Source organism: Caballeronia sp. LZ035 (genome assembly GCF_031451175.1).
GTDB lineage: Bacteria > Pseudomonadota > Gammaproteobacteria > Burkholderiales > Burkholderiaceae > Caballeronia.
Map to the genome: position 1 here is coordinate 2,684,372 of NZ_JARUXS010000001.1, position 56,938 is coordinate 2,741,309.

Here is a 56,938-nt window from a genome sequence, read left to right on the forward strand (position 1 = left end):
GGTCCAGGCGATCTCGCGCAATCGAATCACCTTCGCGGCTGGCTCAGACGTTATTGATTCGCCTACGGCCCCGCAGTGACTCGACGCCATCCCGCGTGGCCCAGTCCTGGAATCGGAAAGGAGAAGCATGATGAGCGGCGAACCGCCTGTGAAGCCGCGTGCGGCGCGCCGCGTTCCTCTCGAAACCGTGTGCTTCTCCGACACGCGCGGACAGGTGAAGGGGTTCGCGCACGGCTGGTTCTTCTGGGTCCATGGGGCATTCAAGGGTGCGCTGGACATACGGTTCGTCGAACGGATCGACGCGAAGCCCACCTTGGCCTTGCGCGAGAAGAACGCTCAGGAACGCTTCGGATTGTCGCTTTCGGACTTGCGTCGCCGAAGACGCGAAAGCGTCGAGATGAAGAGCAACTTCCAGGAGATCATGAAAATTTCGAGGAAGGTGATGCTGGAAACGGAGACATCCTCGCCAGCTTACACATTTCGAGCCGGCGATTCGTTCGAGAGCCGGTGTGGCGAGTGGTACTTGAAAGTGACGCACGAAACCGTCGAGAGGGTCGTAGGCATCGGAGACGATACGTTGATCAGCCATGAAGTACTCGGCGTCACGCTCTATCGTCGTGCTGGTGGCTCCGACGCACGCTGGATCAGGCAACGGTGCGTCGAACTGCATCAATCAGAGCTTGCCGCGCTTCTCAAAACCGGCTCGGCCGCGTCTATCGATCTGATCGCCGTAAACGTCGACCAAGGCTCTGCAACGCAGATCGCGCTGTTCTGAACAGGCGGCAATAGAGAGCGCGGCCTCGGGCTTCGCTCGAATGAAGGCCTTCGTCTTCAGAAAGCAGGCAACAAACGAAAACAGTCTCCACCTTCAGGGTGGGCGGTCATCGAACTAAAGAGCGCAGGATTATGGGCTACTCAGGTCAGTTGCTGTCCAAGCAGGAATACTACGCACGCAAAGGCATTGAACAGGGTAGCAAATCGCTTCCGTCAGGGCTATCGCAGACACTAGACAGCTATGAGACTCAACTTCAGGCCGAAGCTCAGCGACTTGTTGCCAGCGATCGAGGGGACTTCACGAGCAGGCAAGCCACCAGGATCGAGTCGCTTGGAAACATCAATGACGCGTTGAGCCGAACGCCTGCTCAGTGCGAGGCATTGCTGGACGATTCTCCGCTGTCGGTCACCGTCTCGCATACTCGCGAACAGCAACGTCCCGTGCTGGTCAGGCTTCGCGAAGACCAGCTCATGCGAGAGGCCGAACTGAAGGCTTTCCGAGCGCTCAACAACATCACCAAAGGAGCGTCGTATCCCGAGAGTCCGTTGCTGCCCTATCTTTGGCTGCTGCCCGCCATCCTGGGCGAAACAGTGATCAATGCATTCTTCTACGAGAACGCTCAAGGCCTGCTCGGTGGGGCGGTCGTCGCGTTCACCGTCTCGTTCGTCAATCTCGCGATCGCGTTCGGGCTTGGCGTTGTGTTCCGGGACAAAAATCTTTCCGCGCCCCATAAAAGGGTAATGGGTTGGGCCGCGCTAGTCGTCGCGAGCGTGGTCGCCATTTACTTCAACGCGATCTTCTCCGCATACCGGAGCGGATATCAGCTACTGACCGATCCAACGGACATCGTGGAAGCGAGCGTGGCGTTCACACGTGCGATGACTGTCGCGGGGGAAGTTTTCATCGGACAGCTGCCATCGAACGACTTCATGAGTTTTATTCTGTTCTTCATCGGCCTCCTACTGAGCCTGCTTGCTTTCCGTAAGGGCTACACCTCTGACGACCGCTATCCCGGACACAGCGCGCACGATCGGCTGTTCATGCAAGCCACCCGGCAATACGACGATGCCATGGACCGGGTGCGCCTCAAGGTGGCCGAGGAGATTCAGCGCCGGCTGAATGGCATGGCAAGCGCCAAGGCGCCGCTGGATCAAGGGGGACCGCGTCTCGATCAACTCAGGAATTCGCTCTCGGTCGATATCAACGCGCTAAAGGAATCACTGACCCAGTTGCAGCGTGACTTCACGCTCGTGCTGGATACGTACCGGCAGCAGAACGTCTCCGTTCGTCCCGTCCCGCCTCCTGACTACTTCGCGCGGACCCCTGACCTGATCGCGCCATACCTGACCGTGGATGTCAGCGAATTCCATGCGGATCTCGACAGGGTGGAACAGCGACTCAATACCCACAGAAGCACGTATCTGTCGCAACTCAACGAAGCCATGCGCGACCTCGACAACGAAGGCCGCGCCCAACAAGGGCCGGCCATGACCGAGTTCGCGGCCGACATCACTCATGAGGCCCAGCGCAACATCGATGCAAGCAAGCTGACCATGCCCGTGTCCGCGACATTCGGTGCCCATGCATGAGCAAGACGATGCAGGCAGGCATCGTCGCTGGCGTCAGCGCGATTCTGCTCATGGGCTTTCTGGTCGCTTCAAAACTGATGAAGCCCGCCCCGCTCGATGCAAAGGGTTGCGGTCAGACAATCGCGAGCAAAACCGTCATCGTCCTGGATACGAGCGACGGCGTGCCCGTACAGACACACCAGGAAATCATCGACCGCGTGAAGAACAGGATCGATAAGAAGGTGCAGGACGGCGATCTGGTCTCGGTCTTTACGATCAGCGCCCTATCGAAGAAAAGCCTCGTACCCGCGTTCGCCTATTGCAAGCCGCGCCGCATCGGCAACGCGTTGAAGGAAAGCACGCGCATACTCGAGCGCACCTACCTGATGAAGTTCCAGAAACCCCTGGAGGCCGCCATACGCGCCCCGATCCAGGGCTCGATGGAGTCGCCTATCGCGCAATCGCTGGTGGATCTTTCGCTCTCCGACTACGTTCGGTCGAACGGCAATACGACACTGATCGTGTTCTCCGACATGATGGAGTACACGGATCGCTTCTCACTGTACAACTGCGATTCCGGCAGCCTGGCGATCAAATCCTTCAGGGACTCACGCGGCGCTGCCGTTGCGAGACCGACGTTCCATAACGTCGATATCGAGATCAATATCATCCCGCGCATCGGCACGACGGCAGCCGTGGGGCGATGCCGCGATACCTTCTGGGCCTGGTTTTTCGGTGACGATGAAGGCCCCTCCGCACGCTTCACGCCGTCGAATCTGCCCGGATAGTCGAGATGCAAGTCAACATCAATCGCGTGTTCATCATGGCGATGTCGGGCGCCGCACTCGCCGCCACGGCATCGGTCGTTCTGAATTTGCCCGTTCCCGTCGTCCTGATCTGCGAGTTGTTGCCGCTGTGCCTCTATTTCTCGGCGCTCTACCGCTTCGGCAAGAATGGTCTGAGTCACACCGCGATCGACAGCGTCTACTACTTCGGCTTCATCATCACGATTCTTTCCCTCGCCGGCAGTGTGATGCGCGTGTGGATGTTCGGCATCGAAAAGGACATGAGCAGCCTGATTGCACAGTTCGGCGTCGGTCTGCTCGCAACAGGGCTCGCACTCGTATTTCGACTCATCCTGACCGCGCGCGTGGAATCGCTGAATGCCAAGGACCTCAGCCAGACCATCGACGAATATATTCAGCGCATTGACGGCATTGCGGTCAAGGTCGAGATGTCCGCCGCCAGTTTCGAAGGGCTGTCGCAGTCGTTACAGGATCGAACGCGGGCGGTCGTCGAGTCCGTTCACGAGGAATGCACGTCGAGCATGCGCTCGGCGGCGGCGGCCTTCTCCGAGTCGATTACGGGCATGTCCCGGCAGGCGAGCGAGTCCGTCATGCGCTTCGGCGCCATGGTCGAATCGGTCGCCACGGCCCCGCACGTCAAGCAATTCGATGCGACCGTCCATGAACTTGCCAACGGCCTCAAGGCTTCAGCGACCGAAATTACAAATCACGGCCGGCTCGCGTCCGAGGAAGCCCTGCGCGTCACCCGGCAGGTGCTCGATGCATCCAGCGAATGGCACGTGGAGACGCTCGGCAAAATGTCGCAGGCGAGTCAGCAGACCATTGAGACGACGCTTGCCACGCTATCCCGACTCGACCTGACCATCAATACCTCGACGGTCAAGTCCGACCTCGTGCTGCTGTCGCGCACGATCACGACCTTCACGAAGCGGTTCTCCGAACTCGATGACAAGCTGGCTTCGGCTCACGCGCGTCACAGCGTGGAAACGCTGGAACCGATCATCGAGCGATTTGCGGAACACCTCAAACAAATCGGCCACGACGTGCAGGCCCAGACTGCCGAAAGATTCAACTACGTATCGGCGAAGCTCGCTTCCGAGGCCGCAAACGGCATTGCCGCCATTGGCGAACACGTTCGAGCAGAACACAAGCAGCAGGTCGACGCGCTGGCCACGCACCTCAACCGTTTGGCCACGTCCCTCGAACAAGCAGACCAACGCTCCGCAATCGAGTGTCTCGTACAAGGGATTGCGGAAAACATCGATCGCCTGGTCGCGGCCATCGACCACACGGCCCGGTCATCCGGGCTGGAGCGAATCGAGCAGCGCATCGACACATTGGCTGAAAACGCCGCGCGGGCGATGTCGGCCTTCGAACGCGCGAGCCAAGCGTCGAGCACCGAGCGCCTGGTCGAGCGGTTCGATGCGTTCGCCGAGCATATGAACCGCTTGATGAGCATGCTGGAGCGCGTGGCGTCGCAGGTCAACGAGCTTCCGGCGGACTCGCCGAGCCGGTCCGCTGTGCCGGACATTCCGCCCATCGCCACTCACGCGATCCGATCGTAATGAGTCGCCTCGTTGTCAGACATGCAATCGCCTAACCAACACGACAGCGTTTTCCTGCTGACGCTCGTCGACTTTCTTTTCCAGATCATATTTTTCGGACTGATCGCCTATGCGATCTCGGTCGTCACGAAAAACGAGGACTGGAAGTCGGCCGCGCTCGCCCTCCAGCAAAAGTTCAAGGAGGCTTCTCCGGCTCACCTGCAAAGCGTGATCGACGTCATGCCTGCCGATGCACAACGCTTAAAAACCGCACTGGCAAACGAAGAGGCCGTACAGCGCCTGACGCAGCATTTTGGCGTGTCGAATCTGACAGAACTCACGGATGAACTGACTCGCATGGCGCCCGTCGAGCAGTTGCGTGTCGCCAGCACGCTGGTAAAGAAGGCAGGAGGCATCGAGCGCGCCCATGACGCAATCGACCGGTACATCAAAAATGGCATTGGCAAACCGGCGTGTCTTCTCACGGAGGGCTCGACCAGCCGGGCAAAGCCGCTGGCAACCGTGATCGGTTACGAAACCCACCTGGACTTTCAGACCGAGACGCCCGAGCTATCCGCCGTGCTGACCAGGATGGGCATGGACTACGCGTCCGTGCGGTCGCTGCGACTGGCTGAGTTCAAGCAAGTGTTCAGCAGACTGGGCGCGCTCTATCCGGATTGCATGTACACCTTCAACCTGATCGAGAAGACGCGCTATGTCGAGCCGCGCGACGCAGCAACCGCCAACTGGAACGTGCGCGTCATTCCGAGGCGTGGCTGAGCTCGCGTCACCCATCCGAGCTGACTCTCCCAATTCAACACACACATCGCTCTTATTCAACCCTCCAAACCGCCACATGAACCCAAACACGCAATTCGCCCAAGCCGAACCCATTTCACAAAATGTCCGCCCAAATTTTTGATATTAATCAGAAGTACTCAGTCGCAACGCGAAACGATGCAAGTCAAGAACTCTGAACGATGGGCCTCACGAGGCCATAGCCGCTGGATCATCGCCGCGGCGGCTCTCTTGACGGCGTTTTCCGTCCGCCTGATGCTGCACCCGCTGCTCGGCCCGGTCATGCCGCAAATCACCTTTCTCCTGGCCGCCGTGCTCGTCGAGTATTTCTGCGGCCTCGCCCCTGCCGTCATCGTCATGCTGACGGGACTCTTCATCGCGATCTACATGTTTGTCCCGCCCTACGCGAGCATCGGCCCGGTTGACCAACGGGTGCTCTGCCTGATGCTTTCGTATTTGCTCATTGCCATTCTCGTCATCACGCTGATTGAACACCTGAAGCGCGCACAATATCGCGGCGAACTGCTGGCGTCCGTCGCGTACTCCCGCTATGAAATGCTCTTGCGCGACGACAACGAACGCCTCCTCACGCGACGTGCCAATGATGAAATGCATCGCATGCTGCACCACATCTCGCATTTCAACCGGTCGCTGATCCTCATCAAGGCGCTCGATCCCGCGACCGGCGCCCGCGCGCGCGGCACCGTTGCGGCAACACCCGTTCCCGCGGCCGTTGGCGACGTCGACGACGCGCCGTTTTCGTTCGGCATGACGTTTGGCTCGAAGCATTCGCAAGTGCACCAGGAGGATCTCGCACGCGTGAGCGATCGCCTGGCGCCGGGCCACTACCGCATGCGTTTCATGAGCGGACCCGACTGGCAGGCAGGCGAATGCGTGTGCGAGCGCTTCGCTACGCCGACCGGCGAATTCCTGGTCATTAGAACGGACGACTGAGCATGCGCGCCTCTCCGATCTTCCCCGTGCCACGCGGCGATCACGCCGTGCTCCTGTTGCATGGCCTGTCGAGCACGCCGGCTGAACTGCGCTATCTTTCCCGCGCGCTCGCGGAGGAAGGCATCCTGACTCACGCGCCGACACTCGACGGCTACAGCGCCGGTACGGGGCACGCGCCGATGGAGCAATGGATCGACGCGGCGCTTGCCGAGTTCGATGCACTCGCAACACGGCACAAGCACGTCTCGGTGTGCGGCCTGTCGATGGGCGCGACGCTGGCGGCCGCTGTCGCGCAGCAGCGCCCGAACGTGCGCGCGTTGCTGCTGCTGTCGATCACCTTGAACTACGACGGCTGGGCAATGCCGTGGTATCGCTTCCTGGTCGACGCCCTGTACTTCACGCCTTGGCGCTCGCGCTTCCGTTATCGCGAGCACGCGCCGTACGGCTTGCGCAACGAGGCGCTGCGCGCGAAGATCGCGCGCGCGATGCAGAAGGGTGCCATCAGCGACGTGGGACCCGCGTTCATTACGACGCCTGCGATTCACGAGGCCAGCCGGCTTGCCAAAGCGGTACGCCGCAAGCTTGACTGCATCGGCGCAGACTGCCTCATCATTCACGCCATCGACGACGAAACCTCCAGCCCTCACAACGCCCGCCTCGTGGCGGCCGGCATCAAGGCGCCCTTTCTTCGCACCATCTGGCTCGACGACTCGTACCACATGATCGCGTCCGACAACGAGCGGGAGGTCGTCGCGCGCGAATGCACGCTGTTTTTGCGCGAGAGCGCCGCGTCTTCTGCGTCCTGCACCACGCCGCCCCCGGTCGTCTCGCGAGCGCTGGCCCGACGTCTGCGACAGTTGAGCGCCGTGGCGCGCAAGCCATGATCGTCGACGCAACGGTTGCGAGGCGTGCCGCAGCGCTTGTCGCGTTCGCCATGTGCTGCACGACAAACGTCGTACGCGCCGATGAACCCGAAACATCAGGCGACTGGAAAGTCTCGATCGGACCCGGCCTGTACGTCTTCCCGAAGTTCCCCGGCTCCTCGAAGCTTCAGGTGCTGCCCTTCCCCATGCAGGACATTTCCTGGAAGGACCGGGTGTTCTCGCAAGGACCGGACGTGCTCGGCGTCAATGCGCTGCAGGGAGACAACTATCACCTGGGGATGTCAGTGAGCTTCGACTTCCAGTCGCGCTCGTCGTCCGATTCCCCACGGCTCAGCGGCCTGCCCAATGTTCACTATGGTCCGAAACTGCGTCTGTTCGGCGATTACACCGTGTGGGCCTTTACCGGCGCGGCGGCGGTCTATCAGGACATCGCGGGGACCGGCCAGGGTCTGACGGCGACGGGCGATCTGCTGGTGTCGGTGCCCGTCGGCACGTGGCTGTTTTCGATGGGACCAGGCCTCACGTGGGCCAACAGCGAATACACGCGAACCTTCTTCGGCATCACGCCACAGGAAAGTGCGGCATCCGGATTGCCGCGTTACGACGCGGGTTCCGGCCTGCGCGACCTTCACTTCAACGTGAGTGCAACCGGCACGCTCAACCGGCACTGGTCGGTGACTATCGCGGCCATCGCGGGCCGCCTCGAGCACGACGCGGCAGGCAGTCCGATCACCGAGCGTCGGTTCGACCTCAACGGCACGGCCTCGCTGCTTTACCGTTTCTGAAAGCTGCGCCGAAGGCCTCCCGCATTCGATGAAATTCGATGAAAAAAACCCCGCACGAGGCGGGGTGAAGATCCTTGAGAGACGTAGACGAGATCTCTGCGGTCCCGTCTACGTAGAAAAGAATAGGCGCGCAACCCTTGCCATCGAATCAGAGCGGTCCGAATACCCCGCCCGAGATCGCTTGCGACACCACGCCGCACGACCGCTCCGCACACGTGTTCGCTCGACCACCGACCGCCCGACTCGCGCAAGCGCATTCTCCTGCTTTATCCTGTGAACCAACGGGCGCGCCGGCGTCGCTGACGGGGACAGCATGGGCAAAGGCATATCGGTGAGTCGTAGCGTGGCCGCGTGGCTGTTCCTGGCGCGGGCCGCGCTGCTTTCGATCCTTGCACTGTCCCCGCTCACGGCAAGCGCCGCTCCGCCCTCCGCCGATTGCAGCGCCGGCACGCTCGTCACCGTGGTCGCGCATCTCGACGACGACCTGCTGTTCGTCAACCCCGGCATCAGCGACAAGCTCAAGGCGGGCTGGTGCGTCACCGTCGTCCATCTGATCGGCGGCTCGAACGACGCGAAGTTCGACTACGTCGTGCTGCGCGAGACCGGCACCAAGCTGGCCTATGCCCGCATGGCCGGCGTCGCCGACGAATGGGACGAATCGACTGTGATGTTCGCGGGCAAGCCGGTCCATCAGATCGTGCTCAAACCCCAGCCGAAGGTGAAGCTGCTGGAACTGCGCCTGCCCGGCGGACACGTGCGCGGCGGCAAGGTGCCGCTCGGTCTGCTCTGGGATCGCGGCCAGACCTTGACCATCCATCCGATGAACGCCGACGGCAGCGGCGCAACCCGCTACGATCGCGCCTCGCTGAGCGCGACGCTGCGCGAAATCCTGATGCCCGCCACGGACATCTACACGCTCAATCCGGATACGGTCGCGTTCATGGAGCACCCGGACCATATCTACGCCGCCCGCATCACCCGCGCGGTCGCGCAGAGCCTGAAGCGCAACGTACCGATCAGCTATCACATCACGTATCCGACCGGCGGCCTGCCCAAGAATCTGAGCGCCGACGAGACCCAGACGAAACGCGATGTCGTCGGCAGTTATTTTGCGATCGATGGCAACGACGCAGGCCACGTGTTCGGCGAATACATGTGGGACGGCAACTGGGTGGCACGGCGCTATCGCACGACGGCCCGCTCGAACGACCCCGGCCCGGATTTCCAGTTGCGCCCGTTTCAGCTCGTCAACGAGTATTCGAGCCGCTGCATCGAATCGTCCGGCATCGGCCATGCGCCGCGGCTTGAGGCCTGCTCGGGCGCGCCATCGCAGAACTGGTTCTGGCAGCAGTTGCCGGTCATGCCGGGCGACAAGAACGACGCCCTGCTCGTCAACGCCGCGACGCGCGGCTGCATCGCGGAGCGCGACGCGGGCTTCGTCGAACAAGCCTGCAGCCCGTCGAGCCCCGCGCAGCGCTGGACGCCATGGGACTTCGGCTTCGTCTACACGCCACTCGATCACTGCCTCGGCGAGAAGGACGGCCTGCTGGACGCCGGGCGCTGCTCGATGTCCACGGCGCAATACCGCTGGTCGCCCTCGCCGCAGACCGTCTGGACCGACACGCGCCAGGAAGGCGCCCTCTATGGCGACGTGAAAGGCACGGGCCGGGACAGCGTCGTGTACGTACAGCGTCGCAAGGACGGCCCGGGCTTCAACGTGTGGGTGGCGGAGATGTCGCGCATGGACCAGGCGTCGCCGTGGTACCTGAACGCCGTGCCCTTCGATCCGCACGCGACGCTCACGCCCACCTGCACCGGCGACGCGCTCTGCTTCGACAGCGCGCGCTTCCTGCTCGCCGATTTCGACGGCGACGGCCGCGCCGACCTGATGGTCATCACGCCGCGCAACGGTGGCACTGCTTTCTGGCTGTTGAAGAGTACGGGCGCGCATTTCGCGGCGCCGCGCCTCTGGTACCAGACGACCGCCGACTGGACGCCCGCCGACGCCCAGCAATATGTCGCCGGCGACTTCACCGGCTGTGGCCGCGCCGACGTGCTGATCGCCCGCAAGCGCCACGACGCGGGACTCGATCTCGACGTGCTGACGGCGGGTCCGTCGGGCGGCAACGCGCCTGCGCGCTGGCTGGAGGCGCCCGAACTCGACGCGGGCGCGCGCTTCATGCCCGCGCGCGTCGCGGGCGCGGCTGACGCGCGCCGTGCGGGACTCGTCGCGCTGGAGGACGTGAAGGGCGCGCTCGCGCTCTCGCAATTCACGAGCAGCGGGAGCGGCTTCACGCCGGCGTATCGCACGAACGTCTGGCCGCAGTTCCAGGCGCCGTTCGTGAAAGTGGTGGCGGGCGATATCGACGGCGACGGCATCGACGATCTCGTCGTGCTCGAACCGCGCGGCGATGCAACCGGCACGCGCGTCTTCACGATGAAGGGCGGCAAGGTGTTCGGCGCGGCCCGCGAAAGCGCGACGCTCGCCGATACGTCTTACGCCGATTCGATGCCCGCGCTGATCCGCCGCAACGAGCACGACAATCACGCGACGCTGGTGCTCTTCAGGCGCGCCAACGCGCGTCTCGGCGAGTTCTACTACACGGGCGGGCCGCCGAGCGTAGCGGGCCGCGACTTCGACACCGGCTTCAATCTCGGTCCTGTGCAGTTGTGGGGCGATCTGCCGGGGCTGTTCTCCGAGTCGCTGTGGCTCAAGACCCTCGCGTATTGGGGCCGATGAGACCGGCCCCAACCCGCACTCAGCCCAGACCAACCCGCAGGTTCAGCACATCGCGCGCGATCGCCAGATAACGGTCCGCCGTGCCCTGCAAGGTGAGACCGTTGAGCGGACGTTCGGCGCGCGGCTGCGTGAGCGCGTCGAGGAGCCCGCGGGCGTAGGCGTCGATGTCGGCGGTATCGAGCAACTGCACGCCGGCAAAGTTGCTCGCGAAGGCGAACGCGGCAATCGCGCTCGCCACCACCGGAATGCCCGACGCCAGCGCCTCCAGGAAGCTGATGCCCTGCGACTCGAAGCTCGACGGCATCGCGAACACCGACGACGCACGCAGGATCTGCGCTACCTGCATCTGCGGCCCGTCGATCGCCACGCGCTCGGTGAGCCCAAGCTGCGCGACGCGCTGGACCACGGCCGCGTGATACGCGACATTCTCGATCACGCCGCACAGCCGCAGGCGCGCATCGGGATGCACGCGCGCCACGTGCGCGAAGGCTTCGACCGTCTGCAATTGGTTCTTCTCGGGAATGTAGCGGCCCACCTGCACGATCTGCTTGTGCGCAACGGGCGCGGCGGGCAGTGTCTCGTCCGTGAAGTGCGAGACATCGACACCGTTCGGCACGACGATCATCGACGGATGCGAACCAATTTCCTGCACGTACTCGTCGATGTTCTTCTGCGACACGCCGATCACCGCCTTCGCACGCCCCGAGAGCAGGCGTTCCGCGCGCAGCAGCACGCCGTTCGTGAAATCGTTCACGCCGGAATGCATGACCCAGACGATCGGCACGCGTGTCGGCAACGCGCGGACATAGAGCGCGGGAATGGTCGCGTGCGCGAAGATGATGTCGGGCTTGAAGGTGCGGATCGCCCGCTGCAGGAACAGCAGACGTCCGAGCCGGCCAAGCGGCCGTTTCGGAAACAGGCGGATCACGTCATGAGCCTGGAGTTCGGCGCTGATGTGAGCGAAATCGTCGTGCTCCGGCATCAGCGACGCAATGCAGACGCTGTGTCCTCCTTGCTGATGACCGATCGCCACGCCCTTCGCTATCACCTCCGCCCCTGAAAGGCGAGGCGCCAGTATGACCTGGAGAATTCGCATGTATGCTGTCCCTCGGCTATTCCGAAGCGCCCGGAGCCCGATCCGTCCTGCCAACGTAGGGTGTCCTCGTTGCCGCCGGCCGCGCGCGCGATGAATCGCTTCGCCGGCCAGTCAGCGCACTTCCTGTTTTTATCGTTATGAGAATCAAGGCGCCCGCCACGAAAATCGCAAAGCGCCGCGCACGGTTAACGTACTCCTGACGTCATATCAAACGCACGCCATCAGGTAGTGTTTTTCGGTCGCGGCAGAAAAGTGCGTGAAGCGGTGCGGCGGCGCGTCACGTGGCGGACAAGCGGTGGGGAACGGGAGACGCGGCGCGAGAACACGCGCCGCGGTAATGACAGCCTCTGAAAATCAGTTCGAACCGTCTTTCGGGCACTTCAGGTTACAGCCGTCCGGGTCGCCGGCGTCGCCGCGGCGGCGCATCGCGGACTTGCCGTTCTGATACTTCTCCGACGGCGCCGAGGCGGCGAACTGCATCTGCGGATGTTCATTGAGACGGAACTGGTCTTGCAGGATGCCGCCCGGCATGCCCGGCGAATTCTGGGCGAAGGCGACAGGAACGAGATAAGCGGCGCCGGCAACGAGCGCGGCGGCGGAACAGGCAAGCAACGAGAGTTTCATGGCAATAGTCGCGCGGCGAAACCGCGCCTTGAACGGAAAGTCTGACAGCAAGACGTTAGGTTAACCCAATTCGCCGCCCATGGCAGTTCCGAAACCGGTTCACTCTCTTACCGCGCGTTGCGGCGTGTTACCCGCGCAGCCCTTCATCGACGTCAACCACCGTGCCGCAGCGCGCCGGATCATAGCCTTCGAGGTGCGCGACGCTCTCGGTGAAGCCGGCGCTGCGCAAGGTGCGCAGGACCGAGGCCAGACGCGCCTCGTCGAGACGCGCGCGTTCGCAGGCGAAGAAATAGTCCTCGTCGATGATCGGAATGAAGTCGAGCGCAAAATGCTGCGCCGCAGGCTGCACGCCGAAGCCGAGATCCGCCATGCCGCTCGCGACGAACGCTGCAATCGCCGAATGCGTGAGTTCAGTGGTCGCATAGCCGTTGATCTGGTCCGGATCCACCCCCACGCTCCGCAATGACAGATCCAGCAGCATGCGCGTGCCCGAACCGGGCTGCCGGTTCACGAAGCGCACATCGTGGCGCGCGAGATCGCGCAGGCCCATGATCCGCTTCGGATTGCCCTTCGGCAGAAACAGACCCTGCGTGCGGCGCGTGAGACGAATCAACTGATGCTTGCGCTGATCCAGCCAGGGACGATAGATGTCGGCGCAGGTCGACCGAAATTCGCCGATCGGCAGATGGAAGCCCGCCAGCTCGCACTCGCCGCGCGCCAGCGCACTCACCGCCTCCGCACTTTCCCGATACTTGATGTCGACCGGTACGCGCTGCTCGCCGAGCGCACGCACGAGTGTCGCGACCGCATAGCCGTGCGACGCGTGGATCCGCACCTGCATGACATCGCCCGCGAGGCGCCGGTTCAGTTCTCCTGCGACCTCGGTCGCCACGGCTTCCAGCGGCGCGGCGAGCCGGTCTCCGCAGACCCGCTGCGCGCGCAATACGGACTCGCCCAGTTCGGACAGCACCGAGCCCCGTCCGCGTGACTTGGTGATGAGCGCGCCGCCGAGACGCGCTTCGATATCCCGCAACAAACCCCACGCATGCCGATAGGACAAACCCTTAGCGTTCGCGGCATTCGCGATGCTGCCTGTTTGCGCGACGAGCTGCAGCAGCGGCACAACCGCGCTGAGACTGGTTTCCCGGCCATCGGCGTCCCGCAGCACCAGCTCCGCGCGGCATTCGACATCAACCATATGTACTCTCCCCTCCTATTGCCAGGATATATCACGACGCCTATTGTTCTTTTACAGGCTCGGCACCTGAAATTATATCGACTCAAATATGTACCACAAAACATATGCCGAGCGTTGGAGGAGCCCCCAATGACAACTACGCAGCCGAACGTCGCTGCAACCGAAGAGCTGGTGCGTCGTCACGCCGTGCAAGGCGCCACCTTGATGACCATCCTGCATGCCATCCAGGACGAAGTCGGCCATGTGCCGGAGACGGCCATTGCGCCGCTTGCACGGGCCTTGTCGCTGTCGCGCGCCGAAGTGCATGGCGTCATCACCTACTATCACCATTTCCGTTCCGCGCCGCCCGCGCGCGTCACCGTGCAGTTGTGCCGCGCGGAAGCCTGCCGCAGCATGGGCACGGAAGCGCTGAAGGATCACATCGAAGGCCATACCGGCTGTCGCTTCGACAGCGGTCACGCGGAAGACACCGAGCTTGAATCGGTGTTCTGCCTCGGCCAGTGCGCGCTGTCGCCGGCGCTGATGATCAACGGCGAACTGCACGCGCGCGTGACCCCCGCGAAGTTCGACCGTCTCCTTGCCGCCGCACAGGCCAAGGTGTCGGAGGTGACGGCATGACGCGCATCTATGTCCCCATCGATTCCGCCGCGCTCGCGCTGGGCGCAGAAGCCGTCGCTGACGCCGTTGCGAGCGAGGCGCAGCAACGCGGCCTCGACGTGCAGATCGTGCGCAACGGTTCGCGCGGCCTCTTCTATCTCGAACCGCTGATCGAAGTCGAAACGCCCAAAGGCCGCATCGGCTATGCGAACGTCGAGGCCGAAGACATCGCCGCGCTGTTCGATGCCGGTTTCCACGAAGGCGGTGCGCATGAGAAGCGCGTCGGCGTGGTCGACGAAATTCCTTATCTGAAGAACCAGCAACGCCTGACCTTCACGCGCATCGGCATCACGGATCCACTGTCGATCGACGATTACGTCGCGCTCGGCGGCTTGCAGGGCCTGCGCAACGTACTCGACATGAACGGCGACGCCGTGGTCGAGTCGCTGATCGATTCCGGTCTGCGCGGACGCGGCGGCGCCGCTTTCCCGGCCGGCATCAAGTGGAAGACGGTGCGTGCGGCGCTCGCGGACCAGAAGTACATCGTCTGCAACGCGGATGAAGGCGACTCGGGCACCTTCTCCGACCGTCTCGCGATGGAAAGCGATCCGTACATGCTGATCGAAGGCATGATCATCGCGGGCGTGACGTGCGGCGCCACGCAGGGCTACATCTACGTGCGCAGCGAGTATCCGCATTCGATCGCGACGCTCAACCGCGCGATCGACAAAGCCCGCGACGCCGGCTGGCTCGGCGCGAGCGTGCTGGGTTCATCGCATGCGTTCGAACTCCATGTCGCGAAAGGCGCCGGCGCCTATGTGTGCGGCGAGGAAACGGCGCTGCTCGAATCGCTCGAAGGCAAGCGCGGCATCGTCCGCGCGAAGCCGCCGGTGCCTGCGCTGGTCGGCCTCTACGGCAAGCCGACCGTCATCAACAACGTCATCACGCTCGCCACCGTGCCGATCATCTTCGCGAAGGGCGCGGCGTTCTATCGCGACTTCGGCATGGGTCGCTCGCGCGGCACGCTGCCATTCCAGATCGCGGGCAACGTGAAGCAAGGCGGACTCGTCGAACTGGCGTTCGGCGTGACGCTGCGCGAACTGATCTTCGAATACGGCGGCGGCACCGCGAGCGGCCGGCCGGCGCGCGCCGTGCAGGTGGGCGGCCCGCTCGGCACCTATCTTCCGGAAAGCCAGTGGGACATCCCGCTCGACTACGAGGAATACGCGAAGGTCGGCGCGGTGGTGGGTCACGGCGGTCTCGTGATTCACGACGACACCTCGAACCTCGCCGAACTTGCGCAATACGCGATGCACTTCTGCGCGCTCGAATCGTGCGGCAAGTGCACGCCCTGCCGCATCGGCTCGACGCGCGGCGAGGAAGTCATCGCGAAGATCCGTGAAGGCGATACCTCGGTGAAGCAGATCACCTTGCTGCGCGAACTGTGCGACACGATGGTGTCCGGTTCGCTCTGCGCGATGGGCGGCATGACGCCGTTCCCGGTCATGTCCGCACTCGATCACTTCCCGGAAGATTTCGGTCTGCCCCATACGCCGGCACAGAAAGCGGCCTGAGCACGCGACTGAGCGAACAGAAGGAGACAAAGACAATGTCCAATACCATCAACGGCTGCGGTTCCGGCAATTGCGCGTGCAAGAGCGCGGCATCGGTGCAGCGCCGCGACCCGTTCGACGAAACCGACTACGGCACGCCGCTGCGTCATGCCGATGTCGATGTGACGCTGGAGATCGACGGCGAAAGCGTGACGGTGCCCGCGGGCACGTCCGTGATGCGCGCGGCGATCGAAGCCGGCGTCAACGTGCCGAAGCTGTGTGCCACCGATTCGCTCGAACCGTGGGGTTCGTGCCGCCTGTGCCTGGTCGAGATCGAAGGCAAGCGCGGCTATCCGGCCTCGTGCACGACGCCCGTGGAAGCCGGCATGAAGGTCCGCACGCAAAGCGACAAGCTGCAATCGCTGCGTCGCAACGTGATGGAGCTCTATATCTCCGATCACCCGCTCGACTGCCTCACCTGCCCCGCCAACGGCGACTGCGAACTGCAGGACATGGCGGGCGTGGTCGGCCTGCGCGAAGTGCGCTACGGCTATGAAGGCGCGAATCACCTGAAGGACAAGAAGGACGAGTCGAACCCGTACTTCACCTACGATCCGTCGAAGTGCATCGTCTGCAATCGCTGCGTGCGGGCGTGCGAAGAGACACAGGGCACCTTTGCGCTGACCATCGCCGGACGCGGCTTCGAGTCGCGCGTCGCAGCGAGCGAGAACGTGCCGTTCATGGAGTCCGAATGCGTGTCGTGCGGCGCCTGCGTGGCCGCCTGCCCGACCGCGACGCTGCAGGAAAAGAGCGTCATCATGCTGGGCCAGGCGGAACATTCGGCGATCACGACCTGCGCGTACTGCGGCGTCGGCTGCTCGCTGAAGGCGGAGATGAAGGGCAACACCGTCGTGCGCATGACGCCGAACAAGAACGGCCAGGCCAACGAAGGCCACGCCTGCGTGAAGGGCCGCTTCGCATGGGGCTACGCGACGCACAAGGACCGCATCAAGAAGCCGATGATCCGCGCGAAGATCACCGATCCGTGGCGCGAAGTCTCGTGGGAGGAAGCGCTCAACTACGCGGCGAGCGAGTTCCGCCGCATCCAGGACAAGTACGGGCGCGATTCGATCGGCGGGATTACTTCGTCGCGCTGCACGAACGAGGAAACCTATCTCGTCCAGAAGCTCGTGCGCGCCGCGTTCGGCAACAACAACGTGGACACCTGCGCGCGTGTCTGCCACTCGCCGACAGGCTACGGTCTCAAGTCCACGCTCGGCGAGTCCGCCGGCACGCAGACCTTTGCTTCGGTCGAGCAGTCGGATGTGATCATCGTGATGGGCGCGAATCCGACCGACGGCCATCCGGTCTTCGGCTCGCGTCTCAAGCGCCGCGTGCGTGAAGGCGCGAAGCTGATCGTGATCGATCCGCGTCGCATCGATATCGTCGATACGCCGCACGTGAAGGCGCAGTATCACTTGCAGTTGCGTCCCGGCACGAACGTCGCGATGGTCAACTCGCTGGCTCACGTGATCGTCACCGAAGGCCTGCTGAAGGAAGACTTCATCGCGGAACGCTGCGAGCCGCGCGCGTTCGGTCAATGGCGTGACTTCGTCTCGCGCGAAGAGAATTCGCCCGAAGCCATGGAAGCGACCACCGGCGTGCCGGCACAGCAAGTCCGCGAAGCCGCACGCATCTATGCGCTCGGCGGCAACGGCGCGATCTACTACGGCCTCGGCGTGACCGAGCACGCGCAAGGCTCGACGACCGTCATGGGCATCGCAAACCTCGCGATGGCGACGGGCAATATCGGCCGGGAAGGCGTCGGCGTGAATCCGCTGCGCGGCCAGAACAACGTGCAGGGCTCCTGCGACATGGGTTCGTTCCCGCACGAGCTGCCGGGCTATCGCCATATCGGCGATGCCGCCGTGCGCGCGCTGTTCGAGGAAGCCTGGAACGTCAAGCTGCAGGACGAACCCGGCCTGCGCATTCCCAACATGTTCGACGCCGCGATGCACGGCACCTTCATGGGCCTGTACTGCCAGGGCGAGGACATCGTGCAGTCGGATCCGAACACGCAGCATGTGGCGGATGCGCTCTCGTCGATGGAATGCATCGTCGTGCAGGACATCTTCCTCAACGAGACCGCCAAGTACGCGCACGTGCTGCTGCCGGGCTCGACCTTCCTGGAGAAGGACGGCACTTTCACCAACGCGGAACGCCGCATCTCGCGCGTGCGCAAGGTGATGCCGCCGCTCGCCGGCTTCTCGGACTGGGAAGTGACCATCAAGCTGTCGCGCGCGCTCGGCTACGAGATGAACTACGCGAACCCGTCCGAGATCATGGACGAGATCGCGCGTCTCACGCCGACCTTCCACGGCGTGTCCTACGAACGCCTCGACGAACTGGGCAGCATCCAGTGGCCGTGCAACGAACGCGCGCCGGACGGCACGCCGACGATGCACATCGACGAGTTCGTGCGCGGCAAGGGCCGCTTCGTCATCACGAAGTTCATCGCGACGCCGGAGAAGGTCACGCGCAAGTATCCGCTGCTGCTGACCACGGGCCGCATCCTGTCGCAATACAACGTCGGCGCGCAGACGCGGCGCACCGAAAACTCGCAATGGCACGACGAGGACCGACTCGAAATCCATCCGGTGGATGCGGAAGACCGCGGCATCCGGCATGACGACTGGGTGGGCATCGAATCGCGCGCGGGACAGACCGTGTTGCGCGCGAAGATCTCGGAGCGCATGCAGCCGGGCGTGGTGTACACGACCTTCCACTTCCCGGAATCGGGCGCGAACGTCATCACGACAGACTCCTCCGACTGGGCCACCAACTGTCCGGAGTACAAGGTGACGGCGGTGCAGGTGATGCCGGTCGAGCAGCCGTCGCAATGGCAGAAGGATTATTCGCGCTTCAACACGCAGCAGCTCGAACTGCTGAACCTCGCCACCACGTCGGGAAAATAACGCATGGACGTCGACAACCTGATCGAGATGGCGAACCGGATCGGCGAATTCTTCGATTCGATGCCGGATCGCGCTGAAGCCATCGACAGCGTGGCGGATCACATCCGCCGCTTCTGGGAGCCGCGCATGCGGCTCGCGATTCTCGCCGCGCTGGACAACCCGGAAGCAAGCGCGACGATGGAGCCGATCCTGCACGAGGCGTTGACGCTGCACAGGTCGGACTTGCAGCCCAAAACCGCGCCGGCCTGATACAACTGACCTCACGAGCCCTGCACCGCAGGGCTTTTTTTTAGTCCTCGCGCGGCGCCGGCCGCTCCGCGCTCGTGTCCTGGGCGCCGAACCAGCTTTCGCAGTGACGCAGCAGTGCGGGCACATCGGACGGCGCGCGGCCGCGTGCGGCGATATAGCCGTCCGGACGGACGAGGTAGAACGCGGGACGCGTGCGCCCGTACTGATCGGTGAGCGACTGCGCGCCCTCGCCGCTGGTATCCGTGATGCGCCACACGCGCACGGCGTTCGGCAGGATGGCGTCGATGGCTTTTGCCAAACCGTCGAGGTCCGGGTCGCGCATCGCATGCGCGACGGTGATCGTCGCGGGCGCCAGCGCAATGTCGTCCTCGCCGCTCGGGTTCACGAGCAGGAACAGCGAGAAGCAGCCGGGATCGTGCAGGTCGAACAGACAGCCGACACCCGGCAGACGCCCGAGCGGACCGTCGATGACATGCACGCGCGCATCGGGCGCACGCTCGCCCGCACGCGGACCGCCATCGAGCAGACGCTCCAGCGTCAGCGGACTCTTGCGATAGTTGATCGACAGCTCGCTCACCGTGCGCCGCATCGCGTCGCGCAACGGGCCGATCGCGGCGAGCGCGGGCATCACGTGATCGCGCATCAGCTTCATTGGACCGTGCTCCGCGCCGGCCATCTGCGTGAGCAGGTTCGATTGCCGCAGCACGTCGCGCTCGATCGGATGCCGCTCCGTGTGATAGCTGTCCAGCAGCCGTTCGGGCGCGCCGCCCGCAAGCATGCGCGCGATCTTCCAGCCGAGATTGAGCGCTTCCTGGATGCCGGTGTTCATGCCTTGCGCGCCGGCCGGGCTGTGGACGTGCGCGGCGTCGCCGGCGAGAAACACACGCTCCACGCGCAGGCGGTCGACCATCCGGCTGTTCAAATGAAAGTAGGACGACCACGTCAGGTTCGAGAGCGTCATCTTGTGATGCACGCGGCGCTCGACGAGCGCGCGGCATTCGTCGAGCGTCGGACCGGCCTTCGTGCTGTCGGCCTTGACGGCATCCGCGGCCGCCGTGGGCAGGTCGGCGATCAGGCGCGCGCGCTCGCCACCCATCGGAAACAGCGCGGCGAGTCCTTCGCCCGAGGCGAAGATATGGAACTCGTCGTCGGGCCAGTCGACGTCCACCTGAAGATCCGCCAGCAGGTAAGTCTGGTCGAAGGTCTTGCCGTCGAAGCCGATGCCCAGCCGGTGCCGCACGAAGCTGTGCGCGCCGTCGGCTGCGATCAGATAGGAGGGGCGCAGCAGTTCGTCGCGTCCGTTGGGATGCCGCAGCGTGGCCTGCACGCCCGCCGAGCCCTGCGAAAAGTCGATGAGCTCCACGCCGCGTTCGATCTCGACATGAAATTGCTTCAGATGCTCGGTGAGCAGGCGCTCGGTCTCGGTCTGGTCGAGGAACAGCAGATACGGATAGCGGGTCTGCAACGGATCGAAGTCGAGGCGCGCGAGGCGCTGTCCGTTCGAATAGAGATTGGCGACCCGCGCACGATGACCGAGTTCGAGGAAGGGCGCGACCGTGCGATGCTGCTCGAAGAGTTCGAGCGTGCGGGCCTGGATGCCGATGGCGCGTGAATACGGTAGCGGCTGCCTCGCCTTGTCGACGAGCCTGACCGGTATGTGCGCGCGCGAGAGACTCATGGCGGCGGCGAGGCCCGTCGGACCCGCGCCCGCGATCAGGACGGGCGCCACGTCCAGCTTGTCGTTCGGATTCAGCTTTGGCGCGAACATGCGGTCCTCCGTGAAACGTCACGGCGTCTAGTGTACGCCCGCCTCCTTTGCGTCCGCTGTGGGTTGCGTCACGCGCACGCTCAATGCGCGTGCCCGCGTTCCTGAAGAATGCACGCATGGCAGTCCATGCCGAACTCGACCTGCACGGTCGCGTGATGCATCGAATAGTCGCGGCGCAAGGTGCCGACCACGCCCTGCACGAACGCATCGCCGGGATGGCCCTGCGGCATCACGAGATGCACGGTCAACGCGTTTTCGGTCGTGGAGAGCGCCCACACGTGGAGATCGTGCACGTCGCTGACGCCCGGCAGTTGCACCAGATAGGTCCGGATACGCGTCACGTCGACGCCCGGTGGAACGGCGGCCATGGCAAGCCGCATTGCATCGCGTCCAAGGCCCCAGGTGCCGTAGACGATCACCGCGACCACGATCAGGCTCATCAGCGGGTCGAGCCAGCTCCACCCGGTGAACAGGATGACGAGGCCGCTCACTGCGACGGCGGCGGAGATGGCGGCGTCGGCGGCCATGTGCATGAAGGCGCCGCGCACGTTGAGGTCGTCCTTGCTGCCGCGCATGAAGAGCCACGCCGAGAAGCCGTTGACGACCATGCCGAGCGTCGCGACGATGAACACGTCGAGGCCCGCGACGGGCGCCGGATGGATGAGCCGCTGAATGGCTTCCAGCACGATCGCGCCGCACGCGAACAACAGCAGCGCCGCGTTGGCGAGCGACGCAAGGATCGACGAACTGCCGAGTCCGAAGGTATAGCGCGCGCTGGGCTGGCGCGTGCCGAGCCAGACGGCGCCCCACGCGAGCAGCAGGCCGAGGACATCGGAGAGATTGTGGCCGGCGTCGGCGAGCAGCGCGGTGGAGTGCGCGAGGAAACCGTAGACCGCCTGCACGACGACGATCAGCACGTTCAGCCCGACCGCCAGCGCAAAGCTGCGGCCCTGGCCCGCCTGCGGCGCGTGGTGATGATGGTGACCGCCCGGGCCATGGGCATGTGAATGACCGTGGCCTTCGTGCTTGTGGTCATGCTTGTGTTCGTGTTCTTCGTGTCGATGCGTGTCCATCTCGATGCTCTTCGTTGGTTGATTCAGTCGAGGTCGGCGGCTTCCGGATGCGGCTCGGCGACGTGCTCCAGCAATTCGCCCAGCATCGCGCTGATGTGGCGGTCGGCGGCCACATAGAAGACCTGCTTGCCCTGGCGTTCGGCCCGCACGATGCGCGCCGCGCGCAACAGCCGCAAATGGTGGCTCACCAGGGAGGCCGACAACCCCAGCCCCTGCGCGATGGCGCCCACCGCCCGTTTCTGCTCGACACACGCCAGCACGATGCGCAAACGCGTGGGATCGCCCAGCAGACGGAACAGGTCGGCCAAGGGCACGACGCGCTCGTCTGACGTGATTTCGCCGGGAGAAACGAACAGTGCGGACATGGCAAGCTCGAACAAACATGTGAACAGGTATTCATATGTTATGCGCCCTTATCGCCGGTGGTCAACCGTGCTTTTGGAAAACCGTGGCCGCCGGTGTGGGAAAATACGAGGTTTGTATTTCCGGCCTGTGTCTCTTTTCCGTCATGGACACCGTTTTTGCCCGCGGTTTCGCGGCCCATCGTGACGGCCGCCTGACCGACGCGGAGCGCGACTATCAAGCCGCGCTCGCCGCCGAACCCCATCACGTCGACGCGCTCCACTACCTCGGCGTGCTGCGCCATCAGCAAGGCCAGCACGCGGAGGCGGCCGAGCTCGTGCGCCGCGCCGTGGACCTGCGCCCGACCGACGCGGGCCTGCAGCTGAACCTCGGCAACGCGCTGAAGGCGCTCGGCCGGCTCGACGACGCCATCGAGCGTTTCCGCAATGCGCTGACGCTCGCGCCCGGCTTTCCGCTCGCGCAGTACAACCTGGGCAACGCCTACACGGCGGCGGGCCGTCATGAAGACGCCGCCGATGCCTTCGAGAAGGCGCTGCGCCTGCGCCCCGACGACCCCGCCGCGTGGAACAACTTCGGCAACGCGCTCTCCGCGCTGCGGCGCTTCAAGGACGCGGCGCAGGCGTTCCGGCGCGCGCTCGTCCTGCGGCCGCGCCACGCGGGGGCGCACAACAATCTCGGCATGGCGCTGAATGCCCTCGGCGACACGCCCGGGGCCATCGAGCACTTTCGCGCGGCGCTCGATGTCGAGCCGAATTACGTCGCCGCGCACTTCAATCTCGGCAATCTGCTGGATGCGAACGGCAATCCCGCCGATGCGCTGCCCGTCTTGCGGCAAGCAGTCGGCTTGCAGCCGCGCTTCGCGCCCGGACATTTCGGGCTGGGTCATGCGCTTGCTCGCCTCGGGCGTCACGAGGAAGCCGTGCCGCATTTCGAGCGCGCGGTCGGACTCGATCCGAAATACGGCGTCGCGTGGCTGTCGCTCGGCAATGCGCATCTGGCGCGCGGCGCGCATCAAGCGGCGTTGCGTGCCTTCGATCAGGCATTGCGGCTCGACGCCAGCATGCCCGCGGCGCAACTGAACCGCGCGCTCGCGTTGCTGGCAACGGGCGACTATGCACGCGGCCTGCCGGCCTACGAAGCGCGTCTGGAGACGGCCGGCAGCGAGCCCGCGCCGGCGCTGCCGCGCTGGCACGGCGAGCCGATGCCGGGACGCACGCTGCTGGTTCGCGCCGAACAGGGTTTCGGCGACACGCTGCAGTTCGTGCGTTTCGCGCCGTACGCGGCGCAGCGCGTCGGCAGGCTCGTGCTGGAGGTGCAGCCCGCGCTCGTGGCGCTGTTGGCGCCCGCGGCGAAGGCCGCGCGCGTCGAGTTGAAAAGCCGCGCCGACGACACGCCATCACGCGCGGATGCCTTCTGTCCGCTGCTGAGCCTGCCGCATGCGCTCGGCGTCGCGTCGCCGGATGCGGTGCCGGCGCGCACGCCTTATCTCGTCGTGCCGGCGGACTACCGGCGCAAATGGCGCGGGTCGCTCGGCGGGCAGCACAAGCGCAAGATCGGCATTGCGTGGTCGGGACGCATGCAGCCGGGCGAAACGCGCTCGGCGCCCGTGGAAGCGCTCGCGCCGCTGCTCGCGCTCGCGGATGTCGACTGGATCGTGTTGCAGCCGTTCCTCACCCCGCATGAGCGCGCCGTGCTGCGCGCGCATCCGAATGCGAAGGCCATTCACGGCTTCGAAGGACGCCTGGAGAATTTCGCCGACACGGGCGCGATCGTCGACCGGCTGGATGCGGTGGTGTCCGTCGATACGTCGGTGGCCCACCTCGCGGGCGTGCTCGGCAAGCCACTGTGGGTGATGCTGGCGCATGCCGCCGACTGGCGCTGGGGCATCGATTCCGACCGCTGTCCGTGGTATCCCGCCGCGCGGCTGGTGCGCCAGCGGACGCCGGGCGCATGGCGCGAGGTGATCGAAGACGTAGCGGTGGCGCTGCGGGACTGACCACGCACCGAAAGATCAGCCATGGATGAGATTCTCGACGAAGTCTGGACCCTGCTCGACTCCGGTGCGAACGCCGGCGCGCAGCGCTCGCCCTTCACGATGCTCCAGGCTGCGACGCACGGGCTGGACGGTGCGCCCGCCGTGCGCACCGTGGTGTTGCGGCGCACCTGTCGCGAACAGCGCTCGCTCATGTTTCACACCGACTTGCGTTCGACGAAAGTCGCCGAGTTGCGACGCGATGCGCGTATTGCGATCATCGGTTGCGACATGGAGGCTGGAAAGCAACTGCGGCTGACGGGCACGGCGCGCATCATCGAGGATCCACGCGACACGCGGCCGATATGGGAAGCCAGCCGGCCGCGCACGCTGATTGTGTATCGCACCCCGTTCGCGCCCGGCGCGCCGGTGTCCACGCCCGCCGAAGCGCATCCAAACTCCGCTGCGACGGACGGCTTCGAACATTTCTGCCTGATCGAGATTACCGTGTCAGGGATCGACTATCTGCACTTGGCGCCGGAAGGACACGTCCGGGCGCGCCTTCACTTCGACGAAGGAAGCTGGCGCGGCCAGTGGCTCGCGCCCTGACTGCACTCAAGCCGTCTTGTACTGATTGCGCGCCTCCGGCGAGCGATACAGCACGCAGGTCGCGATCAGCCCGCACACGGCGGCGAGTCCCATCCACAGACCCGGCGCGGCCTTGTTGCCGGTGGCATGGATCAAATACGTGGAGATGGCCGGCGTGAAGCCGCCGATGGTCGTCGCGAGGCTATAGGCCATCGAGAAGCCCGTGGTGCGCACTTCGACCGGCATGACTTCGGTGAGCGCGACGACCATTGCGCCGTTGTAGCTGCCGTACAGGAACGAGAGCCACAGTTCGCACAGCAAGAGGCGCATGAAGGACGGATCCGCGACCAGCCATTGCACGATCGGATACGACGTGAGAATGGTCAGGATCGTGAACACCAGCAGCACCGGCCGGCGGCCCACGCGATCCGACAGCGCGCCCATCACCGGCAGCCAGACCAGGTTCGAGATACCGACGCACACGGTCACGACGAGCGCATCGACCGACGAGAGCTTCAGCACTTCCTTGCCGAAGGTCGGCGTGTAGGCGGTGATCATGTAGAACGACACGGTGGTCATGATGACCATGCCCATGCCGGCCAGCACGATGCCCCAGTTCTGCGCGATCGAGCGGGCGATCTGGCCCATGCTCGGACGATGCTTGCGCGCGAGGAACTCATCCGTTTCACGCAGCGAACGGCGAATGATGAACAGGAACGGCACGATCAGGCAGCCGATCAGGAACGGCACGCGCCAGCCCCATGCGGTCATCTGGTCGGCGGGCAGCAGCCGGTTCATGATCACGCCGATGAGCGCGGCGAACACCACCGCGACCTGCTGGCTGCCGGACTGCCAGGAGCAATAGAAGCCCTTGTTGCCCTTGGTCGCGATCTCGGACAGGTACACCGACACCCCGCCCAGTTCCACACCGGCCGAGAAGCCTTGCAGCAGACGCCCGCCGAGCACGATGATCGGCGCCAGTGCGCCGATGGTGGCATAGCCCGGCACCAGCGCGACGCAGGCAGTGCCGACCGCCATCAGCCCGAGCGTCAGGATCAGGCCTTTGCGGCGGCCATGATGGTCGATGTACGCGCCGAGCACGATGGCGCCGAACGGACGCATCAGGAAACCCGCCCCGAATACGGAAAGCGCCAGCATCAGCGAGGCGAACTCGTTGCCGCTCGGAAAATAGGTCTTGGCGATCGCCGAGGCGTAATAGCCGTAGACCATGAAGTCATACATTTCGAGGAAGTTTCCGCTGACGACGCGAAACACCGACTTGAACTTTGATTCGTTGGCTGGAGCGACGTGGGCTGTGGACATGAACGTTCTCGACAATCGTGAGATGAGCGCGACGGGCCTCGCGGTGCGCGGTTCAGCGACCTGCGCAAAATCCGTACTTGAACGGATGGCGGCGCGCCGTGCTGACCGGGAGGAACAGGCTTCGTTGTTATGGTTGCGGCGACCTCAATCTTAACGCCTGCGCCTCGACGGCTGCATAGAACAGCGTCTAATTTCGTTCAAATTTCATTAAAATTAGCTTACATATGCCTAACGTAAAACCGACAATCGAGATGTCCGGCACGCGGCTCGTCCTGCGCGACGCCACTTCCGGCGACCGCGACCTTATCGTGTCGATGCACGTGCGCAGTTGGGTATCGGCGTACCGCGGCATCCTGCCGGACCGCTATCTCGATCGCGACATCCACGCGGAACGTGCCGCGCACTGGGCCGCGCGCCTGCCGGAACTGGCTCGAGGCGCGGGGCGCGTGGTCATCGCCCTGCATGAGGACGAGGCGGTCGGCTTCACCTGTCTGATCGAACCCGACGAACACGGCAGCGTGCTGGTCGACAACCTGCACGCGCTGCCGGGGCACAAGGGCCTCGGCGCCGGCACCGCGATGCTCGCCGAAGCCAACCGCTGGGCGCGCGAGCGCGGCGCGCGGCAACTGCACCTGTCCGTGCTGGAGGAGAATGCGGCGGCCATCGGCTTCTACGAATCGCGCGGCTGGCGACGCGAGGCGCGCGAAGCCGACCACATGGCAGGCATCGACCTGTTCTGCTTGCGTTACGTTTTCCCGCTCGACTGAGCCCCGCGGCGCCACACGCCGAAACGCTCGCGTTTTTTCAACCAACGCCAGCGAAATTAGGAATGCTCTGGTCGCGGGAAAGAAAACCGTTTCGTATGATTGCCGGTCGAAAATTCGGCTTGTCCGCCCGCGCGACGAGACCGTTTCCGCGCCATCAGGGTCGATGCATTCCGCTGCTGCCCGCGTGCGGCGCATGTCTGTGGAATCTCGATGAGCGAACCGTTGATCGTTGTGGAAGGCGAACTGCGTCTGCCGACGGTGCGCCCGCTGTCGGGCCTTGCGCTGGGCGTCGGAATGGAATGGGCGCTTGCCCGCGCGCGTCCGGTCCAGTCGCCGTTCGAAATCGCGCTGTACGCGGCACGGTTCAAGACCGCCTATCTGCCGGCCTTCCGTCTGTCCGATTCCACTGCGCGTTATCGCGCGGTGAGCCTGTGGAGCGTGTTCGCGCACGGCGAACTGCCGCGCGCCATCCTGGACCTGCTCGACAGCCATCGCGCCCGCGCGCGCGCGGACGAAGCGCCGGTGGATCCGCTGCGCCTGAGCGCGCCGATCCATGCAGGGTTGGGGGCGGCGCGCCGGGGCATGTCGCGCCTCACGCAGATCCTGACCGGCGTGGCGATCTCCGTCGGCACGCTGCTGTTGCTGTGGCTTCTGTTCGGCAACGAGCCGGGCGTGCCGGGCGTGCCGGGTGTTCAGCCAGTGGTCCCTTTCACGGAAGCCGCGCGATCCGGGCCGGCCGGGAAACCGCCCACTCCTTCCGCCCTTGCACCGCCGGTGGCGGTCGAGCCACCCGTTGCCGCCGCTGCACGCTCGACTGAACCCGAAGCGCTCGCCGACGTCTCCGGGCCCACGCCACAAGACCAGCCGCCAACGGTTCCCGGCCACACCGTCGTCGCACCGGAGGTAGATCAGGCGCGTGCCGCCACAGCGAATCGTTCGCGGCATGAGCGCACGGAATTACATCGCAAGACAGCGCGAGTGAAGTCCGCCCGACCCGACCCGATGAATGTGCACGCGCTCTATGCCTTGCTGCAGCACTCGCCGACGCTCGACAGCAATGCGCAAAGCGATGCCGGCGAGGGAGGCGCAGCGGCGGATTAACCGCGACCGACAGAACCGCCCGGGATGCACGTCAGAACGCAGCGAACCCGTCCGATCAACCTTTTCGGCCCGAACGCCAACATGAAGTCATCGAGACCCATCCGTCACACGACGCTCACGCTTGCGCTGTCCCTCCTCCTCTGCGGGACGCTCGCGCCGTTCGCGCTTGCGTCCGCTGCTTCGAGCCCGCCCAGAAGCGCGCCCACTGCGCCGCGGCCGAGCCCGGACACCCGCAACGCAGACGACACGGCCGACGATGCTTCCAGCCCGGCCAGCGATCCGCGTGCGCCGCGTGCCGAAGGCAACATCGCCGAACTGCAGAGCCTGGTGCAGGCAGGAAGCCTCACCGAACTGCGCGCCACCCGCAATGGCAGCTACGGCGCGAAGCTCTTCTTCCTTGCGCAGGAGATGCTGTACTACGTGGCGTTGTCGCAGGACGACCGCTGGTGGCGCGTGGTGAAGACGCAGGACGCGGGGCGCGCCGATTCCGTCTATGCCGAGTTCGCGCGCAAGAGCTTCTCGCTTGCGGAGGGCGAAATCCGCCGCATCCAGCTGACGGCGCAAAAGGCGTTGCTCGACCGGGTGATCGCCAAGTCGGCGGATCGCGCGAACCGGCTTTCCACCGATCTCGCGCTCACGCAACAGCAGGACTCGCAGGTGTCGCAGCGTCAGCAGCAATTGCAGGTCGAAGCCGCGACCTTGCAGAGCGACAAGCTCGACGCCGAACGCAAGTTGCGCGCATTGCAGATGCAGGTGGACCAGTTGCAGCGCGCGACGGAAGCCGGGCTCGGCACGTCGAATACGGCGGCGGCGCGTCGATGGTCGGATAAGGCGGCGGACTGAACGTCCGCTTCCGCGTCTGAAAAAGCACAAGGCCCGCTCGATTGAAGCGGGCCTTGCCTGGCAACATTGAAACCGTTGCGCCGGCTCAGAAGCGCGTTTCCCGCGCCACGCGCAGGAAAGTATCGAGTAGCGGCGTGCAATCGAGCAATTCCGCGCCGCCTGCGCGATGAAACTCCGGATGCCACTGCACGCCCACGACAAATGGCGCCCGGCGATAGCGCACCGCTTCGATGATGCCGTCCGACGCCGACACCGCCTCGATGTTCAGGTCGCGGCCGAGCGTTCGCACCGCTTGGTGGTGGATCGAATTGACGAGAGCGTCGCGCTGGTTCGGGAACATGTTGGCGAGCGTCGAGCCGTCCGGAAAACGGATGGCGTGCCGATGCTGGTCGTACTGCTCGCTGACGTGCACGCCGGCCATCGGGACATCGGTGGCGATATCGCCGTAGAGCGTGCCGCCGAATGCCACGTTGATCAGCTGGCAACCCCGGCACACGCCCAGCACCGGCTTGCCCGACTCGACGAACTCATGCAGCAGTTCGAGCTCGTACATGTCGCGCACGCGGTCGCCGGGCCATTCGGGACGCGTCGTGACTTCCTCGTAGGATTGCGGCGAGACGTCGGCGCCGCCTTGCAGCAGCAGGCCGTCGAGATGCTTCGCGTAGTCGCGCAGACGGATATTGCTCGTATGCAGCATGCCCTGGTTGCCGACGGTCGGAATCATGAAGACCAGCACGTCGCGCGACATCACCCAATGGGCGATGGATTCCTCCAGGTATTGCAGCGTCTTGCCGCGCAGCCCCTTGGCGCCGGGCTCCGGGTGAAAGATCCGTGCCGACACGCCGATGCGCAAGGTGCGCTGCGTGACACGTTGCCCTGCCCGGTCGAAGATCTGGCGCGCGCGCGCCGCGATGATGCGTCCAAACACCGACCACGCCGAATCCGACTGCTTCAGATACGCAGGCTGCGGCGGCACGGGGGCCGCTTCGGCCACGTGCGGAACGTTGAGCTTGCCGAAATCCGGCGCTTCGGCGATGCCGGAGGGGAAACCGGCTGTGGCCGGCGGCGCGGTGCGGCCGGTGGGAGAGTCCGACGCCGCGGACTGGGCGTTCGTGGTGCGTGTGATTTCGGCTTCCGCTTCTGCCTCGGTCGCCGCTTCGAGGTTCTGCGCGAGACTCGACCTGGAATCCGCGGGTGCAGGTTTCACGGGAATCGCGGCCGCCTGCGCGGCGGTGGCGCGAGCCGCCGATTCGCGGGCGTCGCTTGCGGCCTGCTGCGCGTCATCGCGGCGGGCCTGCTGGGTATCGACGGGTTCGACGTTCGCCGCGCTGGAAGGCGCATCCGTCGACGCGCGTTCGGTCGCGCTCGCCGCCGGCCCAGGCGCTGCGGCGGCGGCCGCGGCTTCCGGCGGCGCCGTGGGATTCGCGCCGCGCGGCGCGTCGTGCTGCGCACTCCCCGCCGTTGAAGAACCCGCGCCGCTCGTGCGGCCGTCGGGAGTGTTGCTGCCTTTGGAGGTGTTGTTATCGCTCATTCCGATGTCGGACGCCCGCGCGCCTTGAAAGAATGGACAAGCCCCAATTATCCGCCTGCGGACGATCTGCCGCAAACCGGCACACAATTGGTCACATTGACTCACATTCTCGCGGAACGCGGTAATACTCCGCCGGAGCGATCCCGCATCAGTGTTCGCGCGGTTCCTCGAAGGTCTCGCGCAGGGCGATCTGCATCGTCGCGTGAATCTTCACGCACCAGCGCCACAGCACCGTCAGCAGGAGCGCCGCGCACAACAACACGGCGATCATCAGCCCGAACGGCGGCAGGATCGCGCCTGACAACGCGGCCACCAGCAGGAACACGCCGAACATCGCGACGATCGGAATCAGCCCCGAGATCGCCGAGCGGATCGCGCGCGTGAAGCGCCCCGCCTTGGCCGGCTGCACGCTCACTTCGGCCAGCAGCAGCGCGAGCGATTCGAGCTTGCGATACACCGCGACCAGAAACGGCAGCGCCACCACCAGCGCCGCGCTCCACAGCACGACGCGCCGCGCATTGTCGGAGTCGAGCCAGCGTGCGAGCTGCGCGAACGCAAAGGGCGCCGCATACGACGCGCTGATAAAAATCGCCGCGACGAGCGCGAGATTGACCGCGATCTGCAACACGATGCGCTTGGTCATCGAGAACAGCGTCGGGCCGCCGGAGCCGGTCGTGAGGCTCGCGAGCCATTGCGAGTACAGCCCGAACGTGTTCGACAGCGGTGCGGGCATCGCGCGGGCGACGCGCATCGTCAACGGGTCGGCGGCGCGGATCAGATAGGGCGTGAACAGCGTGGTGAGCGCGGACACGGCTACCGCGATCGGATACAGGAAGCCGCTCGTCACCTTGAGCGACAACCCGAGCGACGCGATGATGAACGAGAACTCGCCAATCTGCGCGACGCTCATGCCGACGCGCATCGACGTGCGGCCGTCCTTGCCCGCGAGGAAGGTGCCGAGCCCGCACGAGATGATCTTGCCGAATACCACCGCGACCGTGATGACGGCGATGGGCCATGCGTAGTCGACCAGCACGGTCGGGTTCAGCAGCAGGCCGATGGTGACGAAGAAGATGGCGGAGAACATGTCGCGCACCGGCGCGATCAGATGCTCGATACGCGCGAGATGCTTCGACTCCGCCATGATCGCGCCGATCAGGAAGGCGCCGAGCGCGATCGAATAATCCAGCTTCACGACCAGCAGGCAGAAGCCGAAACAGAAGCCGAGCACGGTGACGAGCAGCATCTCGTCGCTCTTCGCGCGCGCCACGTAGTTGAGCGCGCGCGGCACCGTCAGGATGCCGACCACGAGCGACACCGTCATGAACAACAGCAGCTTGCCGAGCGTCACGAACGCGATGCCGGCGCTCACCGAACCCGTCTGCGCGATGCCCGACAGCAGCACGAGCATGGCAATGGCGAGAATATCCTCGACGATCAGAATGCCGAACACGAGCTGCGCAAAGCCCTCGCGTTTCATGTTCAGCTCGGACAGCGCCTTCACGATGATGGTGGTCGACGAGATGGCGAGCATCGCGCCGAGGAACAGCGAGTCCATCGCGTTCCAGCCGAACCAGCGGCCGATCTCGTAGCCGATCCAGATCATCAGCACGATTTCCGAGAGCGCCGCGACGAATGCCGTTGCACCGACCTTGAACAGCTTGCGCAGACTGAACTCGAGCCCGAGCGAGAACATCAGGAAGACCACGCCGAGCTCGCCGAGCGTCTGGATGGTGGCTTCGTCGTGAATCAGATTGAACGGCGGCGTGTACGGCCCGATGATCACGCCCGCCACGATGTAACCGAGCACGACCGGCTGCCGCATGCGGTGGAACAGCACCGTCACGACACCCGCGATGGCCATGATCACCGCGAGATCCTGAATGAATCCGATCGCATGATGCATTCAGCAAACCCTTTCAAATATGTAATCGATCACCGATGTTACCGCACGGACCGTGAAATCCTGCGCTTGGGCAATAAATTGGGATGAACGGCGGAAAACCAGCGGAAGACGGCGCGCGTTCGGCCACGCGTGCGCCGAACGGCTGAAGAAGAGCTCGCACGAACGGCGAGCCCTGAAACCAGGCAGAAGACCTGCGGCGCTCAGACTGCCGCTTCGTTTTCCTCGCCGGTGCGGATACGGATCACGCGTTCGACTTCGGCGACAAAAATCTTGCCGTCGCCGATCTTGCCGGTGCGCGCGGCGCCGATGATCGCGTCGATGACCTGGTCGGTCTGGTCGTTCGCGACGACCACTTCGATCTTCACTTTCGGCAGGAAGTCCACGACGTACTCTGCACCGCGATAGAGCTCCGTATGACCCTTCTGACGGCCGAAGCCCTTCACTTCCGTGACCGTGAGGCCGGTGAGGCCCACTTCGGCGAGCGCTTCGCGCACTTCGTCGAGCTTGAACGGTTTGATGATGGCGGTGATGCGTTTCATGGCGTGCCTCGCAGGGAGTTCGGTTCAATGGATTCGAAAGAGGTCGTGTCCCGCGCGGGACAGATGGTTTCGATTCTAGCTGCGTTTCATCGCGCAAGCGGTCCGGTAAACCGCGCGGTCTTCAAAAACGCGTCGCCCGCTATTCGGTGACAGGCACGCGCTCCAGGTCCTTGAGCCAGACGGTGGCCTGCGAATCGCTGGGCGCGCGCCAGTCGCCGCGCGGCGAAAGCGAGCCGCCCGAGCCGACCTTCGGCGCATTCGGCACGCATGACCGCTTGAACTGGCTGATGCGGAAGAAGCGGTCCAGAAAGATCTTCAGGTTCTTGCGGATATCGCCGATGCCGTACTGATTGCGCACCACCGCGGGGCCTTCCGGCCAGGTGCCGGCATCGCGGTCGCGCCATGCATGCAGCGCGAGGAACGCCACTTTCGTGGGCGCGAAGCCGAAACGCAGCGTGTAGTACAGATTGAAGTCCTGCAACTCGTACGGGCCGATCACGCTTTCGGTCTTCTGTTCCACCACGCCGCTCGTCTTGCCGGGGATCAGTTCCGGACTGATGTCGGTGGCGAGGACGTTTTCGAGCACGTCGCTACCGGTGCTGCCGATCTGTCCCGACTCCGCCACCCAGCGCACCAGATGCGTGATCAGCGTCTTCGGCACACTGGCGTTGACGTTGTAATGCGACATGTGATCGCCGACGCCATAGGTGCACCATCCCAGTGCCAGCTCGCTCAGATCACCCGTGCCGATGACAATCGCCTGATTGAAGTTGGCGAGCCTGAACAGATGACTCGTGCGCTCGCCGGCCTGCACGTTTTCATAGGTGATGTCGTATTGCTCGGCGCCGGTGCTGTGCGGATGACCGATGTCGGACAGCATCTGCACGCAACTCGGCCGGATGTCGATTTCGTGCGCCGTGCAGCCGATCACGTTCATCAGTTCGCGCGCCTGGCTCAAGGTGCGTTCGCTCGTGGCGAAACCCGGCATCGTGTACGCGAGGATGTTCGCGCGCGGCAGGCCGAGCCGGTCCATCGCCTTCGCGCACACCAGCAGTGCATGAGTCGAATCGAGTCCGCCCGAGATGCCGATCACGACCTTCGACATCCCCGATGACTGCAGGCGTTGCAGCAACGCCTGCACCTGAATGTTGTAGACCTCGTTGCAGCGTTCGTCGCGACGCGCGGCATCGGACGGAACGTAGGGGAAGCGCTCGACATGCCGGTCGAGCGGCAGCTTGCTGTCGGCGGGAATGGCGAGCGGAAATTCGATCACGTCGAAACGCGCGACTTCGTCCGCATGCCGCTGGGTCGAGCGGCCGAAGGTGGTCTGCCGCATCCTTTCGCGCGAGAGCCGTTCGAGATCGACATCGGCGAAGATCAGATGCGAGTCGCGCGAGAAGCGCTCCGACTCGGCCAGCAGCGCGCCGTTTTCGTAGATGAGGCCTTGGCCGTCCCAGGCGAGATCGGTGGATGACTCGCCGTCGCCCGCCGACGTATAGAGATACGCCGCCACGCAACGCGCCGACTGCTGGCTGACGAGCTGATGCCGGTACGCCGACTTGCCCACCACGATATTCGACGCCGACAGGTTCACGAGCACGGTCGCGCCCGCGAGCGCCGCGAAGCACGACGGCGGCACCGGCACCCAGACGTCCTCGCAAATTTCCACATGAAAGCGGAACAGCGGCAGGTCCTTGATCTGGAACAGCAGCGACGCGCCAAACGGCACGTCCTGGCCGCACAGCCGGAGCGTGGTAGTGGTCGCGGCATCGGCGGGACTGAACTGGCGCGCCTCGTAAAACTCGCCGTAGTTCGGCAGATAGCTTTTCGGCACGACGCCGCGAATGAAGCCATCGGCGATGACGATCGCGCAGTTGAACAGCTTGTGCTCCACGCGCAGCGGCGCGCCGACGATCATCGCGAGATTGAGGCCCTTCGAGGCGTCGAGCAGCGTCTGCAACGCGTCTTCGCAGGCATCGAGCAATGCGCGCTGATGAAACAGGTCGTCGCACGTATAGGCGGAAAGGCCGAGTTCCGGGAACGCGACCAGCACCGCGCCGCGCGCCGCCGCCTGTCTCGCGAGTTCGAGGGTCTGCGCGGCGTTGAATTCCGGATCCGCGACTTTGCAGGCCGGAACGCCGACCGCGACGCGCGCGAAGTCGTGGCTATACAGGTTGAAGAAGTTTCTGTTCATGGTGATCTGAACGGGTGGGATGCCGGACACGGTATGCCCGGCCGATTATCGCATCAGGTCTTCTTTCTGAACGGCGTATGCGCCTCCAGCTCCTCGATGTGCTGGGTCATCGCTTCCGTTTCGGCGTCGAGAAACTCCGAGATCGCATGCGCGAATCGCTGGTCGGCGATCCAGTGCGCGGACCACGTGGGCGTCGGCAGCATCCCGCGCGACATCTTGTGCACGCCCTGCGCGCCGCCTTCAAAACGTGCCAGCCGATGCTCGATGCAATGCGCGATGCCCTGCATGTAGCAGGTCTCGAAATGCAGTCCCGAGATGAACTCGCGCGTGCCCCAGTAGCGGCCATACATCGTGTCGCCGCCGATCATGTTGAGCGCGCACGCAAGCCGCTGGCCGTCCGCTTCGGCGATCACGAGCAACATGCTGTCGGGCGCGTCGGCGTGGATGCGCCCAAAGAACTCGCGCGTCAGATACGGCGCGTTCCAGTGCTCGCGATAGGTGTTGTCATAGCAGTCGTAGAAGAAGTCGAGCGCGCCCTGATCGATCTGCGCGCCGCGCAACCAGGTGTACGTGACGCCCGCCTCCGTCACGCGGCGGCGGTCCTGCTTGACCTTCTTGCGCTTGTCGTGGCTCATCGTCGCGAGGAACGCGTCGAAGTCTGCGTAGCCATCGCCGGGCGCGTTCTCCCAGTGGAACTGCACGCCTTCGCGCAGCATGTAGCCCGCGTCGGTGAGCGCCTCGACGTCTTGCGCTTGCGGAAACAGCACATGCAACGAGGAGAGTTCGAGCTGCCGTGTCAGTTCGATCGCACCGCGCGCCAGCATCACGCGTTCGTCGTGATGCGCCGCGATCAGGCGCGGCCCCGTCACCGGCGAGAACGGCACCGCGGACAGCGCCTTCGGGTAATAGCGCAGGCCGTGGCGCTCGAAGGCGTCGGCCCAGGCGTGATCGAACACATATTCGCCGCGCGAGTGCGACTTGAGATACAGCGGCATGACGCCCGCGAGGGTGTCGCCACGCTTCAGCAACAGATGATGCGCGCGCCAGCCGGTGCGCTTGACTGCGCAGCCGGTGTCCTGCAACGCGGCAATGAACGCGTGGCGCACGAACGGATTGTCGCCGGCGAGCCGGTTCCAGTCGTCCGCCGGGATGTCTTCGAGCGTATCGACCACATGAATTTCGACTTCGCGATTCAACAGGCTACCTCGCTGGAATATCGATGAACGCGCGCCACGCGGCCGCGCGCGCCCGAAAGCGGCTATTCTCGCGCAACTCGCCACGCCTCGCCGAAGCCGGCTCGAGCGTTGCAGCGCCCCGCCCCGATGCTTTCAGCCATAATGCGCGGCACACACCCTCCCGCCCGGCGAACGCAATGCCCTGGTTCCTGTATCTGATCGAATGCGCTGACGGCAGTCTCTACACCGGCATCGCCACCGACGTCGAAGCGCGTTTCGCCGCGCACCTGAGCGGCAAGGGCGCGCGCTATACGCGGGCAAGAAAGCCGCTGCGCGTGATGGCGTCGTTCGAACTGACGGGGCGCTCGGAAGCGTCGCGCGCGGAATACTTCGTCAAGCGGCTGACGCCGCGGCAGAAGCGCGAATTGATCGCGGGCGGGCGCACGCTGGCCTCGGTGGTGCCGTGCGCCGAGGCGACCGTCGATCTCGACGACGACGCCTGAAATGCAGACGGCCGGCGCAGATGAGGCGCCGGCCGTCGTTTCATGCGGGAAGCGCGCTTACTTGCCGTAGTTCGCGATGCCTTCCGTGATTTCCTTGTGAGCGGCTTCGATGCCGTCCCAGCCTTCGACCTTCACCCACTTGCCCTTTTCGAGCGCCTTGTAGTTCTCGAAAAAGTGCTTGATCTGATCGCGCAGATATTCAGGCACGTCTTCGATCGACTTGATGTTCGCCGTCATCGGGCAGACCTTGTCGTGCGGCACGGCGAGCAGCTTGGCGTCGACGCCGGATTCGTCGGTCATCTTCAGCATGCCCAGCGCGCGCGAGCGGACCACGGAACCGGCCAGCAGCGGGAACGGCGTGATGACCAGCACGTCGACGGGATCGCCGTCGCCCGACAGCGTCTGCGGAATGAAACCGTAGTTCACCGGGTAGCGCATGCCGGTGCCGACGAAACGGTCGACGACGAGCAGGCCCATGTCCTTGTCGGCTTCATATTTGACCGGATCGCTTTGCGCGGGAATCTCGATGATGACGTTGAAATCCTGCGGAAGGTCCTTGCCGGGAGGTACGTTGTTGAAGCTCATGAGCACTCTCTGGAGAAGTTGAGGTCGCAAAAAGGAAAATGCGGGAATCGCACGGGCGGCCGGGAGCACGGACTGCCCCGCTTGCCGCACATGGCCGCGCATGGCGGCGTGTGATCGCCTCATTATAGCCAATCGGGCATCGCGGCCCGGCCGGTCCGGGTTGGCGCGATAATCGGTTACGGCGTTGCAGGAAGCATCGAATTCCATTCACGACACGAACACCCATCGGGAGACACGCATGGAAGAAGCGAAGCATTTCATCAACAACCGCTTTGTCGCGCCGTCGGTCGGCGAGACGATTCCCGTGGTCGATCCGTCCGACGGCCAGATCTTCGCGCAGATCGCGCGCGGCACGCCCGCCGACATCGACCGCGCCGTGGCCGCCGCCCGCGCCGCCTACGAAGGTCCGTGGGGCGCGATGAGCGCCGCCGAACGCGGCCGCATCCTCGCGCGGCTGTCCATGTTGATTGCCACCTGCCACGAGGAGATCGCGCAAATCGAGGCGCGCGACACCGGCAAGCCGCTCAAGCAGGCGCGCGCCGACGTCACCGGCATCGCGCGTTATTTCGAGTTCTACGCCGGCGCCGCCGACAAGCTGCACGGCGAAACCCTGCCCTATCAGTCCGGCTACACCGTGCTGACGATCCGCGAGGCGCATGGCGTCACCGGGCACATCGTGCCGTGGAACTATCCGCTGCAGATCTTCGGGCGCAGCGTCGGCGCGGCGCTCGCGACGGGCAACGCGTGCGTCGTGAAGCCGGCGGAGGACGCGTGCCTGTCGCTGCTGCGCGTGGCGGAACTGGCGGCGGAAGCGGGCTTGCCGGACGGCGCGCTGAACATCGTCACCGGCTACGGACACGAGGCCGGCGCGGCGCTCGCGCGGCATCCGGGCATCGATCACATTTCCTTCACCGGCTCGCCCGCGACCGGCGCGGCCGTCACGAAGATGGCCGCCGACAACCATGTGCCCGTCACGCTGGAACTGGGCGGCAAGTCGCCGCAGATCGTCTTCGCCGACGCCGATTTCGACGCCGCGCTGCCCGTGCTCGTCGCCGCGATCGTGCAGAACGCCGGCCAGACGTGTTCGGCGGGCAGCCGCGTGCTGATCGAGCGGGCGGCCTACGAGCCGCTGCTCGACCGGCTGGCGCAGGCCTTCGCGGCGCTGCGGGTCGGGCCGAGCAAGCTCGATCTCGACTGCGGTCCGCTGATCAGCGCGAAGCAGCAACAGCGCGTGTGGGATTTTCTCTCCGATGCACAGCACGACGGCATCGCGATGGCCGCGCACGGAGAAGTGGTCGGCGACGCGCCGGAGGCCGGCTTCTATCAGGCGCCGACGCTGCTGCGCGACGTCCCGCCGAGCCACCGCCTCGCGCGCGAGGAAGTGTTCGGCCCGGTGCTGGCCGCGATGCCCTTCGACGATGAAGCCGATGCGCTCCGGCTCGCCAACGGCACCGACTATGGTCTCGTGGCCGGCATCTGGACCCGCGACGGCGCGCGCCAGATGCGACTTGCGCGGCGCGTGCGCTCGGGTCAGGTGTTCATCAACAACTATGGCGCGGGCGGCGGTATCGAGTTGCCGTTCGGCGGCGTGAAGCATTCGGGACATGGCCGCGAGAAAGGCTTCGAGGCGCTGTATGGCTTCACGACGTTGAAGACCATCGCGATCAGGCACGGTTGAGGGCTGCATCCTTTGCAGGGTTCACATCGGGAGACAAGGACATGCGACTGCAAGGCAAGACAGTGATCGTGACGGGCGGCGGCTCGGGCTTCGGCGAAGGCATCGCGAAGACGTTCGCGCGCGAAGGCGCGAACGTGGTCATCAACGACCTCAACGGTCCCGCCGCCGAACGCGTGGCAAGCGAGATTGCGTTGACGCCGTCGCTGGCGGGCGCGCATGGCCGGGCGATCGCCGTGCAGGGCGACGTGACGAAACGGCAGGACTGGCAGGCGCTGCACGACGCGGCCATTCAGGACTTCGGCAGCGTGCAGGTCGTCGTCAACAACGCGGGCACCACGCATCGCAACAAGCCCGTGCTCGACGTCACCGAAGCCGAGTTCGACCGCGTCTACGCCGTCAACGTGAAGAGCATCTACTGGAGCGTCGAGCAGTTCGTGCCGTACTTTCGCGAGCAGGGCGGCGGCGCCTTCATCAACGTGGCATCGACGGCGGGCGTGCGGCCGCGTCCCGGGCTCGTCTGGTACAACGGCAGCAAGGCGGCGGTGATCATCGCCAGCAAGGCGCTTGCGGTGGAGCTGGGCCCGGACCGCATCCGCGTGAACTGCATCAATCCGGTGATCGGCGAAACCGCGCTGCTCTCCGAGTTCATGGGCATGGAGGACACGCCGGAGAATCGCCGCAAGTTCCTCGCCACCATTCCGCTCGGCCGATTCTCGACGCCGCAGGACATCGCCAACGCGGCGCTTTATCTCGCGTCCGATGAAGCCGAGTTCATCACCGGCATCGCCCTCGAAGTGGACGGCGGACGCTGCGTGTAGAAGCGCGATGCGCGCGCTGTTCCGAGCTTTTGCTACGGCGCAGCGCGCGTCGCGTATTTCCCTCGACGTGGACGGCGAACGCTGTGTGCAAAAGCGCGATGTGCGTGCCGTTCCGGGCTTCTGCTACGGCGCGGCGCGCGTCGCGAACCTCCCTCGAAACGGACCGCGCATGCTGAGTGCAGAAGCATGATGCACGCGCCGCTCCAGGCCTCCCCCAAAAGCGCCGTCTGTCGCAAATCTCCGTGCTTTCCCTAGCGAAAACAAGCGCTTGGCGTGCAGGCCGAAGGGCTAGAATCCTTACGCGCCTGTAATCGCGGGCGGACCGTTTCCGCAACGTACTCCGTGCGCCAGAAAACCATAAAGGAGACAAGCACCATGGCCAGCACTGCCAATCCGATGCCTCGCCCCGGCGCCGGCGCGCCGTCCGCCTTCGAGGAGGCAACCTATCGCAAGGTGGCATGGCGGCTCTCGCCGCTGCTGTTGCTCTGCTACGTAGTCGCCTATCTGGACCGCGTGAACGTGGGCTTCGCCAAGCTCCAGATGGCCGCCGACCTGCAACTCTCGGACGCCGTGTACGGCTTCGGCGCCGGCATCTTCTTTTTCGGCTACTTCATCTTCGAGATTCCGAGCAACGTCATCCTGCATCGTGTGGGCGCGCGCGTGTGGATCGCGCGGATCATGATCTCGTGGGGCATCATCTCGGCGCTCACGATGTTCGTCACCACACCGGCCATGTTCTACGTCATGCGCTTCCTGCTGGGCGCGGCCGAGGCGGGCTTCTTCCCCGGCATCATCCTCTATCTGACCTACTGGTTTCCGGCGCGCCGCCGCGGCCGCATGACAACGCTGTTCATGACGGCGATCGCGCTCTCGGGGCTGATCGGCGGGCCGGTCAGCGGCTGGATCATGACGCACTTCGACGGCGTGCACGGCTGGCATGGCTGGCAATGGCTGCTGCTGCTCGAAGGCATTCCGTCGGTGCTGGTCGGACTGCTGGTGCTCGCGAAGCTCGATGACCGCATCGCGAAGGCTCGCTGGCTCAGCGCGGAAGAGCGCGAACTGCTCGAACGCAACATCGCCGCGGACAATGTCGAGAAGGAGGACATGCCGCTCGGCAAGATCCTGTCGAGCCCGAAGGTGTGGCTGATGAGCCTGATCTACTTCTCGTTCGTGATGGGTCTGTACGGCGTGAGTTTCTGGCTGCCGACCATCATCAAGTCGATGGGCGTGTCCGATGCGCTGCATGTCGGCCTGCTCTCGGCGATTCCGTACGGCGCGGCGGTGATCGGCATGCTGTACGCGGCCCGCAGCGCGGACCGCACCGGCGAGCGCCGCTGGCATATCGCGATTCCGGCGCTGCTCGGCGCCGTGGGGCTGGTGCTGTCGGTGATGTGGACCGGCAACACGACGCTCGCCATGCTCGGACTCACGCTCGCCACGATGGGCATCCTCACGACGCTGCCGCTGTTCTGGAGCCTGCCGACGGCGTTCCTCGCCGGCACGGGCGCGGCGGCGGGCATCGCGATGATCAATTCGCTCGGCAACCTGGCGGGCTTCCTGAGCCCGTATCTGGTCGGCTGGCTCAGGCAGGCCACGGCGTCGAACGCGAGCGGCATGTTCATGCTCGCGGGATTCATGGTGCTGGGCGCGGTGCTGGCGTTGAGCGTTCCTGCGCGGATGGTGAATCGTTAAGCGTGTAGGCGGTGGGCGGCACGACTGCCATGTCTTTGCCCCCTCCCGCCTCGCCCTCGCCCTCGCCCGCCAGCTCACGCGCGGCGTGCTCATTTCTGAAGCGTCTCCTCACGCGGCCAACCCTTCTTCGAATGCGACCGCGGCGTTCACCGCCGCAAGCGGAACTTCGTAGCGTGCCGCCACTGTGCTCTTGTCGCCTTCCGCAACGAATGCATCGTGAAGTTGTTTGGCCGACGCCTTGAAGCGTCGAGTCCGTCGATGATTCTAACGATTCGCCAAATGGAGATTTCTGAAAAGCACCGTCCCCGCGATCCGACGATCACGACCTGAAACACCCGCGCTCCGACCTTTCCGCAACCACCGTCTCGCATCCACGCACCGCAACGATGCACATCCCCCTGCCCGTGCACCAAAACCCCGCCCCGATCACTGCCCCGGCTGCGTAAAAGCTTCCCTGAAAATCCGCCAGAGGCCCGCCACCCGGGCATTTCGCCCTGATTGGCATAGCCCTTGCAAATTGCGGCGGGCAATTGCATTGCGCACACAACCATATCGGCAAGGGGAACACACTCATGAAACGTCGCAGTCTGCTGAAGCTCGGTTCCATGTCGGGCGCGCTCGCCCTCGCGGGTCAGCTTCCCATTTCGAAAGCCCAGGCCGCGCAGGGAGACACCGGTCCGATCAAGGTCGGCATTCTGCATTCGCTCTCGGGCACCATGGCGATCTCCGAGACGTCGCTGAAGGACACGGCGCTGATGACCATCGCCGACATCAACAAGAGCGGCGGCGTGATGGGCCGCCAGCTCCAGCCGGTGGTCGTGGATCCGGCCTCGAACTGGCCGCTGTTCGCCGAGAAAGCGCGCCAGTTGCTGACCCAGGACAAGTGCGCTGTGGTATTCGGCTGTTGGACGTCGGTGTCGCGCAAGTCGGTGCTGCCGGTGTTCGAGGAACTGAACGGCCTGCTCTTCTACCCGGTGCAGTACGAAGGCGAAGAGATGTCGCGCAACGTGTTCTACACGGGCGCGGCGCCGAACCAGCAGGCGATCCCCGCTGTCGAGTACCTGATGGGACCGGAAGGCGGCAACGCCAAGCGCTTCTTCCTGCTCGGCACCGACTACGTGTATCCGCGCACGACCAACAAGATCCTGCGTGCGTTCCTCCACTCCAAGGGCGTCAAGGATGCGGACATACAAGAGGTCTACACACCGTTCGGACATAGCGACTATCAGACCATCGTCGCGAACATCAAGACCTTTGCCCAGGGGGGAAAGACGACGGTCGTCTCTACGATCAACGGCGATTCCAACGTCCCGTTCTACAAGGAGCTCGGCAACCAGGGCCTGAAGGCGACCGACGTGCCGGTCGTCGCGTTCTCGGTGGGCGAAGAGGAATTGCGCGGCATCGACACCAAGCCGCTCGTCGGCCACCTCGCGGCCTGGAACTACTTCATGTCGGTGAAGAACCCGAACAACTCGAAGTTCGAGAAGGAATTCTTCGCGTATGCGCAAGCGCAGAACCTGCCGGGCGGAAACAAGCGCGTGACGAACGATCCGATGGAAGCGACCTTCGTCGGCATCCACATGTGGAAGCAGGCCGTCGAGAAGGCGAAGAGCGCCGATGTCGACAAGGTGCGCGTTGCGATGATCGGCCAGACCTTCCCTGCGCCTTCCGGCTTCACGCTGACGATGGACGGCAATCACCACCTGCACAAGCCGGTGATGATCGGCGAGATTCGCGGCGACGGCCAGTTCAATGTCGTGTGGAAGACCAAGACCGCGGTGCGCGCGCAGCCGTGGAGCCCGTTCATTGCCGGCAACGAAGGCAAGCCGGACGTGGTCAGCTCGATCCCGTCGTTCCTGCGCCGCCAGCGCGTGCGCGCTGCGTGACGCGTGGCGCATGCCGTATTGATGGCGTGAAGCAGGACGCCTGACGCACAGGCCGCGCGTGCTCACCCGCGCGGCCTTCGAAGTCTCATTAGAAAGGCCATCATGACCGGTTCCCTCGTGCGCATCCTGTGCGCGCTGTGCATCGCGCTCACGCCGTTCGCGGCGCATGCGCTCACTCAAGACGATCTCGCCCCGCTCGCGGGCGACGACTTCGAAGCCAAGGCCACCGCGATCGACAAGCTCATCGCCAACGCGGATGCGCCTTCGGTTGCTGTGCTGAACGCGCTGTCGGAGGGCTCTGCCGTCGCGACCGACGACGGTCACGTCTATCTCCAGAGCGACGACGGCAACAAGGACCCGCTCACGGGCAAGGTCGTCGAAGCACCCGATGCGCAGCCGATCACGCTCAGCAACATCCTGCGCAGCAAGGTGTCGGGCGCGCTGTCCGGCCTGCAGCTCGCTTCCTCCGATACCGCGAAGCGCCGCGATGCCATCGCCGCGCTGCTGAAGAGCCCGGACCCGGCGATGAAGCCGCTGATCGACCGCGCCCGCGCCGTCGAGAAGGATCCTGAATTGAAGAAGCGCCTCGACACGCTCTGGGCGATGACCGCGCTGCACGATCCCGACGTGAACAAGCGCCTGGACGCGGCGCAACTCGTCGCGGCGCGGCACGACCTCGACATGTACGAGCTGCTGCGCCCGATCGTCGCGAAGAAGGCCGACGGCAGCTGGAACGAGCCCGATGAGCGCGTACGCGGCGCGGCGCAGGCAGGCCTCTACGCGCTGGACTCGATCCAGCGCCGCAGCGAGATTTTCGGCACGCTGTTCGCGGGGCTCTCGCTCGGCAGCGTCCTGCTGCTCGCGGCGCTGGGACTGGCGATCACGTATGGCCTGATCGGCGTGATCAACATGGCGCACGGCGAGTTCCTGATGATCGGCGCCTATGCGACCTATGTGGTGCAGAACCTCGTGCAGCATTACGCGCCTGCCGCGTTCAACTGGTATCCGTTGTTTGCGGTGCCGGTGTCGTTCGCGGCGGCGGCGCTGGTCGGCATCGTGCTCGAACGGCTGGTGCTGAAACATCTCTATGGCCGTCCGCTCGAAACGCTGCTGACGACCTTCGGCATCAGCCTGATCCTGATCCAGGCCGTGCGCACCCTGTTCGGCGCGCAGAACGTGCAGGTGACGAATCCGTCGTGGATGAGCGGCGGCGTCGCCGTGATGCAGAACCTGATCCTGCCGTACAACCGCCTGACGATCCTCGCCTTCTCGCTGGCCGTGGTGTTGATTGCTTGGGCGGTGCTGACCAAGACGCGTCTCGGGTTGTTCGTGCGCGCGGTGACGCAGAATCGCCGCATGGCGGCCTGCGTGGGCGTGAAGACGGCGCGGGTGGATTCCTACGCGTTTGCATTCGGCGCGGGCATTGCGGGCCTCGGCGGCTGCGCGCTTTCGCAGATCGGCAACGTGGGTCCGGACCTGGGCCAGAGCTACATCATCGATTCGTTCATGGCGGTGGTGCTGGGCGGCGTCGGCCAGTTGGCGGGCACGGTGATCGGCGGCTTTGGTCTCGGGCTGGTCAGCAAGGCGGTGGAGCCGTTCTGGGGCGCGGTGCTCGCGAAGATCGCGGTGCTCGTGCTGATCGTGTTGTTCATCCAGAAGCGTCCGCAGGGCATGTTCGCCCTGAAGGGCCGCAGCGCGGAGGCCTGAGACATGAACGCCACGACCAATCTGTCCGCCAATCTCGACGTCGCGCCGCAACCCGACGCCGACGCTGCCCGCGCCGGTTTCGCGCTCGGCCTGCCGCCGCGCGCCGCGCTGTTGCCGCGCGGAGGCTGGATCGCGCTGCTGGCGCTCGTCATCGCGATGGGCATTGTCGTGCCGGTGTCGGCGCTGGTGCTGCCGGAGACGAGCACGTTCCATCTATCCGCGTATGCGATGACGCTGGTCGGCAAGCTGATGTGCTATGCGATTGGCGCGCTCGCGCTGGATCTCGTGTGGGGCTACTGCGGCATCCTGAGCCTGGGTCATGCGCTCTTCTTCGCGCTGGGCGGCTATGCGATGGGCATGTACCTGATGCGCTCGATCGGCCGCGAGGGCGTGTACAAGAGCGACCTGCCCGACTTCATGGTGTTTCTGGACTGGCACAAGCTGCCGTGGTACTGGGAGGGCACGGAGCATCTCTGGTACGCGCTGCTGCTGGTGGTGCTGGTGCCCGGCGTGCTGGCGTGGGTGTTCGGCTTCTTTACGTTTCGATCGCGCGTGAAGGGCGTGTATCTGTCGATCATCACGCAGGCGATGACTTTCGCGGCGATGCTGCTGTTCTATCGCAACGAGACGGGTTTTGGCGGCAACAACGGCTTTACCGACTTCAAGCGCATTGCGGGCTTTCCGGTCGTGCATGCGGGCACGCGGACGGCGTTGTTCCTGATTACGTTCGCGGTGCTGGTGCTGGCGTTTCTCGCAGCGCGCTGGATTGTTACGTCGAAGTTGGGGCGTGTCGTGACGGGCGTGCGTGACGGCGAAACGCGTTTGATGTTTCTTGGCTATAGCCCGCTTGCGTACAAGCTGTTCATCTGGACGGTATCGGCGGTGCTGTGCGGCATTGCGGGGGCGCTGTACGTGCCGCAGGTGGGCATCATCAATCCGAGCGAGATGTCGCCGGCGAATTCGATCGAGATGGCGATCTGGGTGGCGGTGGGCGGACGCGGCACGTTGATCGGACCGATCATTGGCGCGTTTGCGGTGAATGGCGCGAAGAGTTTTTTCACGGCGTATTTCGCGGAATACTGGCTGTTTTTCCTTGGCCTGATTTTCACGCTGGTGCCTTTGCTGCTGCCGAACGGCATCATGGGGCTGATTGATCTGGTGCGCCGCAGGAAAGCGCATGGCGGGGCGCAGACGGAGGCAGCGGAATGACTGCGCACAATGCATTGATTGTGGATCTTCCCCCGCTGCCGCAGCTGGACGAGCGCACGGGTTTGAATGGGATTGCGGGGCTGGGGCATGTGCTTGCGCCTGGGGAGATTGATGTATCGCACGGGACGATTCTGTATCTGGAGGATGTGACGGTGAGCTTCGACGGCTTTCGGGCGTTGAACAAGCTGACGCTGTCCATTGACGTGGGTGAGTTGCGCTGTGTGATCGGGCCGAATGGTGCGGGCAAGACGACGATGATGGATGTCATCACGGGCAAGACGCGTCCTGACGATGGCCGGGTGTTTCTGGGACAGACGCTGGATCTGACGCGTTTGTCGGAGCCGGTGATTGCGCGTACGGGGATTGGCCGCAAGTTTCAGAAGCCGACGGTGTTCGAGAATCATCCGGTGTGGGAGAACCTTGAACTGGCGATGAAGACGGACAAGCGCTGGTTTGCTTCGCTGCGGGCGCGGCTGGATCGGCAGGCGCAGGCGCGGATCGAGGAAACGCTGGAGCTGATACGGTTGCAGCATCAGGCGACGCGGCTGGCGGGGGAACTGTCGCATGGGCAGAAGCAGCGGCTGGAGATCGGAATGTTGCTGATGCAGCAGCCGGCGTTGTTGCTGCTCGATGAGCCGGCGGCGGGGATGACCGATCATGAAACGATGGAACTGGCGGAGTTGTTGAACACGCTGCGCGGTTCATGTTCGATGATGGTTGTTGAGCATGACATGGAATTTGTTGCTGCGCTTGCGGGGAACCATGGGAAGGTTACTGTCATGGCCGAAGGTAGTGTTTTGGCCGAAGGGACGCTGGATTCCGTCAAGCGTGATGAGGCGGTGATTGAATCGTACTTGGGGAGGTGAAGGTTTGTTCGCTTGCCCTTCTATGGATTTCCCGTATTCGCGGCGGTCTGCTTGCATTGCCCCTCCCCGGGGCGGGGGTCTTCGCTCTCGGCCTTCGCGTGGTTACTTGTGTTTGCCATACGCTTCGATGGACTTCCTGCTTTCACGTCGGTCTATTAGCACTGCCCCTCCCCGGGGCGGGGGTAACTTTCTTTGCGGCTGCAAAGAAAGTCACCAAAGAAAGCAGCTTTCTTACCGCCCAAGGACCACCCAGCGGCACGACACAGAAACACCAGACTGGCCCGGCACTAGCGAGTGCCCTCATAGGCCACACCGGGCGTGGACCGCGGACCCACCGTGACAACGCGCCGTTTAACAAACTGGTGCAGCCATTGAAAGCGCCGGCCCAGCGCTACGCGCTGCCGAAGGGTATGCAAGGGAAACCAACGAGGGGCGGGGCGGTACAGTGAGATGGACGCGTTAGCCGAGATGGATGGGTCAGCAAGCAAGCACCGGCAGACCCGATTGACCGGACGGCGGCGCGAAGCGCTGCGCCGGAGCCTGCAAGGGCTGCACCAGTCTGTTCAAGGGCGCGGTTGCACAGTGGGTCCGCGATCCAAGCCCGGTTAGGCTTGTGAGGGCACTCGCTAGTGCAGGGCCAGTGAGGTTTTTCTGTGTCGCGCCGCTAGTGAACCTTGGGCGGTAAGAAAGCTGCTTTCTTTGGTGACTTTCTTTGCAGCCGCAAAGAAAGTCACCCCCGCCCCGGGGAGGGGCAGTGCAAGCAGACCGACGTGAAAGCAGGAAGTCCATAGAAGCGCAGGCGAACACAAGCACCCCACGCGAAGGGTTGAGAGCGCAAAACCCCGCCCCGGGGAGGGGCAGTGCAAATAGACCGACGCGACTACAGGCATTCCATAGAAGCGCAAGCAAGCAAACAACAACAAGCGCAAGCAAGAGAGCAACACCAACCGCAAGGGCACACCCCATGTTGGAAATAGAAAACCTGAACCAATACTACGGCGGCAGCCACATCCTCCGCGATGTGCGGATGACCGTCCCGGAAGGAAAACTGACGGTCCTGCTGGGCCGCAACGGCGTAGGCAAGACGACGCTCCTTCGCTGCCTGATGGGCGTGGTGCCGACCAAAACCGGCACCATCGCGTGGCGTGGCACCACGATCTCATCAATGCCCACCCACTCCCGCGTGGCGAGCGGCCTCGCCTACGTCCCGCAGGGCCGCGACATCTTCGGCCGCCTGACCGTAGAAGAAAACCTGCTCGTCGGCGCCGCAAGCCGCAAGGCGCCATCAAAAATCCCCGACCGCATCTACGAGCTCTTCCCCGTGCTAAGGGAAATGAAACACCGCCGTGGCGGCGACCTCTCCGGCGGGCAGCAGCAACAACTCGCCATCGGCCGCGCCCTCATGAGCGAACCTCAACTCCTCATCCTCGACGAACCCACCGAAGGCATCCAGCCATCCATCATCCGCGACATCGGCCGCACGCTGCGCCAGCTCGTCGATGAAATGGGCATGACCGTCCTGCTCGTCGAGCAGTACTACGACTTCGCCCGCGAACTCGCCGACCGCTACTGGGTCATGAGCCGCGGCGAAATCATCGCGGGCGGCGCCGGCAATGAAATGGACCAGCATGGAGTGCGCGAGCTGATCGCCGTATGATTCCGACTCACCCCTGACTCGCCTCGCCCATGCACCACGAATCGCACGCCGCCCTCGCCGATCCCCACGTGTGGCACGGCCGCCTCGAACTCGGCTTCACGCATCAGCACGGCCGCACCGTCTGCTCGCATCGCAGGCACGAAGGGCCGCTGCGGCTGCAACGCCCGCTCTACCCCGAAGCCGACATCTGCCACGCCGTGATCGTGCATCCGCCCGGCGGCGTCGCGGGCGGCGACCGGCTCTCCATCGACATCCGCCTCCACGAACACACCCACGCCGTCATCACGACGCCCGGCGCCACCAAGTGGTACAAGGCCAACGGCCGGCTCGCCACGCAACGCATCGACATCGCGCTCGCGCCCGGCGCAAAACTCGACTGGCTTCCGCAGAACAACATCGTGTTCGAGTCGTCCAACATCGAGCTCGACTTCAACCTGACACTCGACGACGACGCCACCGCCATCGGCTGGGACGCCATGCTGCTCGGCCGCGCCGCCGCCGGCGAGAAGTGGACGCAAGGCCATCTCCGCGCGATCTCGCGTATCGGGCATCGCGACGGCACCACGCGCTGGCTCGAACGCACGCTGCTCGCCGCCGACGATCCGCTGCGTGACTCGCCCCAGGGCCTCGCGGGCTTTCCGGCCTACGGCACGCTATGGGCTATCGGCCCCGCCTGCGACGATGCGCTCGCCGAAACCCTCTCCGCCGCCCTGCCGTTCGACGCCGAATTGCGCGCCGCCGCTTCCTGCGTCGCGCCAGGCGTGCTGATCGTGCGCGCCATCAGCCGCTCGATGGAACCACTGCAGAACGCGCTCTCGGCGTGCTGGATGCAGCTTCGTCCCATCGTGCATGGCGTCGAAGCGCGCCCGCTTCGCCTGTGGACTACCTAGTACGCACCACAATGGCGCATGGCACTGCCCCGCAAGAGGGCGAGGCGCAGCGCCCATGAACCCGGAACATCGACTGGACAAGACCATCGCCCCGATGGCACGACTCTCGCTTTAAGCCTTCGCTCAAGAGCCGCACTTCCAACGCGGCCGCTCAAGACCGAATCAAGACCGAAGGATCATCGATGCACACTCCGTTCTCCCGCGCCCGCCGCACGGCGCTTGCCGCTGTTGCCGTCTCCCTCATCGCCTTCACGCCCCTCGCCGCCCACGCGGACGCGCTCGACACCATCGCGAAGAACGGCACGCTGCGCGTGGCCGTGCCCGAGGACTACCCGCCGTTCGGCTCAGTCGGCGCGGACATGAAGCCGCAAGGCTATGACGTCGACATGGCCGCCTTGCTCGCCAAATCGCTGAACGTGAAGCTCGAACTCGTGCCCGTCAACAGCGCCAACCGCATCCCCTATCTCACGACCAACAAGGTGGACCTCGTGATCTCGTCGCTCGGCAAGACGCCGGAGCGCGAGAAGGTGCTGGACTTCTCGACGGCCTACGCGCCCTACTTCCAGGGCGTGTTCGGCCCCGGCGACATCAAGGTTGCCGGCCCCGCCGATCTCACCGGCAAGACCGTCGGCGCCACGCGCGGCGCGCTCGAGGAGATCGCGCTCTCGCAGATGGCCCCGAACGCCACCATCAAGCGCTTCGAGGACAACAACGCGACCATCTCCGCCTTCCTCTCCGGACAGGTGCAGCTGATCGCGGCGGGCAACATCGTCGCGGCCGCGATCCTCGCGAAGAATCCGCCGCGCCGCCCCGAAGCGAAGTTCGTCATCAAGGATTCGCCGTGCTTCGTCGGCATGAACAAGAACGAGCCGCGTCTGCTCGCCAAAGTGGACGGTGCGATCACGCAGGCAAAGAAGGACGGCACGCTCGACGGCATGTCGAAGAAGTGGTTCAGGCAGCCGCTGCCCGCCAGCCTCTGATCGGGAGCGCGGCACAGCATGGCCTATGAACTTGAGTTCGCCGATCTCACGCAATACGCAGGCATGTTCGCGAGCGGCGCGGCGACGACGCTTGCGCTCACCGCCGTCTCGACCGCGCTGGGCGTCTCGCTCGGCGTGCTCGGCGCGGCCGGGCGCGACAGTCCGCGTCAGTGGCTGAACACGCTCGTCGGCGCGTATGTCGAGGCAATCCGCAACACGCCGTTCATCGTGCAGCTGTTCTTCGTGTTCTTCGGCTTGCCGGCGCTCGGCATCCACCTGAGCGAGTACGTCGCCGCCATTCTCGCGATGACGCTCAACCTCGGCGCCTATTCCACCGAGATCATCCGCGCGGGCATCGCGGCCGTGCCGAAGGGACATCACGAAGCGGCGGCATCGCTGGCGCTGTCGCGCGGCGAGACCTTCCGCCATGTCGTGCTGCCGCAGGCGCTCGCCAAGGTATTCCCCGCGCTGACGAGCCAGATCGTCATCACGATGCTCGGCTCAGCCGTGGTCTCGCAGATCTCCGTGCCCGATCTCACCTATGCGGCGAGCTATATCCAGTCGCGCAACTTCCGCGCGTTCGAGACGTGCTTCTTCATCACCGGCGCCTATCTCGTGATGGCCCTCGCGTTGCGCACCGTCCTCAACGCCGCCGGCAAGCGCTTTCTCACCGCCAGCAGGAGCCACGCGCGATGATCGAATTCACTCTCGCGCAGATCGTCGAGAACCTGTTGCTGGCGGCGCGCTGGACCATCGTGCTGTCCATCGTGTCGTTCGTGCTGGGCGGCATCGTCGGCTTCGCGCTGCTCGTCATGCGCGTGTCGAAGTCGCAGGTCCTGCGCATGCTCGTCAAGGGCTATATCCAGGTGTTCCAGGGAACGCCGCTGCTGATGCAGCTGTTCCTCGTGTTCTTCGGCCTGCCCTTGCTCGGCGTCGATGTCGCGCCATGGCTCGCCGCGACGATCGGCCTCACGCTCTTCACCAGCGCCTATCTCGCGGAGATCTGGCGCGGCGCTGTGGAAGCGGTGCCGACGGGCCAGTGGGAAGCGTCGTCGTCGCTGGCGATGAGCTATTTCGAGCAACTGCGCCACGTGATCCTTCCGCAGGCGCTGCGCATCGCGGTCGGTCCCACAGTCGGCTTCGCCGTGCAGGCGGTCAAGGACACGGCGCTGGTCTCGATCATCGGCTTTACCGAGCTGACCAAGGCCGGCACGATGATTTCGAATGCAACTTTCCAGCCCTTCCTCGTATATGGCCTCGTGGCCGTGATCTATTTCGTGCTCTGCTATCCGCTCACGCGCTATGCACGCACGCTTCAAAGGAAATGGCATGCCGCTCGTTGAAACCCGCAATCTCCAGAAGCAGTTCGGCGCCAACCCGGTGCTGAGGGGCATCGACTTTTCCGTCGAGCGCGGCCAGGTGGTGTCGATCATCGGACGCAGCGGCTCGGGCAAGAGCACCCTGTTGCGCACGCTGAACGGGCTGGAAAGCATCGACGAAGGGTCGATCGAAATCGACGGCGAGCACATGGACGCGCGCCACGCCGACCTGCGCGCGCTGCGCCTCAAGGTGGGCATGGTGTTCCAGCAATACAACCTGTTCCCGCATCTCACCGCCGGCCAGAACGTGATGCTCGCGCAGACGGTGGTCAAGAAGATCCACAAGGCCAAGGCCCGCGCCACCGCGCATTCGGTGCTGGAACGCGTGGGCCTCGGCGACAAGTTCGACGCCTATCCCGACCAGTTGTCCGGCGGCCAGCAGCAGCGCGTGGCCATCGCCCGCGCGCTCGCAATGAAGCCCACTGTGCTGCTGTGCGACGAGATCACCTCGGCGCTCGATCCCGAACTCGTCGGCGAAGTACTGGCCGTGGTGGAAGACCTCGCCCGCGACGGCATGACGCTCATCATGGTCACGCACGAGATGCGCTTCGCGCGCAAGGTGAGCGACAAGGTCGTGTTCATGCATCAGGGACGCGTGTGGGAATCCGGCGCGCCGGACGCCATCTTCGAACGGCCCTCGACCGTGGAGTTGCAGCGCTTCATCCAGTGAGCCGCAAGCCGCTCGTAAGAACGGAAGCAGGCTAACGAAACAGGACGTTCCGGTGCTAGCATGGCGCGGCCCGTCACGCCTTACTGCCCAAGAAGCTCATGAAACTGACACCCAGAGAAAAGGACAAGCTGCTGATCTTCACCGCGGCGCTGCTCGCGGAGCGCCGCCGTGCGCGCGGCCTGAAGCTCAACTATCCCGAGGCCGTGGCGTTCATCTCGGCCGCGCTGATGGAAGCGGCGCGCGACGGCCAGACCGTCGCCGAGGTCATGCACTACGGCACCACGCTGCTCACCCGCGACGACGTGATGGAAGGCGTTCCCGAGATGATTCCGGACATCCAGATCGAAGCGACCTTTCCCGACGGCACGAAGCTCGTGACCGTCCATCATCCGATTCCCTGAGCAGAGCGACGCTGATGATCCCCGGCGAATATTTCATCGATGACGGCGAGCACGAACTCAACGCGGGCCGCGAGACCGTGACGGTCGTCGTCGCGAATCATGGCGACCGGCCGGTGCAGGTCGGCTCGCATTATCACTTCTACGAAGTCAATGCGGCGCTCAAGTTCGAGCGCGAGCGGGCGCGCGGCTTCCGGCTGAACATCGCGGCGGGCACCGCTGTGCGCTTCGAGCCGGGCCAGGAACGCACGGTCGAACTCGTGGCGCTCGCGGGCGACCGCCATGTGTACGGCTTCAACGGCCTCGTCATGGGTCCGCTCTAAATCATTCCCGCAAAAGGACGCTGAGAATATGACGCTACGCATCGGCCGCCGCGCTTATGCGGAAATGTTCGGCCCGACGACCGGCGACCGCGTGCGCCTCGCCGACACCGAACTCATCATCGAAGTCGAGCGCGACTTCACCACCTACGGCGAAGAAGTGAAGTTCGGCGGCGGCAAGGTGATCCGCGACGGCATGGGCCAGTCGCAACGCGCCGCCGCGGACGTGGTCGATACCGTCGTGACCAACGCGCTGATCCTCGATCACTGGGGCATCGTGAAAGCCGACATCGGCATCAAGGGCGGGCGCATCTTCGCCGTCGGCAAGGCCGGCAATCCGGATATCCAGCCGAACGTGAACATCGCCATCGGCGCGGCCACGGAAGTGATCGCGGGCGAAGGGCTGATCGTCACGGCGGGCGGCGTGGATACGCACATCCACTTCATCAGCCCGCAGCAGATCGACGAAGCGCTCGCGAGCGGCGTCACCACGATGCTCGGCGGCGGCACCGGCCCCGCGACCGGCACCAACGCGACCACCTGCACGCCGGGACCGTGGCACATGGAGCGCATGCTGCAGGCCGCCGACGGCTGGCCGATGAACCTCGGCTTCCTCGGCAAGGGCAACGCGAGCCTGCCGGCGCCGCTGATCGAACAGGTGAAGGCCGGCGCGATCGGCCTGAAGCTGCATGAAGACTGGGGCACGACGCCCGCGGCCATCGACAACTGTCTCTCGGTGGCCGACGATACCGACACGCAAGTCGCCATCCACACGGACACGCTGAACGAGGCAGGCTTCGTCGAGACGACCATCGCCGCGTTCAAGGGCCGCACGATCCATACGTATCACACGGAAGGTGCGGGCGGCGGGCATGCGCCGGACATCATCAAGGTCGCGGGCGAATCGAACGTGCTGCCCTCCTCCACCAACCCGACGCGCCCCTACACCATCAACACGCTCGACGAACACCTCGACATGCTGATGGTGTGCCATCACCTGGATCCGTCGATTGCGGAAGACATCGCGTTCGCCGAGTCGCGCATCCGCCGCGAGACCATCGCGGCCGAAGACATCCTGCACGATCTGGGCGCGCTCTCGATGCTGTCGTCGGATTCGCAGGCGATGGGCCGCGTCGGCGAGGTGATCATCCGCACCTGGCAGACGGCGCACAAGATGAAGGTGCAACGCGGCGCGCTGCCCGAGGACACCGGACGCAACGACAACTTCCGCGCCAAGCGCTATGTCGCCAAGTACACGATCAATCCGGCGATCACGCACGGCATCGCGCATGAAGTGGGCTCCATCGAGCCGGGCAAGTGGGCGGACCTCGTGTTCTGGGAACCGGCGTTCTTCGGCGTGAAGCCTTCGCTGATCGTCAAGGGCGGCATGATCGCGCTGGCGCAGATGGGCGACCCGAACGCCTCGATTCCGACACCGCAGCCGGTGCATTACCGCGAGATGTTCGCCACGCGCGGTGGCGCGCTCGGCAAGACCTCGCTCACCTTCGTGTCGCAGATGGCAATGGAAGCGCGCATCGCGGATCGCTACGGTCTGAGCAAGCAGGTGGTCGCGGTAAGGAATTGCCGCAATGTGAAGAAGGCCGACATGATTCACAATGCATGGCAACCGTCCATCAGCGTCGATCCGCAGACCTATCAGGTGATCGCCGACGGACAATTGCTCACCTGCGACCCCGCCACCGTCCTGCCGATGGCGCAGCGCTATTTCCTGTTCTGATGCCATGCCGAATGCCATGCGTACGATCGACAAACGCCTGACCGCGAAACTCGCGCCCGTGCTCGTGAAGCGCGCGCCCACCCTGACGCTGCCCTTCGATGCGCGCTGCAAGAGCCGTCTCGCCGCGACGCTCGACAGTGGCGAGGAAGTCGCGCTCGTGATGCCGCGCGGCACCGTGCTTGCAGATGGCGACATGCTGGTTGCCGACGACGGCGGCTTCGTGCGCGTCGTCGCTGCAGCGGAAGACGTGCTGGTCGTGCGCGCGCCTAGCGTGCGACTGCTGACGCGCGCCGCCTATCACCTCGGCAACCGCCATACGCCGGTGGAAGTCGGCGCGGACTATCTGAAGCTCGAAGCGGATGCGGTGCTCGAAGACATGCTGAAGCGCCTTGGCGTGCTGGTGGCGCATGAAACGCAGCCGTTCCAGCCCGAGACCGGCGCGTATGGCGGCGGCCACAAGCATGGTCACGACGAAACCTTCAGCGAGGACTATGCGCTCGCGCAGAAGGTGTTCGACGAGCATCACGGGCATGCGCACGATGCGCATGATCACGCGCACGATCATTCGTCATGCGGCCACGATCATTCGCATGACCACGATCACTCGTCATGCGGTCATGATCACTCGCATGACCATGACCATGATCACGATCACGGCCACAAGCACCACGGCCATGCGCATCGCTGAACTCACGGCGTTGCTGCATCTCGCGTCGCCGGCCTTGCCGATCGGCGCGTTCAGCTACTCGCAAGGGCTCGAAGCGGCCATCGAGCACGGCCTGATCCATGACGGCGACAGCGCGCGCCAGTGGATCGAAAGCGGTCTCTCGACGGTGCTCGCGCGCGGCGAGTTGCCGTTGCTCGCGCATCAGATCGATGCCTGGCGCACGCAAGACGCAGCCGCGCTCCGCGCCGCCAACGACGCCTACCTCGCCAGCCGCGAATCGGCCGAGTTGCGGCGCGAGACCGAGCAGATGGGCTGGTCATTGGCGCAGCTGTGCGCGTCGCTCGAATGGGGCGATGCGGCGCGCCGCGACACGCTCGCATCGCTCAAGCCGATCGCACAGCCCACCGCCTTCGCCTTTGCCGCCTTCGCGCACGACGCCGCGCCTGACGCCGCGCTCGCTGCCTACGCGTTCAGCTGGGTCGAGAACCAGGCAGCCGCCGCGCTCAAGGCCGTGCCGCTCGGCCAGCTCGCAGGGCAGCGCATCATCGTCGCGTTGCGCGGACCCATCGACGATGCCGTGCGCCGCGCGCTCGATACGCCGCCTGACCGGATCAACACCTTCGCGCCGCAACTGGGCATCCTGTCCGCGCGGCACGAATCACAATACTCCCGACTCTTTCGTTCCTAGCCCGACTCATGAACGCACCCGCCTATTCCGCCGCCGCCCGCCGAACCAAGAAACTGCCGCCCTTGCGGGTCGGCGTCGGCGGGCCGGTCGGCTCCGGCAAGACCACGCTGCTCGAAATGCTCTGCAAGGCAATGCGCGAGCGCTACGATCTCGTCGCCATCACCAACGACATCTACACCAAGGAAGATCAGCGGCTGCTGACGGTGGCGGGCGCGCTGCCGGCCGAGCGCATCATGGGCGTGGAGACAGGCGGCTGCCCGCATACGGCCATCCGCGAGGACGCGTCGATCAACCTCGAAGCGGTGGATCGCATGGTGT

The 56,938-nt window shown here is 64.7% G+C and carries 51 protein-coding genes (1 of these 51 only partly in view); 38 read left to right on the forward strand and 13 right to left on the reverse strand.

Annotated elements, in window-relative coordinates:
* Positions 1-127 precede the first annotated feature (127 nt).
* The 9 genes from QCE88_RS12630 (at position 128) to QCE88_RS12670 (ending at position 10,854) form a co-directional block, all read left to right on the forward strand.
* Complete coding sequence (locus QCE88_RS12630) at positions 128-775, forward strand: hypothetical protein (RefSeq protein ID WP_309902290.1); 648 nt, start codon at positions 128-130, stop codon at positions 773-775.
* A gap of 131 nt (positions 776-906) precedes the next feature.
* Positions 907-2,364, forward strand: a complete 1,458-nt coding sequence (locus tag QCE88_RS12635) for a hypothetical protein (RefSeq protein ID WP_309902292.1) — start codon at positions 907-909, stop codon at positions 2,362-2,364.
* Positions 2,361-3,131 carry a hypothetical protein gene (locus QCE88_RS12640; RefSeq protein WP_309902294.1) on the forward strand — a complete coding sequence of 257 codons (771 nt, stop codon included), beginning with the start codon at positions 2,361-2,363 and terminating at the stop codon, positions 3,129-3,131. Before QCE88_RS12635 ends, QCE88_RS12640 begins: the two co-directional genes overlap by 4 nt.
* A 5-nt stretch (positions 3,132-3,136) precedes the next feature.
* A complete protein-coding gene (locus tag QCE88_RS12645; RefSeq protein WP_309902296.1) occupies positions 3,137-4,714 on the forward strand; it encodes a hypothetical protein in 1,578 nt (525 codons plus the stop codon).
* A 12-nt stretch (positions 4,715-4,726) separates the two neighbouring features.
* Positions 4,727-5,473, forward strand: coding sequence for a hypothetical protein (locus QCE88_RS12650; protein WP_309902298.1), 747 nt, complete (start codon positions 4,727-4,729; stop codon positions 5,471-5,473).
* Positions 5,474-5,650: 177 nt separating this feature from the next.
* Entirely contained in the window at positions 5,651-6,445 is a 795-nt protein-coding gene (locus QCE88_RS12655; protein ID WP_309902300.1) for a DUF4118 domain-containing protein, read from the forward strand.
* A gap of 2 nt (positions 6,446-6,447) precedes the next feature.
* Positions 6,448-7,329 (forward strand): alpha/beta fold hydrolase, encoded by an 882-nt coding sequence (locus QCE88_RS12660; protein WP_309902303.1) that lies wholly within the window; start codon positions 6,448-6,450, stop codon positions 7,327-7,329.
* A complete protein-coding gene (locus QCE88_RS12665; protein ID WP_309902306.1) occupies positions 7,326-8,114 on the forward strand; it encodes a MipA/OmpV family protein in 789 nt (262 codons plus the stop codon). Before QCE88_RS12660 ends, QCE88_RS12665 begins: the two co-directional genes overlap by 4 nt.
* 313 nt (positions 8,115-8,427) lie before the next feature.
* Positions 8,428-10,854 (forward strand): VCBS repeat-containing protein, encoded by a 2,427-nt coding sequence (locus QCE88_RS12670; protein ID WP_309902308.1) that lies wholly within the window; start codon positions 8,428-8,430, stop codon positions 10,852-10,854.
* Positions 10,855-10,873: 19 nt separating this feature from the next.
* On the opposite strand, the gene QCE88_RS12675 is transcribed toward QCE88_RS12670, so the two are convergent.
* The 3 genes from QCE88_RS12675 to QCE88_RS12685 all read right to left on the reverse strand — a co-directional run bounded on the left by QCE88_RS12675 (position 10,874) and on the right by QCE88_RS12685 (position 13,772).
* Positions 10,874-11,950, reverse strand: a complete 1,077-nt coding sequence (locus QCE88_RS12675) for a glycosyltransferase family 4 protein (RefSeq protein WP_309902310.1) — start codon at positions 11,948-11,950, stop codon at positions 10,874-10,876.
* Between the two features lie 354 nt (positions 11,951-12,304).
* Positions 12,305-12,574, reverse strand: coding sequence for a hypothetical protein (locus QCE88_RS12680; RefSeq protein WP_309902312.1), 270 nt, complete (start codon positions 12,572-12,574; stop codon positions 12,305-12,307).
* 127 nt (positions 12,575-12,701) lie between these two features.
* The gene (locus QCE88_RS12685) at positions 12,702-13,772 is read right to left on the reverse strand and encodes a substrate-binding domain-containing protein (protein ID WP_309902314.1); all 1,071 of its coding nucleotides are present in this window, start codon (positions 13,770-13,772) and stop codon (positions 12,702-12,704) included.
* Positions 13,773-13,901: 129 nt separating this feature from the next.
* On the opposite strand from QCE88_RS12685, the gene QCE88_RS12690 reads away from it, so the two are divergent.
* From QCE88_RS12690 to QCE88_RS12705, 4 genes are read left to right on the forward strand one after another with little or no spacing between them, the layout of a single operon-like run.
* Positions 13,902-14,390 (forward strand): NAD(P)H-dependent oxidoreductase subunit E, encoded by a 489-nt coding sequence (locus tag QCE88_RS12690; protein ID WP_309902317.1) that lies wholly within the window; start codon positions 13,902-13,904, stop codon positions 14,388-14,390.
* Positions 14,387-15,943, forward strand: a complete 1,557-nt coding sequence (locus QCE88_RS12695) for an NADH-ubiquinone oxidoreductase-F iron-sulfur binding region domain-containing protein (RefSeq protein ID WP_309902319.1) — start codon at positions 14,387-14,389, stop codon at positions 15,941-15,943. The genes QCE88_RS12690 and QCE88_RS12695 overlap by 4 nt, the downstream gene beginning before the upstream one ends.
* 35 nt (positions 15,944-15,978) lie before the next feature.
* Positions 15,979-18,897 carry a formate dehydrogenase subunit alpha gene (fdhF, locus tag QCE88_RS12700; protein ID WP_309902321.1) on the forward strand — a complete coding sequence of 973 codons (2,919 nt, stop codon included), beginning with the start codon at positions 15,979-15,981 and terminating at the stop codon, positions 18,895-18,897.
* 3 nt (positions 18,898-18,900) lie between these two features.
* Positions 18,901-19,146 carry a formate dehydrogenase subunit delta gene (locus QCE88_RS12705; protein WP_309902323.1) on the forward strand — a complete coding sequence of 82 codons (246 nt, stop codon included), beginning with the start codon at positions 18,901-18,903 and terminating at the stop codon, positions 19,144-19,146.
* A gap of 40 nt (positions 19,147-19,186) precedes the next feature.
* Here the strand turns inward: QCE88_RS12705 and QCE88_RS12710 are convergent, their stop codons facing one another.
* From QCE88_RS12710 to QCE88_RS12720, 3 genes are all read right to left on the reverse strand, one after another.
* A complete protein-coding gene (locus QCE88_RS12710; RefSeq protein WP_309902325.1) occupies positions 19,187-20,914 on the reverse strand; it encodes an FAD-dependent monooxygenase in 1,728 nt (575 codons plus the stop codon).
* An 80-nt stretch (positions 20,915-20,994) separates the two neighbouring features.
* Positions 20,995-21,987, reverse strand: coding sequence for a cation diffusion facilitator family transporter (locus QCE88_RS12715; RefSeq protein WP_309902327.1), 993 nt, complete (start codon positions 21,985-21,987; stop codon positions 20,995-20,997).
* Between the two features lie 23 nt (positions 21,988-22,010).
* Positions 22,011-22,352, reverse strand: coding sequence for a metalloregulator ArsR/SmtB family transcription factor (locus tag QCE88_RS12720; protein ID WP_309902329.1), 342 nt, complete (start codon positions 22,350-22,352; stop codon positions 22,011-22,013).
* 143 nt (positions 22,353-22,495) lie between these two features.
* Here QCE88_RS12720 and QCE88_RS12725 point away from each other — a divergent pair, with 143 nt between their 5' ends.
* Entirely contained in the window at positions 22,496-24,346 is a 1,851-nt protein-coding gene (locus QCE88_RS12725) for a tetratricopeptide repeat protein (RefSeq protein ID WP_309902331.1), read from the forward strand.
* Between the two features lie 21 nt (positions 24,347-24,367).
* A complete protein-coding gene (locus QCE88_RS12730) occupies positions 24,368-24,931 on the forward strand; it encodes a pyridoxamine 5'-phosphate oxidase family protein (protein WP_309902333.1) in 564 nt (187 codons plus the stop codon).
* 6 nt (positions 24,932-24,937) lie between these two features.
* Here the strand turns inward: QCE88_RS12730 and QCE88_RS12735 are convergent, their stop codons facing one another.
* Entirely contained in the window at positions 24,938-26,233 is a 1,296-nt protein-coding gene (locus QCE88_RS12735; protein ID WP_309902335.1) for an MFS transporter, read from the reverse strand.
* Positions 26,234-26,484: 251 nt separating this feature from the next.
* Between QCE88_RS12735 and QCE88_RS12740 the strand changes: the two genes are divergently transcribed.
* The 3 genes from QCE88_RS12740 to QCE88_RS12750 all read left to right on the forward strand — a co-directional run bounded on the left by QCE88_RS12740 (position 26,485) and on the right by QCE88_RS12750 (position 28,944).
* A complete protein-coding gene (locus QCE88_RS12740; RefSeq protein WP_309902337.1) occupies positions 26,485-27,000 on the forward strand; it encodes a GNAT family N-acetyltransferase in 516 nt (171 codons plus the stop codon).
* Between the two features lie 210 nt (positions 27,001-27,210).
* Positions 27,211-28,101 carry a hypothetical protein gene (locus tag QCE88_RS12745; protein ID WP_309902339.1) on the forward strand — a complete coding sequence of 297 codons (891 nt, stop codon included), beginning with the start codon at positions 27,211-27,213 and terminating at the stop codon, positions 28,099-28,101.
* Between the two features lie 81 nt (positions 28,102-28,182).
* Positions 28,183-28,944, forward strand: coding sequence for a DUF2968 domain-containing protein (locus QCE88_RS12750; protein ID WP_309902341.1), 762 nt, complete (start codon positions 28,183-28,185; stop codon positions 28,942-28,944).
* Between the two features lie 85 nt (positions 28,945-29,029).
* On the opposite strand, the gene QCE88_RS12755 is transcribed toward QCE88_RS12750, so the two are convergent.
* The 5 genes from QCE88_RS12755 to QCE88_RS12775 form a co-directional block, all read right to left on the reverse strand.
* The gene (locus QCE88_RS12755) at positions 29,030-30,475 is read right to left on the reverse strand and encodes a gamma-glutamyl-gamma-aminobutyrate hydrolase family protein (protein WP_309902343.1); all 1,446 of its coding nucleotides are present in this window, start codon (positions 30,473-30,475) and stop codon (positions 29,030-29,032) included.
* A 148-nt stretch (positions 30,476-30,623) separates the two neighbouring features.
* Positions 30,624-32,381, reverse strand: coding sequence for a cation:proton antiporter (locus tag QCE88_RS12760; protein WP_309902345.1), 1,758 nt, complete (start codon positions 32,379-32,381; stop codon positions 30,624-30,626).
* Between the two features lie 200 nt (positions 32,382-32,581).
* Entirely contained in the window at positions 32,582-32,920 is a 339-nt protein-coding gene (glnK, locus tag QCE88_RS12765) for a P-II family nitrogen regulator (protein ID WP_086969848.1), read from the reverse strand.
* 139 nt (positions 32,921-33,059) lie between these two features.
* Entirely contained in the window at positions 33,060-35,114 is a 2,055-nt protein-coding gene (locus QCE88_RS12770) for an NAD(+) synthase (RefSeq protein WP_309902348.1), read from the reverse strand.
* A 53-nt stretch (positions 35,115-35,167) separates the two neighbouring features.
* Positions 35,168-36,310 carry a GNAT family N-acetyltransferase gene (locus QCE88_RS12775; RefSeq protein WP_309902350.1) on the reverse strand — a complete coding sequence of 381 codons (1,143 nt, stop codon included), beginning with the start codon at positions 36,308-36,310 and terminating at the stop codon, positions 35,168-35,170.
* 176 nt (positions 36,311-36,486) lie between these two features.
* Between QCE88_RS12775 and QCE88_RS12780 the strand changes: the two genes are divergently transcribed.
* Positions 36,487-36,792, forward strand: coding sequence for a GIY-YIG nuclease family protein (locus QCE88_RS12780; protein ID WP_309902352.1), 306 nt, complete (start codon positions 36,487-36,489; stop codon positions 36,790-36,792).
* 57 nt (positions 36,793-36,849) lie between these two features.
* Here the strand turns inward: QCE88_RS12780 and ppa are convergent, their stop codons facing one another.
* Positions 36,850-37,377, reverse strand: a complete 528-nt coding sequence (gene ppa, locus QCE88_RS12785) for an inorganic diphosphatase (RefSeq protein ID WP_309903567.1) — start codon at positions 37,375-37,377, stop codon at positions 36,850-36,852.
* Positions 37,378-37,615: 238 nt separating this feature from the next.
* On the opposite strand from ppa, the gene QCE88_RS12790 reads away from it, so the two are divergent.
* The 19 genes from QCE88_RS12790 to ureG all read left to right on the forward strand — a co-directional run.
* A complete protein-coding gene (locus QCE88_RS12790; RefSeq protein ID WP_309902354.1) occupies positions 37,616-39,055 on the forward strand; it encodes an aldehyde dehydrogenase family protein in 1,440 nt (479 codons plus the stop codon).
* Positions 39,056-39,096: 41 nt separating this feature from the next.
* Positions 39,097-39,873, forward strand: coding sequence for an SDR family oxidoreductase (locus QCE88_RS12795; protein WP_309902356.1), 777 nt, complete (start codon positions 39,097-39,099; stop codon positions 39,871-39,873).
* A gap of 375 nt (positions 39,874-40,248) precedes the next feature.
* Positions 40,249-41,565: an MFS transporter gene (locus QCE88_RS12800; protein ID WP_309902358.1), complete on the forward strand. Its 1,317-nt coding sequence runs from the start codon at positions 40,249-40,251 to the stop codon at positions 41,563-41,565.
* Between the two features lie 572 nt (positions 41,566-42,137).
* Positions 42,138-43,451: an urea ABC transporter substrate-binding protein gene (gene urtA / locus QCE88_RS12805; RefSeq protein WP_309833010.1), complete on the forward strand. Its 1,314-nt coding sequence runs from the start codon at positions 42,138-42,140 to the stop codon at positions 43,449-43,451.
* 102 nt (positions 43,452-43,553) lie between these two features.
* Entirely contained in the window at positions 43,554-45,158 is a 1,605-nt protein-coding gene (urtB, locus tag QCE88_RS12810; protein ID WP_309902360.1) for an urea ABC transporter permease subunit UrtB, read from the forward strand.
* 3 nt (positions 45,159-45,161) lie between these two features.
* On the forward strand, positions 45,162-46,367 hold the full coding sequence (gene urtC / locus QCE88_RS12815; RefSeq protein WP_309902363.1) for an urea ABC transporter permease subunit UrtC: 1,206 nt from the start codon (positions 45,162-45,164) through the stop codon (positions 46,365-46,367).
* Positions 46,364-47,233 (forward strand): urea ABC transporter ATP-binding protein UrtD, encoded by an 870-nt coding sequence (urtD, locus tag QCE88_RS12820; protein WP_309902365.1) that lies wholly within the window; start codon positions 46,364-46,366, stop codon positions 47,231-47,233. Before urtC ends, urtD begins: the two co-directional genes overlap by 4 nt.
* A 964-nt stretch (positions 47,234-48,197) precedes the next feature.
* A complete protein-coding gene (gene urtE, locus QCE88_RS12825; protein ID WP_309902367.1) occupies positions 48,198-48,890 on the forward strand; it encodes an urea ABC transporter ATP-binding subunit UrtE in 693 nt (230 codons plus the stop codon).
* A 29-nt stretch (positions 48,891-48,919) separates the two neighbouring features.
* Positions 48,920-49,780, forward strand: a complete 861-nt coding sequence (locus QCE88_RS12830; RefSeq protein WP_309902369.1) for an urease accessory protein UreD — start codon at positions 48,920-48,922, stop codon at positions 49,778-49,780.
* A 182-nt stretch (positions 49,781-49,962) separates the two neighbouring features.
* The gene (locus QCE88_RS12835; RefSeq protein WP_309902371.1) at positions 49,963-50,760 is read left to right on the forward strand and encodes a transporter substrate-binding domain-containing protein; all 798 of its coding nucleotides are present in this window, start codon (positions 49,963-49,965) and stop codon (positions 50,758-50,760) included.
* An 18-nt stretch (positions 50,761-50,778) separates the two neighbouring features.
* The gene (locus QCE88_RS12840; protein WP_309902373.1) at positions 50,779-51,456 is read left to right on the forward strand and encodes an amino acid ABC transporter permease; all 678 of its coding nucleotides are present in this window, start codon (positions 50,779-50,781) and stop codon (positions 51,454-51,456) included.
* Positions 51,453-52,103, forward strand: coding sequence for an amino acid ABC transporter permease (locus tag QCE88_RS12845; protein ID WP_309902375.1), 651 nt, complete (start codon positions 51,453-51,455; stop codon positions 52,101-52,103). The genes QCE88_RS12840 and QCE88_RS12845 overlap by 4 nt, the downstream gene beginning before the upstream one ends.
* Positions 52,090-52,809 (forward strand): amino acid ABC transporter ATP-binding protein, encoded by a 720-nt coding sequence (locus QCE88_RS12850; protein ID WP_309902377.1) that lies wholly within the window; start codon positions 52,090-52,092, stop codon positions 52,807-52,809. The genes QCE88_RS12845 and QCE88_RS12850 overlap by 14 nt, the downstream gene beginning before the upstream one ends.
* A gap of 98 nt (positions 52,810-52,907) precedes the next feature.
* Complete coding sequence (ureA, locus tag QCE88_RS12855; RefSeq protein WP_309809433.1) at positions 52,908-53,210, forward strand: urease subunit gamma; 303 nt, start codon at positions 52,908-52,910, stop codon at positions 53,208-53,210.
* Positions 53,211-53,224: 14 nt separating this feature from the next.
* Positions 53,225-53,530 (forward strand): urease subunit beta, encoded by a 306-nt coding sequence (locus QCE88_RS12860; protein WP_309809435.1) that lies wholly within the window; start codon positions 53,225-53,227, stop codon positions 53,528-53,530.
* A 28-nt stretch (positions 53,531-53,558) separates the two neighbouring features.
* On the forward strand, positions 53,559-55,265 hold the full coding sequence (ureC, locus tag QCE88_RS12865; protein ID WP_309902379.1) for an urease subunit alpha: 1,707 nt from the start codon (positions 53,559-53,561) through the stop codon (positions 55,263-55,265).
* Between the two features lie 16 nt (positions 55,266-55,281).
* Positions 55,282-55,953 (forward strand): urease accessory protein UreE, encoded by a 672-nt coding sequence (gene ureE, locus QCE88_RS12870; protein WP_309902382.1) that lies wholly within the window; start codon positions 55,282-55,284, stop codon positions 55,951-55,953.
* Complete coding sequence (locus QCE88_RS12875; protein ID WP_309903569.1) at positions 55,940-56,620, forward strand: urease accessory UreF family protein; 681 nt, start codon at positions 55,940-55,942, stop codon at positions 56,618-56,620. Before ureE ends, QCE88_RS12875 begins: the two co-directional genes overlap by 14 nt.
* A gap of 8 nt (positions 56,621-56,628) precedes the next feature.
* A protein-coding gene (gene ureG, locus QCE88_RS12880) for an urease accessory protein UreG (protein ID WP_309809441.1) crosses the window boundary here: on the forward strand, positions 56,629-56,938 show its start. It continues 341 nt past the right edge of the window; the window shows 310 of its 651 coding nt (coding positions 1-310); its start codon is at positions 56,629-56,631; the stop codon falls past the right edge of the window.

What these genes read in the sequence shown, in the direction of transcription:
- QCE88_RS12630 (WP_309902290.1), top strand. Translation starts at nt 128, where the DNA reads ATGATGAGCGGCGAACCGCCTGTGAAGCCGCGTGCGGCGCGCCGCGTT.
- QCE88_RS12635 (WP_309902292.1), top strand. Translation starts at nt 907, where the DNA reads ATGGGCTACTCAGGTCAGTTGCTGTCCAAGCAGGAATACTACGCACGC.
- QCE88_RS12640 (WP_309902294.1), top strand. Translation starts at nt 2,361, where the DNA reads ATGAGCAAGACGATGCAGGCAGGCATCGTCGCTGGCGTCAGCGCGATT.
- QCE88_RS12645 (WP_309902296.1), top strand. Translation starts at nt 3,137, where the DNA reads ATGCAAGTCAACATCAATCGCGTGTTCATCATGGCGATGTCGGGCGCC.
- QCE88_RS12655 (WP_309902300.1), top strand. Translation starts at nt 5,651, where the DNA reads ATGCAAGTCAAGAACTCTGAACGATGGGCCTCACGAGGCCATAGCCGC.
- QCE88_RS12660 (WP_309902303.1), top strand. Translation starts at nt 6,448, where the DNA reads ATGCGCGCCTCTCCGATCTTCCCCGTGCCACGCGGCGATCACGCCGTG.
- QCE88_RS12665 (WP_309902306.1), top strand. Translation starts at nt 7,326, where the DNA reads ATGATCGTCGACGCAACGGTTGCGAGGCGTGCCGCAGCGCTTGTCGCG.
- QCE88_RS12670 (WP_309902308.1), top strand. Translation starts at nt 8,428, where the DNA reads ATGGGCAAAGGCATATCGGTGAGTCGTAGCGTGGCCGCGTGGCTGTTC.
- QCE88_RS12675 (WP_309902310.1), bottom strand. Translation starts at nt 11,950, where the DNA reads ATGCGAATTCTCCAGGTCATACTGGCGCCTCGCCTTTCAGGGGCGGAG.
- QCE88_RS12680 (WP_309902312.1), bottom strand. Translation starts at nt 12,574, where the DNA reads ATGAAACTCTCGTTGCTTGCCTGTTCCGCCGCCGCGCTCGTTGCCGGC.
- QCE88_RS12685 (WP_309902314.1), bottom strand. Translation starts at nt 13,772, where the DNA reads ATGGTTGATGTCGAATGCCGCGCGGAGCTGGTGCTGCGGGACGCCGAT.
- QCE88_RS12690 (WP_309902317.1), top strand. Translation starts at nt 13,902, where the DNA reads ATGACAACTACGCAGCCGAACGTCGCTGCAACCGAAGAGCTGGTGCGT.
- QCE88_RS12695 (WP_309902319.1), top strand. Translation starts at nt 14,387, where the DNA reads ATGACGCGCATCTATGTCCCCATCGATTCCGCCGCGCTCGCGCTGGGC.
- fdhF (WP_309902321.1), top strand. Translation starts at nt 15,979, where the DNA reads ATGTCCAATACCATCAACGGCTGCGGTTCCGGCAATTGCGCGTGCAAG.
- QCE88_RS12705 (WP_309902323.1), top strand. Translation starts at nt 18,901, where the DNA reads ATGGACGTCGACAACCTGATCGAGATGGCGAACCGGATCGGCGAATTC.
- QCE88_RS12710 (WP_309902325.1), bottom strand. Translation starts at nt 20,914, where the DNA reads ATGTTCGCGCCAAAGCTGAATCCGAACGACAAGCTGGACGTGGCGCCC.
- QCE88_RS12715 (WP_309902327.1), bottom strand. Translation starts at nt 21,987, where the DNA reads ATGGACACGCATCGACACGAAGAACACGAACACAAGCATGACCACAAG.
- QCE88_RS12720 (WP_309902329.1), bottom strand. Translation starts at nt 22,352, where the DNA reads ATGTCCGCACTGTTCGTTTCTCCCGGCGAAATCACGTCAGACGAGCGC.
- QCE88_RS12725 (WP_309902331.1), top strand. Translation starts at nt 22,496, where the DNA reads ATGGACACCGTTTTTGCCCGCGGTTTCGCGGCCCATCGTGACGGCCGC.
- QCE88_RS12730 (WP_309902333.1), top strand. Translation starts at nt 24,368, where the DNA reads ATGGATGAGATTCTCGACGAAGTCTGGACCCTGCTCGACTCCGGTGCG.
- QCE88_RS12735 (WP_309902335.1), bottom strand. Translation starts at nt 26,233, where the DNA reads ATGTCCACAGCCCACGTCGCTCCAGCCAACGAATCAAAGTTCAAGTCG.
- QCE88_RS12740 (WP_309902337.1), top strand. Translation starts at nt 26,485, where the DNA reads ATGTCCGGCACGCGGCTCGTCCTGCGCGACGCCACTTCCGGCGACCGC.
- QCE88_RS12745 (WP_309902339.1), top strand. Translation starts at nt 27,211, where the DNA reads ATGAGCGAACCGTTGATCGTTGTGGAAGGCGAACTGCGTCTGCCGACG.
- QCE88_RS12750 (WP_309902341.1), top strand. Translation starts at nt 28,183, where the DNA reads ATGAAGTCATCGAGACCCATCCGTCACACGACGCTCACGCTTGCGCTG.
- QCE88_RS12755 (WP_309902343.1), bottom strand. Translation starts at nt 30,475, where the DNA reads ATGAGCGATAACAACACCTCCAAAGGCAGCAACACTCCCGACGGCCGC.
- QCE88_RS12760 (WP_309902345.1), bottom strand. Translation starts at nt 32,381, where the DNA reads ATGCATCATGCGATCGGATTCATTCAGGATCTCGCGGTGATCATGGCC.
- glnK (WP_086969848.1), bottom strand. Translation starts at nt 32,920, where the DNA reads ATGAAACGCATCACCGCCATCATCAAACCGTTCAAGCTCGACGAAGTG.
- QCE88_RS12770 (WP_309902348.1), bottom strand. Translation starts at nt 35,114, where the DNA reads ATGAACAGAAACTTCTTCAACCTGTATAGCCACGACTTCGCGCGCGTC.
- QCE88_RS12780 (WP_309902352.1), top strand. Translation starts at nt 36,487, where the DNA reads ATGCCCTGGTTCCTGTATCTGATCGAATGCGCTGACGGCAGTCTCTAC.
- ppa (WP_309903567.1), bottom strand. Translation starts at nt 37,377, where the DNA reads ATGAGCTTCAACAACGTACCTCCCGGCAAGGACCTTCCGCAGGATTTC.
- QCE88_RS12790 (WP_309902354.1), top strand. Translation starts at nt 37,616, where the DNA reads ATGGAAGAAGCGAAGCATTTCATCAACAACCGCTTTGTCGCGCCGTCG.
- QCE88_RS12795 (WP_309902356.1), top strand. Translation starts at nt 39,097, where the DNA reads ATGCGACTGCAAGGCAAGACAGTGATCGTGACGGGCGGCGGCTCGGGC.
- QCE88_RS12800 (WP_309902358.1), top strand. Translation starts at nt 40,249, where the DNA reads ATGGCCAGCACTGCCAATCCGATGCCTCGCCCCGGCGCCGGCGCGCCG.
- urtA (WP_309833010.1), top strand. Translation starts at nt 42,138, where the DNA reads ATGAAACGTCGCAGTCTGCTGAAGCTCGGTTCCATGTCGGGCGCGCTC.
- urtB (WP_309902360.1), top strand. Translation starts at nt 43,554, where the DNA reads ATGACCGGTTCCCTCGTGCGCATCCTGTGCGCGCTGTGCATCGCGCTC.
- urtC (WP_309902363.1), top strand. Translation starts at nt 45,162, where the DNA reads ATGAACGCCACGACCAATCTGTCCGCCAATCTCGACGTCGCGCCGCAA.
- urtD (WP_309902365.1), top strand. Translation starts at nt 46,364, where the DNA reads ATGACTGCGCACAATGCATTGATTGTGGATCTTCCCCCGCTGCCGCAG.
- urtE (WP_309902367.1), top strand. Translation starts at nt 48,198, where the DNA reads ATGTTGGAAATAGAAAACCTGAACCAATACTACGGCGGCAGCCACATC.
- QCE88_RS12830 (WP_309902369.1), top strand. Translation starts at nt 48,920, where the DNA reads ATGCACCACGAATCGCACGCCGCCCTCGCCGATCCCCACGTGTGGCAC.
- QCE88_RS12835 (WP_309902371.1), top strand. Translation starts at nt 49,963, where the DNA reads ATGCACACTCCGTTCTCCCGCGCCCGCCGCACGGCGCTTGCCGCTGTT.
- QCE88_RS12840 (WP_309902373.1), top strand. Translation starts at nt 50,779, where the DNA reads ATGGCCTATGAACTTGAGTTCGCCGATCTCACGCAATACGCAGGCATG.
- QCE88_RS12845 (WP_309902375.1), top strand. Translation starts at nt 51,453, where the DNA reads ATGATCGAATTCACTCTCGCGCAGATCGTCGAGAACCTGTTGCTGGCG.
- QCE88_RS12850 (WP_309902377.1), top strand. Translation starts at nt 52,090, where the DNA reads ATGCCGCTCGTTGAAACCCGCAATCTCCAGAAGCAGTTCGGCGCCAAC.
- ureA (WP_309809433.1), top strand. Translation starts at nt 52,908, where the DNA reads ATGAAACTGACACCCAGAGAAAAGGACAAGCTGCTGATCTTCACCGCG.
- QCE88_RS12860 (WP_309809435.1), top strand. Translation starts at nt 53,225, where the DNA reads ATGATCCCCGGCGAATATTTCATCGATGACGGCGAGCACGAACTCAAC.
- ureC (WP_309902379.1), top strand. Translation starts at nt 53,559, where the DNA reads ATGACGCTACGCATCGGCCGCCGCGCTTATGCGGAAATGTTCGGCCCG.
- ureE (WP_309902382.1), top strand. Translation starts at nt 55,282, where the DNA reads ATGCGTACGATCGACAAACGCCTGACCGCGAAACTCGCGCCCGTGCTC.
- QCE88_RS12875 (WP_309903569.1), top strand. Translation starts at nt 55,940, where the DNA reads ATGCGCATCGCTGAACTCACGGCGTTGCTGCATCTCGCGTCGCCGGCC.